Consider the following 57,671-nt stretch of genomic DNA (forward strand, 5'->3'; position numbering starts at 1 on the left):
AGTAACAAAAGTTGGAGATCACGTAAAACATTTCAAAGTTGGAGATCTAGCCGGAGTAGGCTGTATGGTCGATTCTTGTAGAGAATGTGAGCATTGCAAAAATGATTTAGAGCAATTTTGTGATGAAGGAAGTACTCTAACATTCAATTCTCCTGACAAACATTTAGGCGGACAAACTTTTGGAGGATATTCTCAAAGTATTACAGTCGATGAAAATTATGTATTACATATTTCAGACAAACTGGATCTTGCTGGAGTTGCACCATTACTGTGCGCCGGAATCACCACTTATTCTCCGCTAAAACACTGGAAAGTTGGTCCCGGACAAAAAGTAGGAATCGTTGGTATTGGCGGTTTAGGACATATGGGAATCAAATTGGCAAAAGCAATGGGTGCTCATGTGGTAGTTTTCACAACTTCATTGTCAAAAACCGAAGATGCAAAACGTCTTGGAGCAGATGAAGTGGTTTTATCTACAGATCCGGAGCAAATGGCAAAATATGCCAAAACACTGAACTTTATCTTAGATTGCGTATCGGCAGAGCATAATATCGATTCGTATTTGAATTTACTAAAAGTAGACGGAACGCTTACGTTAGTTGGCGCGCCTATGGAACCACTTCCAGTAACTTCATTTAGTCTTTTATTAGGAAGAAGAAGTTTTGCCGGATCTGCTATTGGCGGAATTGCAGAAACTCAGGAAATGCTTGACTTCTGTGCAGAACACAACATCACTGCCGACATCGAAATAATTGGTGTTGATGAGGTAAACAACGCTTACGAAAGGTTACTAAAAGGAGATATTAAATACCGTTTTGTAATTGATATGGCTTCTTTGAAATAGGTTCAAAGGCTCAAAGGTTCAGAGGATCAAAGCAAAAAAAAGGTGCAGAGACACAAAGGTAAGTTTCCAATTTAAAACTTTGAACCTTTGTGCCTCTGCACCTTTATAACTTTAAAAAGACCTATTTTTTATCCAAATCCTGTTTCAACATTTTGGCGTGCTCCAAATGAGCTGTAAGAGCCGAAATATTATTTGACGCCCAAAGCTTTACATCTTGATCTTTGGCTTCTTCAGAAGCCTTAGTCAATTCTTTAATTGCTTTTTCGTGTCCGTCGATCATCATATCAGCGAACTTTTTATCAAAATCAAGACCAGATTTTTCATTTAGTTTGTTGTATTCCTCTTTTCCATCTTCGGTAATCGAAGAAGGTAAAGTGAAGTTTTTGGCTTTTGCCAAAGCACTAACTTCAGAAGCCGATTTGGTATGTTCATCAACGAGCATTTTTCCAAATTTCTTCACCTCAGGATTGGTACTTTTTGTTTGTGCCAGTTTTCCGATTTCGATTTCAGCAAGATTCACTTCTGCGATATCTACTAAAAATTCCGAATCATCTTTTTTCTCCGCAATAGAGTCAAATTTGGCTTCGTTTGTGTCTTCAGCAACTTCTTTTGGATCTTCTTGTTTGGTTTCATTTTTACAAGAATTCAGAAATAGTATAATTAATCCCGCTCCCAAAATTGCTTTTCCGGCTATTAGTATTCTTTTCATGATTTTATAGTTTAAATGTTATAATGTAAAATTATCGAGATTGTAAAAGAATGTCTTACAGCATTTTTAGATAATGTTACAGGATTTGGATGAAGAACATATACATTTTGTTGATAAAAAAATTGTAAATAATTAATAATAGCAATATTAATTTATACGTAAAATAAAATTTCATGAAAAATTTGGTGATTTATAATTACCTTAAACATTTAATTTAGATTTTAAAAAATAATACTAATAAATGAAATACTCAGAACAACGAATAAATTTTTGGACAGAACTTTGGCAGGATCTAATAAAAAATTTTTTAAAAAAAAGTGCATTTGGATTAAATTTATATAGTCCGCACATTCTTGTTGAAGATATAATTGTTGAAATTGAAGAAAATCATTTTCAAAATTTGGATAATAAAAAATTTCTATATAACAGATTAAATTTTTTTATAGATAACGATCAAGTTATAAAGAAAGAAATGAGATCAAAATTTAATATAGTAAGAAAGAATTTTGAACCTCCAAAATTTAATTATCTTTTGGAAGCTTTAAATGATATAAGAAATAATTTTGAAAGTGGTTTTTATTTTGATAAGTCGTTAATATTACTGGTTGATTCTTTAATCCTTGAAGAAGAGATAACTAATGATTTTATAAAGTCTTGCAAATATTTAAGTGAAGTTCTGATTATAGAATTTATAAAAAGAAACTATTCTTTGGATGATATAAAAAAGTTTGCTGAATATATTTTTGATGAATATGAGTATGAAAACTCAGATAAAATTAGGGTCTTTACCAATTTTCCACATGGAATTGATTATGAGAATTATTGGATAGCAGAAGATGAAGTAGATCCCAAATTTTATGCCGAAGTTCGCGATCTTATGGATACTCTAACCTCGAGAGAAAGATTATTATCATTATCTAATTTATATTATAAAAAAACCGAAAAAGTTTATTATATATTTATAGTTGAAGGTTTAAAAGGTGATACAGTTGTTGAAATTGGCGGCGTTACATTTTATTCATTAAACAGTAAAAGATTTACTAATATGCCGGATAATCCAACTGAGGACTATGAAAATCTCCAACAGGATAGAGAAGAAATTGATCGATTTTTGCAAGCGGCTGTTGAGGTTGATTATTTAAAACCAAGATCTTCTCTAAAGCAAGCTATAAATAAAATGGAAAATTCTTTAGATTTAATCTCTTGCTATTATAATAATAATACTGCCTTAGAAATTGATATATCAAATTATGTTATTGTTAAGGATAATTCTTGGAAGTATTTTGGAAGTGGAACAGATAAAAGACAAGTTTTTTCCAAACATTTAGAGGCGTTAGATTTAACGACAGTAAAGATATTTGATGAGCTAATTGATAAAGGCATTCTTTGGGTAGAAAATTCAAATAATAAAGCAGTATGGAAAATAAAAAATGCGCTTCATTGGTATAGAAAGGCTCAAGAGTCAAGAAAAGATGAAGATAAGCTTTTGAACTTTTGGATTTCTATTGAGAATTTGTTTTTTGAAAAAGAAATTTTGTCAGATGTTCTAAAAAAAAATAAGAACAGTAAATTTCATATTATTCAAGAAATAATAGCTTCTAATCAAATTTTTGCATTTATTTATAATTATGGCTGGGATTTATATCGCCATTATAACAACCAAGTGAATCACGCATTTTATAAACCAAAATTATCTTTGCCAAATGAACTTATTCAAAAAGCACAATTAAATAAAAAAAAGGGAGAAAAAATTTATCTTGAAGAATTTATCAATTCTTTGGAAGAAATTAAAATCTATGAAATAAATCCATTTTTTTTAGAAGAAATTGAAAAGACTTTAAAATTTTATAAAGATATTAAAACAACTAAAAAGATAATTCAAGAACAAATTGAGCAAATTCAGAATGATATCCTTATGATTTATAGATTGAGAAATTTAGTTGTGCACAATGCTCATTTTGATAATTCCTTGCTTGAATATCATGTTTGGAAAATTGAACAGTTTTCAGGTAATTTTCTGAGATCAGTTATACGAAATTTAGAAGAAGATAGAAGTTTGAGTGATATAATTTTAAAAATTCATTTTAAGAGAGAGCACTTTGAAAATGAAATAGAAATTGGCAAATTTGATATTTTTAACAAATAAAATTTAAAGGACATATTAAATACATTAGATTATTTTCCATTCTTTGTGGTCACGAGCGGGACGCTCGCGCTAGCATCAGAGAAAATATAACAAACAAAAAAAGCTCCTACTTTCTTACGATTATTATTTGTTTTTGAGGTTTTCTATTGTAATGTTACAAAAATGCAATCAATAAAATGATAAGAGAAAATTAATAATAATCATATCTTAGTTTTATGAAAGAACTGAATATCATTATAAAAACAGCAACACTTTCAGATTTACCTGGAATTATAAAACTTCAGAAAGAGAATCAAATCGCTCAAGGCGGAAGTTTATCGGCAGAACTTACGCCGGAACAAATTCAGGAAATGATGAGCGATATGCCTCAGATTGTTGCAATTGTTGACAATGAGGTTGTTGGTTTTTTGTTGACGACTTCTCAAATCGTGAATAAAAAACGAAATTTAGCCATTGTCGACGCAATGTTTACTTCTTATAAAGCAAATCCTGATTCGTATATTTATGGTCCTGTTTGTGTTAGTAATACGCAACGCGGAAAAGGTTTGGCGCAATTGATGTTTCAGGAACTTCTGCAAAAAGAACCCAATCGCGAAGGAATCTTATTTATTAAAAGCGATAACGAAGCGTCTTTGAGAGCACATGAAAAAATGGGAATTAAAAAAGTAAGCAGTTTTAAATTTAATAATGCCGATTTTGATGTTTTTGCTTATTTGTTTCCTTCACACGAAAGCTAGATTATAAAATTTCTAATTTCATATGCTGGCGCGAGCGCAATGTCATTAAGTTAAGCTTTTAGAAAATAAAATTATTGTAAATCAAATCCGTTTTTATCCGCGTTTTTACGAAGTAAATCTGTTTTATCCGCGTCGAAATTAGACGCTGATTTTACTGATTCGCTAAAGCGAAAACGCTGATGAAAACGGATTTTTCTAATTACTTTCTTGATTAAACTTTTAAGTAATTTTATAGTTTTTTCCTTAACTTAGTGACATTGCGCTCGCACTAGCGCAACAAACAAAAAGCCTTGATTTTTTAAGATCGAGGCTTTTTTTGTTGTTGTAAAATTGAAATATGTGATCAAAGAATTATTCTTTATCCAAATAAGGATTTAAAATTTCGGCTAATTCGTTTAGCCAATAAAAGCTGTTTTCTAAGTTGATGATTTCGTTTTGAAGCGTTTTATCTTCCCGCATAATTCCAAGAGTTAATAGATAATTGGCTTGCCTTATTGCTTTAGCCATGTCTTTTGGATCGATTGTGTGGTTAAAGAAAATTTTTAGCCTTGCTTCGGCTTCTTTTGAAAGGGTGTTTGTACTCATAATATCGTAGTTTTAAGAATAAAAGCCCTTGTATATTAGTGATCCTAACGCCTACGACAGCGATTACAGGTCGTTTCCGATACCGCACACATAATACAAGGGCAAAGTCTAATAGTTCTTAAGGTCGTAGTTTAAGAACGGTAAATATAAGAAAAATCTTTCTTTATTCTTGTGGATTTTACCATCTAATATTCAAATTAATACTACTTTATTATGATCGCCAATGTTTTCAGGATTTCTAATGTAATGTTACAAAAAAATGTACTCAATAAAATGATAATAGACTAAATCTTCTGATGAAACCAATTGCCCTAGCCCTGATGGGAGGGAAAATCCTTTTGTGCCGGGGTTCGGCACAAAAGATTGGAAGGACAGCAGGAAATAGCTTCTAATTCTTCGAGTTCCTTCAAGATGACAAGGAATTTAATTCAAATTTTAGCCAAAAAAAATTGTTCCATCGGAACATCTCATCGGTAGAAAAATGCATCGTGAGAAATATCGTCCCATTGGGACGTTTGACAAATTGTGTATGTAATCCATATGTATTAATAAAATCAAACGTTCCTACGGAACGAAAAAAACGTCGTATTTATTTTTTTTACCAATGAGATGTTCCGATGGAACATTTTTTTTTATACTGATTTTAAAAACATGATCTGTAGTTAATTATGAAAATTATTGCAAGAATTCTATAACAAGAAACACTTTTTTATAAACGAATTTTGGAATAACATATTGACAGAATTATTAACCTCAAATTTTCAAGTCATGCCAGATCCAAGAATTAAAAACGAAGAACAATATCGAGCACTTTTAGAAAAAGGATATAGTAAAGAGAAATCGGCTCGAATTGCCAATACGCCAGATGCCGGTGTAAAAGGAGGAAAAGCGAAACCTTATGATGAATGGACGAAAGCCGAATTGTATCAACAAGCACGAAGAGTTGGAATTGCGGGACGTTCTTATATGTCTAAGAAGAACCTTATTTACTCCTTGCGCAATAATTAAAATTGAATCAGGAATATGCCACAGATGAGAAGATGAATTGAATACCGGAAATAATCTTTTAAGTCTTTTATCCCGATAATTATCTGGAGTGGCAAATATATAAAATTAATGAACATGAATGCAGCAGCCAAAACCGAGAAACTAATGAATGAGCTAATTAATACGCCACATTTAGTGATCGAAAAATTAGATTTAGTTTACATAAACAATCAAAAATTGCCAATTGAACGATGTGAGGGCGAAGATGGTTTTGTTTATAAAAAGAACGGTCGTTGCATTAAGCAAAAAAGCGAATTGAAACGTTTTAGGAGTTTGGTTCTTCCGCCGGCTTGGCAGAATGTTCAGATTTCGGACTTGCCAAACGGGCATTTGCAAGCCGTAGGTTTAGACGATAAAAACCGAAAACAATACAGATACCATCCTAAATGGAATTTGATTAGAAATCAGACTAAATTCTACAAAATAGCTGAATTTGGAACGAAATTGCCTTTGATCAGAAAACAAGTTGACGAAGATTTGGAACAAAAAGAATGGTCAAAAGAAAAAGTAATCGCTTTGGTGATCAGGCTTATGGAAGAAACCCACATTAGAATTGGGAACGAAAAATATGCCAAAGACAATAAATCATACGGACTTTCGACTTTAAGAAAACGCCATATCAACATCAATAAAAACTCCCTGAAGTTTGAATTCATAGGAAAAAAAGGAAAAAAACACACGATCACAACCCGAAACAAACAATTGGTAAAATTGGTGAGTCGATGTGAGGAAATTCCGGGTTGGGAAGTTTTTAAATATTACGATAAAAATGGCGAAAGAAAGGTTTTGGACAGTCATATGGTCAATGAATATTTGCACGATATTTCGGGAGAATATTTTAGTGCCAAAGATTTCAGAACCTGGTCTGCATCGATTGTCTTTTTTGAAACTCTTATGGAAATTGGAACTACAAGTGACGAAAAAGAAATCAAAAAGAACATTTTAGCTGCTTTTGATATCACGGCGGAAGCTTTGGGGAATACCAGAAATGTATGCCGAAATTATTACGTTCATCCATTATTGGTTTCGACTTATGAAGACGGTTCGATTCAGCAATATTTTGATCGTGCCAAAAAATGCCGAAGCAATAAAGCTAATTTTTCGCATAGCGAAATAGCCTTTTCAGAATTAATACAGAACTATCAAATCAATTTGTCTTAAAATAGGTTTAATAGCGCTAAGAAAATAATGTTTTGAGTTAATGCATCTCTTTAAAAAGCATGAAATTTGAGTAACAAACAAAATCAGTAATCAACTAAAATCACAAGCTTATGTTACGTTATACAGTCATTTTTGTTATTCTTGCTATTATAGCCGGAATATTTGGTTTTGGCGGAATCGCCGCCGGAGCAGCAAGTATTGCTAAAGTTTTATTCTTCATATTCATAGTTTTATTCGTTATATCACTAATTAGCGGAAGAAGAAGTGTTTAGTCTCAGTTAAATAAATAACAAGTAAAAAACGGCACATATATCTCGGTAAATGTGCCGTTTGCATTAAAAAAAAGAATTATGGGAACAAAGAGCGGTGCTTACAAGAGGTTTTGTGGAGCTTAGAGGAAAGATTGATAGAAGCAAGAGGTAAGATTATAGAGGAAAGAAGCAAGATTATAGAGGAAAGAAGCAAGATTATAGAAGCAAGAGGAAAGACTAAAGGAGTAAAAGAACATGATTTTTTAAATCTTTGTTCTTTTACTCCTTTAATTTTTTTAATCTTTAGTCTTACCTCTATAATCTTACCTCTATAATCTTGCTTTTTTCCTCTGAACCTTTGAGCCTAAAAAAAAACTAAAATTTCCTTGGATCATTGTCCGGATAGTCGTCATTGTCTTTTTCTTCCTGAACGTCGTCTTCGATATATTCATCATCTTCTTCATCTTCTTCGTCTTCTTCATCATCCTGATCGATATCTTCTAAATCATCCTCGGTTTCATTAAAATCATCTTCGAGAACGTCTGATGGATTATCAAATTCATCGTTAACATCGCTAACGTTTTTGCCGTTTAGATCTAATTCTTCCTGATATAAATCTTCGCTGTCGTGTTTTAGATCTTTTTCTGAATGAAAATCATCGTTTAAATCGTCTTCATTTATAATTTGATCAGGATTTGGTTTGTTTGGGTTGTATCCGTTTCTAACCGTATAGCCACGCTGAGCGATTTCTGAGGTGTTATTATCGCTTTCTTTTATATCATCGACATCATACAGCTCTTCGTTCATAAGAGTGCTTCTATCGGTCTTATTTTGATTTCCGAAAACTTTATTTCCTTTAATCATGCTGTATTTATTATCTGTAGTATTCATGATATTTAATTTTTAGAGTTCCATATAATACAAATCTAATACTGAAAAGGGAGGATTGTATTATAGAATTATATATCGTAATTGTATAATTAACAGATAGTTGTTTTTTAAAGCAACAATGTTGCATAAAAAAAACCGTTAGATTAATAACGGTCTTTTTGGGTGTTTTTATTCTAAATATTAATTATCATTTCTTTCTAAATCATCATCGTCAAAATGATCTTCGTCTTCGATATGTTCTTCGTCGTCAAAATCATCCGGCTCGATAAGATTCTCATCTTGTTCTGTATTTTGAATATAATCATCCTCATTTACAACTTGTTCCTTATTTGGGATATTTTCGTTTCGGGTGATATTATCCGTTTTAAGTAGATCGTCAATCGCTTTATCAATCAATAGTGCAGTTTCTACGTCTAAATGTCCTTTTTGATATTGTTCATGAAAAAAAAGTATCGCTTCCTGATAAATAGTATCTGTAGTATGTGCTTTCATTTTAGTTTATTTTTTAAAATTTTGATACTACAAATCTATCATACGAAAGAAAAAAATCTCTTATAGAATTCTAAATTGTCGTTGTATAATATGCAGGTGTTTAGAATGCAATTTTAATTTATAATTATATAACTACTTTGATGAATAATAAGCTTTTGAAGGGGATTTTAGACCCTGACACTTTGTCTGGTTGTAGGTTCTTATGATTTTATTACCAGTATTTTAACTTATGTTAGTTCAATAGAAGCTTTTATAGGTTTCTTGATGGTAAAAACATTTGAAAACTGGCGCGAAAAGGCGTCATAAAATTTTATTTTTTCGGTAAAAGTGCCAAAAGAAATCACTCGTATCCGAAAATTTATAGATTATGAAACCCTAATTTCCGACTTTTATAACGTTTGCAAATTGGGCTTAAAAATGAAATTTGGATGTGTTTTATTTCAGCTTTCGCCGAGTTATGACTTTAGTTCTGAAAAATTCAATCAAATTATTAGCAATTTGGACTTAAAGTTCAAAAATGTAGCCGAATTTCGTTATGAAAGTTGATGGAATCAGGAAGTTTGGGGGCGCTTTTCGAGAAAACAAAATTACATTTTGCAGCGTCAGTCATCCGGAATTACGGATATAATTTTTGCAGATTTTTCATTGTTTTATATTCGGCTTCACGGAAAATCAAAGATGTTTTACTTCTTTTATTTGTATAAATAATTACTTTATATAAACAATTGTAACTAATTTAAAATCAGAATTTTTATGTTTTAATTGTGCGGAAATAAAAACGAGGATTTTCTTTGTGGATTTTCTTGTGTGATTTCTCTTTTGTCGAATTTCGAGTGTGATCCATCGTTCCTCAGAATGACAAAAAAATGACAAAAAGTAGTCTTAAGGCAAAAAAAAACAAAGCACGCAATGAGATTAAACTTTGCGTGCTTTGCGAAATCTTTGCGAACTTTGAGGTTAAGCTACTCTGCGGTCAAATCTTCTAACGCTGCAGTTTTAAATTCCCTTCAATTCCGTCATCCATAGTTTTGCCGCTTACCAGAGCAACAGCCATTTTTGCAATAGCCGTCATTTTTCCGTTTTTATTGTTCCAGTAATAACCGTCTTCCGGAACTACTTTAATCACGCTCAAATTAGGATCGTCTTCGCCTCCAGGCATCCAAACCTTAGCGATTGGATCCCATAATTCTTTAATTGTTTCGCGATCGTATGAAATACTTGCGGTTCCATGAAGCGTTAGGAATTTATCGTGAGGCTCCGAAAAGAAGATTTCAACCGTAGGATTCAGTGTAATTTCGGCATTATGACTGCTGTTTCGGTCTGATAAAAACCAAAGCTGGCCCAAATCATCGATTTTCTGAACAGACATTGGGCGCGAGAGTAATCTGTAATCGTTGTAAGTACAAAACATACATGTTTTTATGTTTGCCGCAAGATCCTTAATCTTGTCTACTGCAAACTCGTTCGTAAGGTCTTTATGATCTCCCATGACTTTATTTTTTTTAGTTAGTTATTAGTTAAAATGAATTCCTTAAACAACTCATTTTTTGATTGGTAAAAGGGTTGATTTCATTTAAAACTTAAGAATAGTAAAGTTGGCTTATTTCTGTTTTTTTAAGTTATAGAATTCGATTTAAAACTTATTAGATTCCAATTAAAAAACTTAATTTGCCAGAAATTAAAAAGAAATATTTTAGTTATATTTGGAGAATATTGCAACTTATTTATACAATACCACATGACTGAATTTACTATTTTTTATACCGATGATGACGAAGACGATTTGAGCATTTTTGCAGATGCAGTGGAATCATTGCCAAAAAAAATAAAACTTCAGATGTATACTGGAGGAGAAAAACTATTGAATGCTATTTACAATCCACCGCCAACGCCTTATGTTGTTTTTTTGGATTTGAATATGCCTGGTAAAAATGGTTTTGATGTCTTAGCAGAACTTAAAAGCTCAGAAGAAAAAAATGATATTCCCGTAATTATTTTCTCGACTTCAAACGAACCCGGAATCATTGAAAAATGCCGAAATATGGGAGCTAACTACTTCATTACAAAGCCTATTTTGATGAAAGATATCATTAGATCTATCGAACACGCACTTGAAATCGATTGGCAGAAATTCAATCCAAGCGAAAAAGAATTTGTTTATAAAATATAAACTACAGATTCTCTTACAAAGTCTTAGAAATCACCAAGTTTGCTTCCATTTTTCTATGTGACTTTGCGTCTTAGCGAGAAAAAGATTAGGCATAATTTGATAAAAAGCTTTTAATTTAATGAATTACCCGAAGCTTTAAGAATATGTTTTAATAGAATTTTAAGAATTGAAAAACTACTGCAATTCAGGAATGTAAATATCAAAAGTAGCGCCTTTATCTTTTTGTCCATTTGCTATAATAATTCCTTTATGGTTTATGAAGATCATTTTTACTATTACAAGACCAATTCCGGTTCCTGTAAACTCGCTTTCGGTGTTTAAATGCTGGAAAACTTCAAAGATGCGTTCTTTGTATTCAGCATCGAAACCAGTTCCGTTATCGGAGATTCTAAGATGATGACAAGTCTGATCCGGAAAGTCAACAGGCTGTTTAACCTTGTTTTCTTTGATTCTCTCGACTTTAATTTCTAAATGCGGTAAATGTGCTTTCGGGAAAATTTTAATGCATTAGTGGTCAAATTATGCAATAACTACCTAAATTGAAACAGAATTACCGTTATTTCGCCTAAAGGATAAAAGTTAACTGAGCGTTTTCTCTTCAATACATTCCGGAAAATCGTTTTTTATCTCCTTGGCAATATCGTCAGGATTTACATTCACAAAAACACATTTTGCCAAGTTTGTTCTGGAATACGTCAATAAATACCGAATTAAAGTCTGCATTCTTTTTGCTGCAAATTCAATTTGGCTGAGGTAAGTTTTGGCATTCGCCGAAATATTATGCTCGTCTAAATCCGCTAATCGACTGGCAAAAAGTTGAATTTTTCGAAGATATTCCTGCAAATCATGATAAATTATTGGTTTAGTTTCATTTTTTGAATGAGCTAAAAATTAAATCTATTGAGTTAACCTTATTTGTTTTCAATGATGAAATTTGGATAAACAAATAGATTATAGGAAATCTTAAATACCATGAAATCATGAAAAGAGAACAAAAACACGAAACCGATTATATAAAAAAGTATCAGGATGAAGGCTACACTTCAAATTATCTATTTGAAAATGGATGTCTTTTAGATTCTGAAACAAAATATGCCTATCAGCCAGATGAAATTTATATCGTAGCCCACCATCGATATGAAGGTATGAGTGATCCTGACGATATGTCGATTTTGTACATAATCGAAACAAAAGATCAGAAAAAGGGAACCCATTTATTAGGATATGGTCCAACAGCGGATCTCGATGAAGCCGAATTTTTTAAAGATATTCCAAAAGCAAACTACGCTAAAAACGCGGATATCAGCGAACTTACATAAAATAAAAGTAGAGAAGTATTTTTATTTTGCTGGGGAGCAGTTGTTTCAGATTTATCTGGAGCAGCTGCTTTTTTTGGCTTTGCCGCAAAGGCACTAAGGCACAAAGTTATTTTTGAATAAGTTATTATACTTTCCTGCAAATCTTGAAGCAATCCGTAAAGCTTAAAATTCTTTATGCCTTAGTGTCTTTGTGGCAAAAAAAATCGATTCTAATAATTATGAAATATCTCTCTGAAATTGTATAAGGGTTTGATTTGCAATATGTACGAAATTTGAATTATTAAAATAGAATAAAAACCAAAGTTGGGTTTTGTACGTAAATAAGTACTAACCACTTTATTTAAACGGAACCAAAATGAAAAAACTATACTTAAATACAGGAGGATTTGATACTATTTTTAATGATCTTAAAGATAGTTTTAATGGTAAATTGATTACCGATAATAAAGAATATACCCTGGTTATAAAGTCAAAATGGGCAAAAGGAACCATTACCGGCGTTTGTTTTGAAAACAAAATGTCGCATTTGACCTTTGATCTTGTATTGAATTGTGATGTAAGTTTAAGCATAGAATCTTCTCAGTCTGCACCAATCCTTTTTGCGTATTGTGAGAACGGAAGTTTAACCCATAGTTTTGGGGTAAGTGGCGAGAAAAAAAGCCTGGCAAAGAATCAAACCGGAATTCTGAGTAACACTTCGTTGATTAATAGTATTTTATCTTTTGAAAGTCACAAACACATTCAGTTTTCATTGATTGGAATACCAACGGCTTATTCTCTGGAAGATGAAAGCAAAGAAGTAATCTCTCAGTTGAAAGGAAAATTCAGAAACGAATCTGGAAATTATATTTATATCGCATCTGAGAATTATAAAGTTGCCGAAAAATGGAGAGAATTAAAAACAATTCCGCAACAGGGAATTGTTAGAAATTTAGTCAAAAAAATAATCTTAAAAGAAATTATAGCACTGGAGATAGCCCAACATAGTTATAACTACATAAAAACGTTTGATCATTTTTTGAATTTAGCAATCAAACCAATCAACGAAATTAAGAGAATCTCACATATGAATCTTTCAGAAGTAATTTATGCTGCCGGATTAGCTGGCCGAAACTATTTGCCACGTATTTTCAAAGAAAAATACCATCTGTCGTACAAGCCATTCAATCAAAAATTAGTTAGCTAACAAGTATTAATACACTTCTTTAAAAAAAAACAGCTTTAACGAGCTGTTTTTTTTATTTTGTATTGTGAGGGAATGACATGCGGATGACTTTTTGTAGGAGAGAAATGGCACGCGGATGACGCGGATTAAACAGATTTTATTTTTTTATCCTTGCGGAGGAACGATCAAGATTACGCAAACCTTTGTCAAAGTTTTGCGGTCAGGAATAAACTTTTTTTACTTAGTGCCTTTGTGACTTCGTGGCAAAAAAAACTCATTCTTTCTCGTAATAAACAATAAAATAAACCATAATCAAATTCAGGCAAAGAGAAACGCTGTTCGTGATAATTATGGGTAAATCATTTTTTAGGAAACCATAGATAATCCATATCAAAATTCCGAAGGTCAGAATTCCGAATGTTTTAAGTGAAATCTCCTTTACTTTCTTGGTTTTCCAGATTTTTAAAATCTGCGGAATTACCGATATAGTAACACAAGTTCCAGCAAAAAGACCGATAATATCTATGAAGTTCATTTTTTTTAAGGTTCTGAGTTGCTAAGGCTTTTTAGTCGCGGTTACAGTTTCAGTTTCAGTCTCAGTCACAGTCATAGTTCCAGTCGCAAAGCAACTTGAAACCTGAAACCTGAAACAAAAACTTTTAACCACTCACCAATTCTCCACCGTTTATATGTATAAATTGTCCCGTTATATAACTACTGTCTTCGCAAGCCAGGAACACATACGCTGGCGCAACTTCTGAGGGCTGACCGGCTCTTTCCATTGGATTACTTTTTCCGAAATCAGATAAATTATCGAAAGTCGCCACAATTAGCGGTGTCCAAATAGGCCCGGGAGCAACTCCATTTACCCGTATTTGTCTTTTGACCAACATTGTTGAGAGCGATTTTGTAAAGCTTACAATCGCACCTTTTGTACTCGCGTAATCTGCCAGGTGTTCGCTGCCACGATACGCTGTGACAGAGCTTGTATTGATAATTGTATCGCCTTCTTTAAGAAATGGTAATGCCGCTTTGGTAATATAGAAATACGAATAAATATTGGTTTCGAACGTTTTATGCAGTTGTGCCGAGGTTATTTTTTCAAATTCATCTTGCGGAAATTGTATTGCAGCATTATTGACCAGGATATTTAATTTTTTAAAGTAAGTATGACAGCTTTTTACGGCACTTTTACAGAATTTTTCGTCTTTTAAATCACCACTGATTAAAAGGCATTCTTGACCTTCTTTCTCGATTAATTCCTTTGTTTTCAGTGCATCTTTATCCTCTTTTAGATAAACAATTGCAATATTGGCGCCTTCTCTTGCAAAATGTACCGCAATGCTTCGGCCAATACCACTGTCTCCGCCGGTTATAAAAGCAACTTTATTAAAGAGTTTGCGGCTTCCCACATAGTTTTCTCGTATGATTTCAGGTTCGGGATTCATTTTATACTCATGACCCGGAAGGCTCTGTTTTTGCTCCGGAAATATTTTTATCTTTTTCATGATATCTTAGTTTAGGGGTAATAATTGAATTCTAAATTAAATAAAGACTCATAGAAAGATTAACCGAAATGATTTTAAGATTATCGCAATAAAAAAACAAAATGAAGAAATTACAGGTAAACATGGGAATTATGTAACTAATTTTAAGATGGATAAAAATAAGCTGTACAATTTTTTTTATAAATTTGAGAGTTTATCCGACGTTATTTAAAATAGGATCAGCTGTTTCTAAATAACATTTTCCCAGGATGAATTTCAAACCAAAACAATTTTAACCATAACGCTTTATTCCCCCACAACAGCATGGTATTAATCGTAGATGATATAAAGGCAAATATTATTGCCTTAAAAAAAACATTAGAACTGCATAATATCGATGTAGACACTGCCGAGTCTGGGGAAGAAGCCCTGAAGAAAATTCTCAAAACAAATTATTGTCTTATTATAATGGACGTTCAGATGCCGGGACTTGATGGCTTTGAAGTTGTCAAAATTCTTTCGGGAAACAAACGGACAAAAGATATTCCGGTTATTTTTCTTTCGGCGCTAAATATCGAAAAGAAATATATTTTTAAAGGATATGAAACCGGTGCCGTCGAATACATTACCAAACCTGTAGATACTGATTTACTGATTTTAAAAGTAAAAACATTTCTCAAGATTTACGAACAGCAAAACGAATTAAAAGGTATAAAAGACCTTCTTTCTAAAGAAATCAAAATCAGAAAAGAAGCTCAGGATAATCTCGAAATTAAAATCGCGGAAAGAACTAAAGAATTGGTTTTGAAAAACGAAGAATTAGAGATGAAAAATCACGAATTACAGCAATTTTCCTGGGTTGTTTCGCACGATTTAAATGAACCCATCCGAAAAATCCAAATCTTTATAAAAATAATCAAAGAGCTTTATTTGACCAATGATGCAAAAGCAGTTGATTATGTAGACCGAACAATTAAATCGGCAGAAAGAATGCAGACTTTAATTACAGATCTTTTGGCTTATTCCAGATTATCATCGCAGGTAAAACCCGAAGTAACAGACTTAAATGTGGTTTTGCAGGAAGTACTTTCGGATTTTGATTATCTCATCGAACGAAAAAATGCCACTATAAAAACCAGTGAACTTCCTACGATAGACAGTATTCCAAGTCAGTTGAGGCAGGTTTTTCAGAATTTGATCGGAAACGCACTGAAATTCTCCGGAAACTCAGAACATCCTTTAATAGAAATCACTTCGGAATTAATTGCAAACAAATCATTTGACAGTCCAACTTCCCCGGAAGGGAAATTTTGCCGAATCATAGTAAAAGATAACGGAATTGGTTTTGATGAAATTTATCTGGATCGAATATTTATCATTTTTCAGAGTTTAAACGATCGCCAGTCTTATGAAGGAACTGGAATTGGTCTGGCTATAGCCAAAAAAATAATCGAAAAACACAACGGATTAATTACAGCAAAAAGTCAAATAGGCAAGGGCGCAAGTTTTATTATTGTCCTGCCTTTAAGATACGGATAATATATGCCAAAGATTAAAGGATTTATAAGATTAGAAAATTAAATGTTTGAAAAAAAAACTTTTTAATCTGTGGCAAGAAAAAACATAAGGAAAGAAAACCCGAAACAAAAAAACATGAAAAGTAATTTTAAAAGGAATTTATTAATAAGTTCATTAGTTTCATTACTAGTATTAATGATCAGTTCGACTGCTTCTTTTTTGAGTATCAAAAGTTTACTGAATAGTAATTTTTGGGTCAATCATACTCAGGAAGTTATTTATAATCTGAATGAAGGTTCTGCAATTATTACCGAAGCGCAAACAAGTATGCGTGGATATTTAATCACGGGAGACGAGCAATTTATAGAAAGATATAACGATGCCGAAGCAAAATCTGCTGCTTATTTTGAAAAAGTAACAGAACTTAGCATTGATAATCCGTCGCAGCAAAAAGAGTTAAAAGAACTGAAAGAGCTTCGTGCCAATTTTTTTAAGTACCTGAATAATCAAATCGTAAAAAAGCGATTAGGCAAGAACGGCGTTACATTTGATCTCAATGAAGGGAGAAATATGATGAACGATTTGCGCGCCAATATTCGAAAAATTGAAGCCACGGAGCAAGCCCTTTTAAAAGAAAGAAGCGAGAACTCAAAACGATATGGTAATTACAGTATTATCTTGATTATTGTTGCTTTTATTATTGCTTTTGTTATTTCGGTTGTTTTTTCGATTCGCATTTTAAAAGATTATAATGAGCGTGCTTTACTTCAAAACGAGTTAGAGAAAAAAGATCGTGAAACGGCAGACAGAATCAAATTAATTAGTACAATTGCAAGTAATATTTCGAACGGGAATTATGACATTCGCATAGACGATACTAAATCTGATGCTTTGGGAAGTGTTGGTGAATCATTGAATAATATGGGAATTTCCCTAAAAAACTCTTTCGATTTATTGTCTCAAAAAGAATGGCTTCAAACGGGAATTGCGAATCTTAATAATGTAATGCTTGGTGATAAACTATTGCCTAAATTATCAAAAGATGTAATCGAGTTTGTGTGCCAATATACCAATAGCAGCGCGGGAGTTTTGTATATTTTAGAAGATAATGAGCTTTCTGTTTCTGGCGGATATAGTTATATTCCGAGTAAAAATCGCGAGAGAATTAAAAAAGGTGAAGGTTTAATAGGACAAGCAATAACCTCGGGTAAAATATTAGAATTAAAGACTTTATCTCCAGACGATATTCAGATCAATTATGCTTTGGGACAAATAAAACCAACGCATATTGTGGCTGTTCCGTTGATTGACAATAGAATTGAAGGTGCGCTTGAATTGGCGAGTATTTACGGATTTTCGGACTTGCATTTGGAGTTTCTGAAAACGGTTTCAAATAACATTGGAATTGCAATAAAATCTACTCAAAACAGAAAACGAGTACTGGAATTATTGGAAGAAACCAAATCGCAATCAGAAGAACTTCAGCAGCAACACACCGAATTAGAAGCTATTAACGCCGAATTGGAAGTGCAAACAGAGAAACTTCAGGCTTCTGAGGAGGAACTTCGAGTGCAGCAGGAAGAGTTGGAGCAAACCAATGAAGAATTATCTGAAAGAAGCATTTTATTAGAAGAAAAAAACAATGAAATCCAAAAGAAATCGGAGGCTTTAGAACTTACAACCCGTTATAAATCAGAGTTTTTGGCGAATATGTCGCACGAATTAAGAACGCCTTTAAATTCGATTTTGCTTTTGAGCCGTTTGCTTTCTGAAAATAATAACAAAAGTATGGTCGATGAGGAAATCGAGTTTGCAAAAGTGATTCAGAGTTCCGGAAATAGTTTGTTGGGATTAATTGATGAAATTTTGGATTTATCTAAAATTGAAGCCGGAAAAATGGAGCTTGAATTTTTAGATATTTCGACCAAAGAAATCACGGATACGTTGTGGAATTTGTTTAATCAGGTGGCGAAAGAAAAAGGAATTACGTTTGAGATTATTTCTAAAGATGCACCAATTGTGATTAAAACAGACAAAATGCGTCTGGAACAAATTTTGAAAAACCTGATTTCGAATGCGATTAAATTCACAGAAAAAGGAACGGTAAGCTTAGAAATAAAGATTAATACAGACGATGATAAAATCATTTGTTTTATTGTAAAAGATACGGGAATCGGAATTCCGTTAGACAAACAGCCTTTGGTTTTTGAAGCTTTTCAACAAGCCGATGGTTCTACAAAACGTAAATATGGCGGAACAGGCTTAGGATTGTCAATTAGTAGAGAGTTGGCAAAACTGCTTAGAGGAGAAATTATCCTGCACAGTAAAGTCAAAGAAGGAAGTACGTTTACGCTATGTCTTCCGGTTTATGGAGCTGCGATTAACAAGATGAATATCGAAAAAATTCCTCCAACAGAATTTGCCGAAGTAGAAGCAGAGAAAGAAACTCCAACAAAAAACAAATACTTAAGCGCAACGATTCCTGACGAAATAGAAGACGACAGGGATGCGATAAACACTGGCGATAAAGTTATTTTGATTGTAGAGGATGATATTAATTTTGCAAAATCACTTTTAGCCTTTACCAGAAAAAAAGGCTATAAAGGAGTAGTTTCCGTGCGTGGCGATTATGCTTTGAACTTTACTTTGCTGTATAAACCCGTTGGCGTTTTATTAGATATCGAATTGCCAATAAAAAGCGGTTGGGAGGTTCTGGAAGAATTGAAAAATCATAGCGAAACCAAGCATATTCCGGTTCATATTATGTCTTCGCACAAACTAAAACAAGAAAGTTTATTGAAAGGTGCCGTAGATTTTTTAGACAAACCGGTTGCTTTTGATAAAATTCCGGATGTGTTTTTGAGAATTGAACACATTATAAATAAAGAAGCACAAAAGGTTTTAATCATCGAAGACAATCCAAAACATGCCAAAGCATTAGCCTTTTTCTTAGAAAACTATAATATAAATTCGGAGATAAAAAGTGAAGTTTCTGATGGTTTACAGGCTTTGAACAAGACAGAAGTAGATTGTGTGATTCTCGATATGGGAATTCCGGATAAACATGCGTATGCGATTCTGGACGGCGTTAAGAAAAGTCCGGGATTAGAGAATCTTCCGGTAATTGTTTTTACAGGAAAGAGTTTGTCCTTGAAAGAAGAAGTGAAAATTAAGAAATATGCGGATTCTATTATCGTAAAAACAGCTCATTCGTACCAAAGAATGCTGGATGAAGTTTCGCTTTTTCTTCATTTAGTAGAAGATAAAAAAGACGGAAAGGACAAAAAGGAAAGTTATAAAAAACTAAATTTACTAAACAATATTCTACACGAGAAAAAAGTCCTGATTGTAGATGATGATGTACGTAATATTTATTCTTTGACAAAAGCTTTAGAAGTTTTTAAAATGAATGTAATCACTGCGTTTGATGGTAAAGAAGCTATTAAAATTCTGGACGAACATCCAGACACTGATGTAGTTTTGCTGGACATGATGATGCCTAATATGGATGGTTATGAAACTGCCGAAAAGATACGCATGATGCCGAAATTCCTGAATTTACCGGTAATTGCCGTTACAGCAAAAGCAATGACGGGAGACAGGGAGAAATGCATCAAAGCCGGAGCTTCGGATTATATTACAAAACCTGTCGATATTGACCAGCTGCTGTCGTTACTGCGAGTGTGGCTTTATGATAAGATTTAGAGGAGAGATGAAAGATTATAGAGGCAAGATTATAGAGGCAAGACTTTAGAAGCAAGATTTTAGACTTTAGACTTTAGATTATGGATTATGGATTATGGATTATGGAGGGAAGATTATAGAGGCAAGACTTTAGAAGCAAGATTGTAGACTATAGATTACAGGATAGGATTTTGTTTATATTAATTGAAAAAAAATCCTTTGAATCTTTGAAATCTGTGGCAAAAAAAGAATTCAGTAAACAATTAATTAGTGACAATTAGTGCAATTCGTGGCGAAAAAAAACAACAATAACTCATAATAAAACAAACTTAATTTTAAAAAGTAGACGAAAATGAATAAAAAAAGACTCTTAATTATTGATGATGATTCTAGAAATATTTTTGCTTTAGAAAACACTTTACGTGCAAAATCATACGATTGTTTGTCTTGTTTAAGTGCCGAAGAAGCTTTGAAATTATTAGAATCAGATGCAGTTATCGATGGCGTTTTGATCGATATGATGATGCCTGAAATGGATGGTTACGAAGCCATTCCGTTAATCAAAAAGATTCCGTCAAGAGAATCGGTATTTATTGTAGCAGTTACCGCTCAGGCAATGGTTGGCGATAAAGAAAAATGTTTGGAAGCCGGAGCAGACGAATACATTTCGAAACCGGTAGATGTAGATAAATTACTGCTTATTTTAGGTAAAATTTGAACGGATTATGATTGAGGATATCGAATTAGAAACGCTTATTAATGATGTTTATGAATATTATGGTTTTGATTTTGGAAATTATTCCAGAGCTTCATTAAAAAGACGTGTGAGCAGAGTAATTCAGCTAGATGGATTTAAGCACTTTCATGAATTTCTCTCCAAAGTTCGTTATGATCCGGAATATTATAAAAGAATGGTAGATGAAATCACGGTAAATGTGACAGAAATGTTTCGTGATCCTGCTTTTTATGCCGTTGTTCGCAATGAAATTTTGCCTTTATTGGGTACAAAACCTTTCATCAGATTGTGGCACGCAGGCTGTTCTACGGGCGAAGAAGTATATTCGATGGCAATAATGCTCAAAGAAGCCGGATTGCTTCATAAATCGTTAATTTATGCGACAGATATAAATGCGACAGTTTTAGAAACTGCCAAAAAAGGAATTTTCCCTTTACGGATGATGAAAGAATACTCAGAAAATTATCGTGATGCGGGCGGACAAGAAGATTTCTCGAGCTATTATATTGCCAATTACGGTATTGCCAAGTTTAATGAAGAACTGGGCGAAAAGATGGTTTTCTCACAGCATAATCTGGTTTCTGATACTTCTTTTAATGAATTTGATTTGATTTTATGCCGCAATGTTTTAATTTATTTTGATAATGATCTTCAAAAAAGAGTCATTAATTTATTTGATGAAAGTTTGGCTGTTTTAGGGTTTTTAGCCCTGGGAACTAAAGAAACCATCAAATATTCGATTGATTCAGGTAAATACAAACAGTTGGACAAAGCGAAAATATGGAGGAAAATAAAATAATATCAAACTGTAAAGTTGTTATCATTGGCGGATCTGCGGGAAGTTTGAATGCGTTAATGCAAATCTTGCCGGAAATTGATAAATTGAATAATTTTGCACTTGTAATTGTGCTGCATCGAAAAAGCACTGATGATCAAACGCTGGAAGATCTCATTGCTTTTAAAGCAAGTGTTGCTGTAAAACCTCTGGAAGATAAAGTGCCGCTTAAATCCGGATTTATTTATGTCGCGCCTTCCAACTATCATTTATTATTCGAAAAAAATGAAACACTTTCTCTGGATACTTCAGAAAAAGTAAACTATAGTCGGCCAAGCATTGATGTTTCGTTTGAATCTGCGGCAGAAGTTTATGGAGAATCTTTAGTAGGTATTTTATTATCGGGCTCTAATACTGACGGAACTTATGGTTTAAAAGCCATCAAAGCTTCGGGAGGAACGATTGTCGTTCAAAATCCTGAATCTGCAGATATGCCTTTTATGCCCAATAACGCCATTCAGAACACAACTCCAGATTTCGTTTTAAACAATGAAGAATTGTTACAATTTATTATTTCGATCAATGTTGCTGCCAACATTTAGTGCCTAAAGGCACAAGTAAAATTTCTTGCCAATGTGCCTTTAGGCACTATATATTGGTAGAAAGCAAGAATTAAGATAAATATTAGTGTGCCGTAGGTACACAACAGTTATCGTTTTGTTGCGTAGTATGGATTTTTATTTATAATTATTATTTAGTTTTTGGTTTTTCATCTTCAGGAAGAATCACTTTATTAAGTTCCGCTTCTTTTTCAGCCCTTCTTTGTGCCGCTTTTCCTTTCCCAATAGGGATTCCTGCTGTTACATACAAAGATCTGTTGTAGACATTTGGACCGTCGCCTTTCATTACAGGAACCAAACCATAGTAATATTGAATCGTAACATTCAAACCATTTCCAACATTCATATGATAACCGGCTCCAAGAGCTACTCCCGCATCAATAACACGAATTTGATCGCGAATATTTTTTTTGTAAACCACATCATCTTTATTGTATTCTTGCTTGAATTCGTCAAAAGCTTTCGCCAACAAACCAAATTGAGGTCCGGTTTTGAGATATATTCTGTTTTTGAATTGATATTTAATTAAAATAGGAACATTAAAATAACGTATTTCGCGATTCACACTTCCATTGGCAAACGTATTATCCAGATTTTCATCATTTAAGGAATATACCGGTAAACCGTGCGCTCCCATTGGTGATTTTACGATAACTCCGGTATTAATCATCCATGCCGGATTTTTTTTAGACCGAATATCAAAGTAAAAACCAAGATTAAATCCAGGTTCTGTACCTGAAGTATCCAAACCGGAAATTGTAGAAAAATTGACGCCGCCTTCTAAACCAAATTCTAAAAATGGAGAGTTAAGTTTATCTCCAAAAATAAGGGAAATTAAAACTTGCGATTGAACAGGAGCAAAGCAAAACAATGCGATAAGCAATAATAAACCTTTTTTCATATAGTTGGGTTTAAAGTCCAAAACGATACTGAAGACCACCTAAAACTTGTGTACGACTACCTAAAAATCCAACTTCTGCACGAAACATGATATGTTTATTGTATTGAAATTGAGATCCTATCAGGAAGTTCCACATATCTTTTGGTGCTTTTTGAAGCGAATATTGAACAGATGAATCTCCAGCCGTACTCAGAGCACCATCTAAAGACGTTAAGAAAGTTCCGGCTTTTTCGAGTGCGCGGTTTGCAGTATTATGTTTAGCAACATTTATAGGATTTGCTTGTTGTGCGGGCGTTAAACCATCCCACCAATTGTTAACTTTGGTTTGATTGTCAGATACTTTTGTCAATCCTTCATCAACTTTTTGCTGAGCATTTGATAAATCAAATACGTCTGACATTGCAATATTTCCATTGGTATCTCCGGAAATATGGACTCTAAAGCCACCAACCCAAAGCGCAATATTTCTTTCGGGTTTACGCAATTTAAAAGTTTTTCCCAGTCTTGGACCAAAAACATAAGAGAAAGCAGGTTTGTCAAGTGAACTGATATCAGTCCAGGTCATATTCATATCGAGGGCAAACCAGCCGCCGCCAATACCTATGGTTGGCGTTAATCCGAGTCCGAATGTAGTAGCATTAAAATTTGCTTTAGTATTAAAACTAGCTACTTGCGACCAATTATTATCAGCATCAGGAACCCAAATTCCTGCATTAATTTTGGTTGCAGTATTTGCTTTTCCAAAAATCCCGTATACATTCAAAAAAGGAAGCAGCCAAATATCAGGTCTGATCGTCAAAGCCCCAGCTTCTACAGAAGATTTATCAAAACGAACAATTTCGTCCAGATTATACATAGGACCGTTATTAAAACCTACTTCCAAGTCATTGATGATGATCTCAGAATCTTGCCAAAAGTAATTTACGGAAAGACCTGCAGAATAAGGTAAGTTATATCCTTTTTGGGCTACTTTTTCTCCCCAAATTGGTAATGCGTAGGGGTAATTTTCGATTTTAAGACTATCTTTAAGAAGCTGATTTTTTTGACCTACGATTTTATCAGTATAAACCTGTGCAAAAATAGGCATGCTAAAGAATAATAAGGCTAATATTAGTGTATTGAATTTCATTGATTTTGTAGTATTATAAAATTAATTAATATAGGACTGCTTAAAATAAATGGGTACTAATGTATTCTTAAAGAAATGTCTTCTTATCTTTTTGTGTTTCAGTAAATTGGATTGAAAATGGAAAGGTGTTTTATTTTGGAATATATGTTAATTAGTGTTAAAGTTAAGTAAATTTTCTTACCAGTTGCAATAATTTTCAAGAAAGTGCGCATTTTTTACGAAAAAATTTCAATTGGATTTGTAAGGCATTTATTCTTTTTGAGGAACATCATTTCTAAAACTTTTAAGTTTTTGAATCAAAATAAATAGTATTTTTGTACCGTGAAATGGATAACAATTATATTATCAGTTTATTTAATGGCACTTTCAAATATGCCCTGTGCAGATATGGAAGTAAATAGTGTTGCTCATAAAACTGCCCAGTTTTCATCAGAAGACAACCATTCACACGATAAAGACAATGATTTGTGTTCACCATTTTGCGCTTGCAATTGTTGTGGTGCACAGGTTTTAAGTTACCAAACTACTGTAACTTTTGATTTTTCTGTAGTTAATCCTATCATTTCAATTCAGTTACCCAATTATAATTCAGTTTTTGCTTCCAGTTTCTACGGAAGTATTTGGCAACCCCCTCAAATAGCATAATGATGCCCGCCCCGATATTTCGGGATTTGGGTTAGAGCATTGTGGATTTTCCACAGTATTTAAACAGGCAGTACTTTGCCTGATTTCTCACATCATTATACCATTAAAATGTTAGATAAAATCATACAGTTTAGTATAAAGAACAAATTCGTTATACTACTATTTACCCTTATTTTAATAGCTTGGGGAAGCTATTCTGTCAAACAATTGCCGCTTGATGCGTTGCCGGATATTACCAACAATCAGGTACAGATTATTACAACTGCACCAACACTGGCAACTCAGGAAGTAGAGCAATTAATCACATATCCGCTGGAACAAGCTGTAAAAACAGTTCCTAATATTATAGAACTTCGCAGTATTTCTCGTTTTGGATTATCAGTTGTAACCGTTGTTTTTGAAGACGATGTTGATATTTACTGGGCAAGAGAACAAATATTTCAACGATTAAAACAAGCCGAAGAGAACATTCCAGCTTATGCAGGTTCACCGGAATTGGCGCCAATTACAACCGGTTTAGGCGAAATTTATCAATACGATGTTTATGCCAAAAAAGGCTATGAAAATAAATACGATGCCATACAACTAAGAACCATTCAGGATTGGATTATTATTCCGCAACTGCAAGGTGTTAAGGGCGTTGCAGAAGTTAGTGCCTGGGGTGGAAAACTAAAGCAATACGAAATTGCTGTAAATCCAAATACACTAAACAGTCTTGGCGTTACAATTACAGAAATTTTTGATGCACTCGCAAAAAACAACCAAAATACTGGTGGTGCTTATATCGAAAAAGATAAGCTGGCTTATTTTATTCGGGGCGTGGGAATGGCAAAAGGAATCACTGATCTGGGAAATGTAGTGGTTAAAAACCGAAATGGTTCACCAGTTTTAGTTCGTGATGTTGCCGAAGTTCGCGAAGGCGTTGCATTGCGTTATGGAGCTTCGACCAAAGACGGGAAAGGGGAGATTGTTTCAGGAATGGTTTTGATGCTAAAAGGAGAAAATTCCAGCGCAGTTGTCAATAGAATTCATGAAAAAATGATTCAGATTAATAAAAGTCTGCCAGAAGGTGTCGTTGCTGAAGCTTTTATTGATAGAGGAAAGCTGGTAGATAACGCTATCGGAACCATAACAAAAAACTTATTAGAAGGTGCACTAATCGTAATATTCGTCCTGATTTTATTTTTGGGAAATCTCCGTGCCGGTTTGATCGTAGCATCTGTTATTCCGTTAGCGATGCTTTTTGCTATTATTTTAATGAATGCCTTTGGCGTAAGCGGAAACTTAATGAGTTTAGGAGCAATCGATTTTGGAATTATTGTCGACGGAGCCGTGATTATTGTTGAAGCCACCATGCATCATTTGCAAAAACTGAAACGCAAGAAAGATTTATCGCAAAGCGAAATGGACACTGAAGTCTACAACTCAGCTTCAAAAATAAGGAATAGTGCCGCTTTTGGCGAAATTATTATCCTGATTGTGTATCTGCCAATTCTCGCTTTAATAGGAACCGAAGGAAAAATGTTCAGACCTATGGCGATGACCGTTGGTTTTGCTGTTGCAGGAGCATTTATACTTTCGTTGACATATGTACCTATGATGAGTGCGTTGTTCTTGTCTAAAAATACGGAACACAAAGAGAATTTCAGCGACAGAATGATGGCTTGGTTAGAGTCCATTTATTCACCGTTTCTCGAAAAAGCGTTACAATTTAAAAAGATCGTTTTAGGAATTTCATTAGGTTTATTTGCGCTTGGGTTAATTGTATTTAATAATATGGGAGGAGAATTTATACCAACCATCGAAGAAGGCGATTTGGCAATAAATGCAACAATTATGACCGGAAGTTCGCTTACGCAGATGGTGGAAACTGCCACGAAATACGAACAGATTTTAAAAGCCAAATTCCCCGAGATCAAAACTATTGTGACCAAAATAGGAAGTGGCGAAATTCCAACCGATCCAATGCCTATTGAAAGCGGCGATTTGATTATTGTTTTGAAAGACAAAAAAGAATGGACTGGGAAATATCACAATTGGGAAGATCTGGCAAATGCCATGAAAGAAGAAATGGAAGTAATTCCTGGCGCCAATATTGAGATTTCACAGCCAATACAAATGCGTTTTAACGAATTAATGACCGGAAGCCGAAGTGATATTGCGATCAAAATTTTTGGTGATGATTTAGAAATTCTGGATGCTAAAGCGAAGGAATTAATTTCGAAAATTAAAGGTATCGAAGGAATTGGCGACTTAAAAGCCGATAAAGTAACAGGATTACCGCAAATAACAATTAAATACGATTACAACAAAATCGCTTTATATGGATTGAATATTTCTGATATCAACCAGATTATTCGTTCGTCATTTGCAGGCGAAAGTGCTGGTAAAATCTACGACGAAAGTAAACGATTTGATGTTGTAGTACGAATGAATCAGGATAATCGCGCCGATATTACCGATGTCAGCAATTTGTTTATTCCGTTACCAAACGGACAACAAGTACCGCTTTCGCAAGTTGCAACCGTAGATTATGAGCAAGGTCCGGTACAAGTAACCCGTGAAGATGGTAAACGCCGAATCACGATTGGATTAAATGTTCGTGGCCGTGATATTAAAAGTGTTGTTGAAGAAATTCAGCAGAAGTTAGACAAGAGCTTCAAACTTCCGGCAGGTTATTATGTGACTTATGGCGGGCAGTTCGAAAACCTGATCGAAGCAACAAAACGACTTTCGATAGCGTTGCCAATCGCATTGGGATTAATATTAGTGCTGCTTTATTTCACTTTTAAAAGTTTCAAACAAGCCGGATTGATATTTACCGCAATTCCATTATCTGCAATTGGTGGTGTTTTTGCACTTTGGTTGCGTGGAATGCCGTTTAGTATTTCGGCAGGAATTGGTTTTATTGCTTTATTCGGAATTGCAGTTTTAAACGGAATTGTATTGATTTCGTATTTCAATCAATTGAAAACGGAAGGAATACTAGATCCGTTGCAACGAGTTTTAATTGGAACTAAAACCAGATTACGTCCCGTTTTAATGACCGCAGCCGTAGCGTCACTTGGATTTTTACCAATGGCATTATCAACAAGCGGTGGAGCAGAAGTGCAAAAACCTCTCGCAACCGTAGTAATTGGCGGATTAGCCTCAGCAACTTTATTGACGTTAATCGTTTTACCAATCCTGTATTTGTTATTGGAGCGAGGAGTTAACCGCAAAGAGCGCGAAGATTTACGCGAAGAACGCCAAGAAAATTAAAAAGACACAAGATGAAAGACACAAGATATAATTTAAACACAAACCCCTTTGCGAACTTTGCGAAAATCTTTGCTTCCGAAGCTTCTGGATTGCGGTTAAATAAGCTTCAATTGGCCCATAAAACTTTATGGTTAATCACGTTCCTGTTGGTTAGCACAATTTCGCAGGCACAAGAAAAAATAAGTCTGGAAAAAGCAATAGAACTTGCCAAATCAAACAACATCGATTTAAAAATCGCCGATAAAGAAATTGAAAAACAAACCGTTCTAAAAAAGACCGCATTTCAGGCAGATCCATTGCAAGTGCAATATCAGGGCGGACAATTCAATAGTGCCGATTTTGATCATAATGTTTCGATTCAGCAGTTTTTTCCAATTGGGAATATCACCAAAGCCAATCGCCAATTGCAGGAAGAACTGGTGAAACTAGCCGAAAAACGAAAAGCTTTATCCTCTTACGAAGTAGAAAAAGCCGTAACATTAGCATATTATCAATATTTATACGGAGTTTCAATTCAGAAGTTGAACTCGGAATTGAATGATATTTATACCAAATTTCTAAAGAACGCTGAACTTCGTTTTAAAACCGGAGAAAGCGGAAATATTGAAGTGATTAGCGCTAAAGCGAAAGTAAAAGAAATCGAAACGCAAAAGGCACAATTGGATTATGACTTGGCAATTTATCAAAAGCAATTGCAGTTTTTTGTTCAAACGGATGAAAATATAGTTCCGGACGAAAAAACATCTTTGGAATATTCAATTATAAAAGAAGATGGAAATTCGCTGGCAGAAGGCTTAATGACGGATTATTACCAACAGCAAATTTCGGTATATCAAAAAGAAGCGAACACGCACAAAGCAATGCGAACACCCAAACTGGGATTGGGTTATTTTGCTCAAACAATCAACACTGAATCTTTGTTTCAGGGTTTCACGGCGGGATTGCAAATTCCGTTGTTTGGAGGCGTAAATTCGGCGAAAGCCAAGGCATCTGAGATTAGTATTTCGCAATCGCAATTGGCATTGGATAAAAATAAACTAACGCTAAATCTGCAAAAGCAAGAACTGCAAAATAACTTCGAAAAACAGCAAAAAGCATTAGATTATTATCAGAAAGAAGGCTTGCAATACGCTGATCAGATTATCAATACGGCGCAAAAAAGTTATGCCAATGGCGATATGAGTTATTGGTCGTACATCAGTTTTTTAAATCAGGCAATTGATATTAAAAAACAATATACAGAGGCGACTCATAACTACAATCAAAGTGCTATCGAACTTCAATTTCCAACTATCAAAAACAATTAAAATGAAAAATATATATAAAAGTTTAACCGCAATCCCGAAGCTTAAGGAGCAAAGATTCTCACAAAGTTCACAAAGTTTAATTCCTTTGCGTGCTTTGCGCTTTTCTCTCTTAGCGTGCTTTGCGGTTATAATATTGTCTTGTACTCAAAAGAAAACAGAGGAAGCGCCTGAAGAAGAAAAAGAACAAACAGAAATCGCTTTAAACGAATCTCAATACAAAACAGTTGGAATCGAAACAGGGTTTGTTGAAAACAGAAATCTCAACAAAGTCATAAAAGCCAATGGTTACACGACAGTTCCTCCTCAAAATTCTGCCGAAGTTTCGACCTTAATAGGAGGAACGGTGAAAGATATTTTTGTTTTGGAAGGGACTTTTGTCAACAAAGGAAAGGTTTTGGCAACAATCCAGAATCTGGAAGTTATCGAAATGCAGGAAGAATATCATTCGGCTACAGCCAATATCGAATATTTGCAATTAGAATACAATCGTCAGAAGACTTTGAGTGATGAAAATGTGAATCCAAGGAAAGTTTTTCAGGAAGTAAAAGCAAAACTGGCAGCAGAAAGAGCCAGAGCACAAGCTGCAAAAGACAAATTAGGAGCATTGCATGTGAGCATAAAGGGCAGTACATCATTAGTGCCAATTGTAGCGCCAATCAGCGGTTATGTTGGGAATATTAAAATAGCAAAGGGCGCCTATGCACAAACCGGAGTTGCATTGTTTGAAGTGGTTGATAATAGCCAAATGCACTTAGATTTGAATGTTTATGAGAAAGATTTGGGTTCTATTTCGGTTGGACAAGTAATTGATTTTGTGCTTACAAATCAATCCAATAAATCAATTAAAGGAAAAATATTCGGAATCAATAAATCCTTTTCTAACGAAAGTAAAACTGTTGCTGTTCATGCCAAAATAGAGTCGGAAGATGCAAAAGGACTGATTCCGGGAATGTATGTTTCGGCGAATATCAACATTACCAATACTACAGTTCCGGCTTTACCAAAAGATGCTGTCGTTCGAAATGCCGATAAATACTTTGTTTTTGTTGAAGAAGACGAACATGCAGATAAACACGAAGAAAAAGAAACAGAAAAAGGAACACCACATGAAAAAGAAATTCACTTTAAAGCCATTGAAGTGATTCCGGGCACAACAGATTTAGGTTTTACCGAAGTGAAGTTTGTGGATCGAATTGATGCGAATGCTAAAATTGTAACAAAAGGTGCTTTTTATTTGTTATCAGCAATGAAAGGTGGAGGAGAGCATAGTCATTAGTTTTTGCCGCGAAGGCGCAAAGGCGCTAAGTTTTTTTTTAAGTTGGTGTGAAATTTTCTCGCAAAGTTGCAGATTCGCAAAGCTTTGTTTTTAGATTGCTTTTTAAGTTTTTAATCTTTTGAAACTTAAAAAGAAGGCGTAACGCAATAAAAACTTTGTGACTCTGCGACTTCGCGAGATTAAATAATTTTACATAGAAACAATTGCGACAAAATCCTTAAATTTAGAGCATATTTAAATAAATTTTCAATCTGAGACTTTCCTATGGAACATCAACATATAAAAGAAAAAGTAATTAAAAAGAAAGTTAACCAATCAGGATGTTGTTCAGCGCATGAAGATCATAGCTATTCTGAAAATGACGGACACGATCACGACCACGATCACGGCGCAGAAGGCAGTTTGTTTCAAATGTTTTTGCCGGCTATAATTTCCTTTGCTTTATTACTTATTGGGATTGGGTTTGACAATTATTTTCCACAAACCTGGTTTTCGGGTTACGTTAGAATTGCCTGGTATGTTATTGCTTATTTACCAGTTGGAATTCCGGTTCTTAAAGAAGCGTATGAAAGCATTATAAAAGGTGATGTTTTTTCTGAATTTTTCCTGATGTGTATTGCTACAATCGGAGCATTTGCAATTGGTGAATATCCTGAGGGCGTTGCCGTAATGTTGTTTTATACTATTGGCGAAAACTTTCAGGGATTGGCGGTTAGCAGGGCAAAATCGAACATTAAAAGCTTACTGGATCAAAGACCGGATGAGGTTAATATTTTAGAAAATAATGTCGCAACAAAAATTAAAGCTGTTGATGCTAAGATAGGATCAATAATTCAGCTTAAAGCGGGAGAAAAACTAGGTTTAGACGGCGAATTATTGTCAGATACTGCTTCGTTTAATACTGCGGCACTTACGGGAGAAAGCAAACCGGATACTAAGGTAAAAGGCGAAACTGTTTTGGCGGGAATGATTAACGGAAACACTATTGCGCAGGTAAAAGTAACGACGGCTTATAATGATAGTAAGCTTTCTAAAATTCTGGAAATGGTACAAAATGCCACGACCAAAAAAGCTCCGGCGGAATTGTTTATTCGAAAATTTGCCAAGATTTACACCCCAATTGTAGTTTATCTGGCAATTGCAATTTGCTTGTTGCCAATGCTTTTTGTAGATAATTACGTCTTTAGCGATTGGTTGTACAGAGCTTTGGTTTTCCTGGTAATTTCATGTCCTTGTGCGCTGGTAATTAGTATTCCGTTGGGTTATTTTGGCGGAATTGGCGCTGCGAGTAAAAATGGAATCCTCTTTAAAGGAAGTAACTTTTTAGATAGTATTTCTACGATTCAGAATGTGGTGATGGATAAAACAGGAACCATGACCGAAGGCGTTTTTAAAGTTCAGGAAGTTATTATTGGAGATAATTTTGACAAAGACGAAATCCTGAAACTGGTTAATGTTCTCGAAAGTCAGAGTACGCATCCTGTGGCGACAGCGATTCACAATCATGTGGGGAAAATTGATGCTTCGGTAAAATTGAAAAACGTCGAAGAAATTTCCGGACACGGATTAAAAGCAGAGATTAATGAAAAGGAATTACATGTGGGGAATTTCAAATTGATGGATAAATTCAATATTGCGTATAATGTTGATCCAAATGCAGTTGTATACACCACAATTGCAATTGCTTACGATAAAAAGTTTGCAGGATATCTGACTATTGCTGATGAAATTAAAGCTGATGCACAGGAAACAGTTAATAAACTGAAAGCTTTGGGCGTTAAAGTAACCATGTTAAGCGGTGATAAAACCAATGTCGTACAATTTGTTGCTAATAAACTAGGGATTTCAAATGCTTTTGGAGATTTATTGCCGGAAGATAAAGTCAATAAATTAAACGAGATTAAAGCCAAAAATGAAACTGTAGCCTTTGTAGGCGATGGCGTAAATGATGCGCCTGTAATCGCTCTAAGCACCGTTGGGATTGCGATGGGAGGTTTAGGAAGTGATGCCACGATCGAAACTGCCGATATTGTAATTCAGGACGATAAACCAAGTAAAATCCCAATGGCGATAAACATTGGTAAACAAACTAAAAAGATCGTCTGGCAAAATATTACTTTGGCATTTGTAGTCAAAGCATTTGTTCTAATTCTGGGCGCAGGCGGACTTGCCACAATGTGGGAAGCTGTTTTTGCCGATGTTGGTGTGGCGCTTTTGGCAATATTAAACGCCGTGAGAATCCAGAAAATGAAATTTTAAACAATCGCCGCAGCTTAGCGGCGATTTATAGTTTTTTTAAATGTGCCGATTCCTGAATTTCACCATTACCAAAAGACCAGTTTTCAAGACCATTATTTTCTAATAAAACAATAATAACGTTATTGATCAGGATTTCTGTTGCCGTAGAAATTTTGGTAGCGATCTGATTGTATAATTTTTTCTTTTGTTCCAAAGTTCTTCCTTGTCCCGCAGTAATCTGCACATAAATAATTTCTTCAGAATGTGAAACTCCAAGATAACTTTCGGGATATTTTATTTGATGTGTTTCGAGTTCTTCAATGACATGAAAATAATCATCCTTAGGAATATTAAATTCTTCGATTAATGATTGATGAATTGCTTCTGAAATATTGTTTTTGGTTTCCAACGAAAGTTTTTTCGGCAGACTGATTCGTACAAATGGCATTTTTTGGAGTTTTATTTATTGGGAAAAAGATTTTCTATAAAAATAGGAAATATTTAGTTTTGAGAAATTTGAATTTACACTAAAAATTTAGTTCAATTTTGGTTCCGTTATTTTCCAATCGAACCTCTGTTTTATTACTTTTAGAAGGCGTTTGTGTTGGGTACCAATTTCTATAAGGTTTCACAATAATCAGCAAACCTTCGTCATCGCCAATAGCAGCAAAATTTTCGCTGTTAAAATTTTTAGCAAAAAAAGCAAGATCATGATCTTCTACTAATTGGTCTCCTAATTCCATTGGATTTTCATTAACGATACCAATTTCGCTAATGTTCAATATTGATTTAGAACTGAATCCTTTTATTTGCAAATTATCAAGATCATGTCTGGCAATAAACTCCAGCAAATTCCCATTGTTATCATAGAAATAAACCGCGTTGGAATTCCAGGTTTCAAAAGTAGCAATTACACGCTGATCTTCAATAAGCAGCAGGTCTATTTTGTTTTTGCACCATTCTATAGCTTCCTCAAGTTTGTTCTCCGGAATATTAAAAGCAAAATGATAAATAGAATTAAAATCAGGATTTTCAGTAAACTTCAGGATCGAATCTCCCGCTTTAATGGTAACAGTTTGTGGCGTTTTTTCTATAATAGGCAATTCCAGAATATCTTTATAAAATGCAGCAGTTTCGAGAATATTGTTGGTTTGAATTTGTATATGTTCTAGCTTCATAGTGGTATTATTTATAAGAAGTGAAGACTTCTTTTCGTTTCAAACAAATTTAAAAAAAGCCCTTAGCATTATGATTCACGAGCGATTTTATACTTCAATGAAAGCATAACGAATTACTATGAGAAAACGTATTGGATGTAATTAGTTTTAACACATAGTCCCGACGCTTCGGGCAATGTCATTAAGTTAAGAAAGAAACGATGAAATGATTTATGAAATTTGATTAACGATTTTTGATTTCAGATGTTTGAAACAGTGTAAAATCGACAATCTTAATATTTACCAGCATTAAATCAAAAATCAGCAATCGTTAATCTTCAATCTAAAATATCTTAACTTAATCACATTGCACTTAGGGATAGATTTTGTATGCGTAAAAAAGGTATTTAATAAGTCCCATCGGGACGTTATATTTATAGAAATTTCAATCATTTTCAAAGAAGTCCATCGGGGTGACATTTAAATAATCAAAAGAAAAACAAAGATAACGCTTCGCTGGAGCTAATTGAGTGAATGTGTTGTATTGGCTATAAATATTGCGCTTCTCAGGAACTTTTAATAATAAAGATATAAAAAATATAGATTTATTTTTTGAATTTGCTGTACAATTTCAGGATAAAGTAATTTCTATTAGGGATTTTAGTCAGCTACATATATATTTAAAAGAAGAGTTTAAATTATTTAGGAAAAGGTCTGAAGAAAAGTTTTGCAGATAAATTTTTCAATGAAGAAATTCGGTTATATTTATACCATTTTGAAGGCAAAATACTATGATTTAATGCATTATTAGAAAGATTTCAATAATTGTTATCAATAACTGTCACAAAAAATAAAAAGAAGAGTCTTTAACTGAAAACCAATTTATATGCTAAAATTATTTATTTCGCTTACAGCCTTATTATCCTTTACGCTTTCAAACGGACAGGAAAAAGCAAAGACAAAACAGACTATAAACACACAAATTGATCAGTATTTATCTGAGGTTGTTGGAAAATATAATATGCCGGGAATTGCCGTAGCAGTGATTCAAAACGGTAAAATTATCCACAGAAATAATTACGGAAAAGCAAACATTGAGAATGATGTTCCAGTATCTGATAAATCTGTTTTTAGAATTTATTCCCTGACAAAAGTGATTATTGTTACCGGAGCTTTTCAATTAATCGAGCAAAATAAATTAGCATTAGAAGATCCTATTTCAAAATACCTTCCGGATTTACCTTCAACCTGGAATTCTGTGCAGGTTAAACATTTAATGACACATTCTTCAGGACTTCCGGATATTGTAAATTACGAACAATTACCGGAAAAAGAAGCCAGAGAAAAAGTATTTGCCGATGCGATTCAGTTTGAGAAAGGCGCAAAATATGAGTACAATCAAACTAATTTTTGGTTGCTTCAAAAAATTATTGAAACGATTAGCAAACAAGATATTGAAGCATTTATAATTGGAAATCAGTTTGCAAGTCAAGCTGCAAACAAAGGGATTTTGTTCTCTACAGATTCCAGGGATATTATTTTGAACAGAGTTACACCCTATAATAATTTTTCTGGAGGTAAGATGCAAATCGGACTTTCAAATAACGGAAGTTATTTAAACAGTTGCAATGGTATTAATATTACTATGGATGAATTTATAGAATGGGATAATAAATTCAATCAAAATAAACTTATTAGTGAGAAAACTAAAAAAACTATGTGGGAGTTATTTCCGTATACCAAAACAGATTACAAATTTACTTTTGGCTGGGATGAACGTGTTATAAACGGACATACATCTTATGGTTTTTCCGGTGGAAGAAGAGCAGCTTACAGAAATTTCCCAAAAGATAATCTGAGCATTATATTTCTGACAAACGGTATAGGAAGCGATGCTAATGTCGAAAATATAGTTAACCGTATTGCTTATTTTGTTGATAATGATATTATTGATTATAGTTTTACAGCTTATGAAACTTTATTGAAGACTGCAAAAGAGAATGTTTCAGACTTAAAAAACACATTTAATACTTTGAAAAAAGACTCAAAATATGCAAATGTTAATTTAGAGGAAAATCTTAATACAATTGGATATATACTTTTATACGTGGATAAAAAATTGCCGGAAGCAGTTTCGGTTTTCAGTTTGAATGCCAAAGAATATCCTAAATCAAGCAATGTTTATGACAGTTTAGGAGAAGCATATGAGGTAAATAAGGATATAAAAAATGCTATTGCGAGTTATACTAAAGCAGCTGAATTAAATACAGATCCTGGATATCAAACTAAAATTAGTTTGAAAATAAAGGAGCTAAAGGAACTTTTAAAATAAAACGAAATTTGGAAGATAAACTTTCTAATAAAAAGCCTATTTCATTTGTTTGAAATAGGCTTTTAAAATTAATATAACGACAATTAAGAAATTTGTAATGTGCGACAATATTCTTTTATGATTTGTCTGACGCTTCTAAATTCCTCCATAATTTCCTCTTCGGTTCCTGTTGCTTTAGCAGGATCCGGAAAATTGTGATGCAGTTTTTCAGCCTTTGATGGAAAAAACGGACAGCGTTCTTTCGCATTGTCACAAACGGTAATTATAAGATCAAAATCTATGTTGTGATACTCATCAATATGATTTGAGGTGTGATTAGAAATATCAATACCATCTTCTTTCAGCGTTGCAATTGCTTTGGGATTTACACCGTGGGTTTCAACTCCGGCGCTGTAAATTTCGGCTTTGTCATCAAAAAAGTACCTCAAATAAGCCTCGGCAATTTGGCTTCTGCAACTGTTACCGGTGCAAAGCACCAGAATTTTCTTTTTCATAATTTTAAACGAATAACCAAATGATATTGATAATGCAAAACTTTGGATCAAAGCCAAAAATAACCTGCAATACAATAACAGATGTGGTGATAATAATTGGTTTTTTGTATTTAATTAATAGGTTGAACATAGACGAATCAAGGTTTGGAAGGTTGTAATTCAAGGTTTCATGGATTTTATGTTGTGCCGTTAAGTATTAAATGTAGGTAGCTAATTTAGATTCAAAAGGTAAAAGCGTACCGTAGGTACGCAACATAACGATGCTTGTTGTGTACCTACGACACGCTGGATTTAATTCCGCTTTATTTTTTTACCAACATTTAATGCCTAAAGGCACATTTTCTACTGCCATTATAATCGATTAGAATATTTCTCTAACATCAACATTTCATGCCTAACGACACATTTCAATTCTTGATTCTACTATTATAATTAACAACAACCTGAACCTGGCGAGCATGAGTTTGTTGAATCAGTATGTAGTTGAGTTAAGCTTATCTTCTGCTTTTCTGATGGAATCCCACAGGCATCTTGGGCTAAACAAGCTGTAGTTTTGCTTTTCAGGATGAAATTTTTACCATTAAATTCTAAATCATATCTGCCAATGGTTTCGTTTTGATATTCAACTTCAATATTGAGATCTTCAATTTTTAGCTTTTCCTCAGAAAGATTAATGATATGTAAAAGTTTGGCTGGTTTTAAGCGATGCTCATAATCATTGGCATTCCAAAGCTGAAAGTTTACTACTTTCTCGTGACGTATAACACCGCCGCAATCGATAAAATCCTTACTACTCATTCCAACCTCTGTAACGTGGAAGTGTTCAGGGACAAAAGTTCCGTTTTCCAATTGAAATTCTACGTTTTCAAGCGTTGGAAGTATGTTTTTAATGTCTGATAGTTTCATTGTTTTTTATTTTATAGTTATAATGCAATATTGCGATATAGGAAATTAAAAAAATGCTTTAGCAACATTTTTGATCTTTTGTAACAGTAATAATATTGGTGAAATATGCTTTTAAAACATCAAAAGTTTCTTCATTAATGCAATAACAAATCGCATTTCCTTCGATATTTCCTTTTATAAGTCCGGCATTTTTTAGTTCTTTAAGATGTTGAGAAACCGTAGGTTGTGCGAGCGGTAATTCGTTTACAATGTCACCACAAATACATTCATTGACTTTCAAAAGGTATTCAATAATAGCAATTCTCGCAGGATGTCCTAATGCTTTGGCAATAGTTGCTATCTGATTTTGTTTATCCGTAAAGTGTTCGGTTTTAGTTGCTCCCATTATACTATATTTTAATATCGCAATATTACGATATTAAATTTAAAATGAAAAATATTTTAACTTTTTTATATAATAGAAACCATATAAGTGATTTAAGTCAAGCGTAATGTAATTTTTTTTACATGAACTTATATCACTTATATAGTAAAGAAAACAGATAACAATCTTAAAATGTTTGTTTATTGTTTTTGAAATTTATCCATCCAAAACCAATTAATAAAATATTGAAAATTAATAATGGTAAAAGAGCTTTTGCAAAGTTTATTTGTGACGAATCACTGAATGTTTCGACCTTAAATTTTGTCCAGTTTTGTTTATCGACAGGGGCATTATCAAATATTTTGGGATAGAAATACAAACGCATTTTTTCGTGGAATTGTTTGGTTTCTTTCAAGAATAAAAGCTGATTTCCTAAGTCAGATTTGGCAATTTCATTTAGTTGAATTTGAGCATGTAATGTTGGGATAAATTTTGCAATCGTTTGACTGGCTTTGTTTCGTTGTTCCAGTTTATTTTCTAACTCCTGAGATTGTCTTGCCGAATCGTCGTCTCCTGCTTGTTGCATCGCATAATACCAAAGCCAGCTGAATTCGGTGTTTGGCAAAGGATAATGCTTAAATTGTGGATAATGATGGTAGAATTTATCCATTGTAATTTTTTTATCCATGTCCCACTTTTCATGATAAGCATTTCTTTGTTTCACCGTTAATTCTAAAGCCTCGGGAATTGGGTATTTATTGACAATATAAGTATTGATTGTTGCCGGCAAAATAATGATCAAGAACAACCAAATTGTTAATAAAATAACAGCATTGAAGTTTGAGTTTTTCTGTAAGGAAACAATAAAAAAGCAAGCACTAAACCAAAAAAGAATATACAGAATACCAATTATGTAAAACGTTAGAAGTGATTGGTCAAATGGGATTTTTAAAAGTAAAATGGCAGCAACAAGTACAATCGTTAATACTGTAATTAAACTTAAAATTCGGATATTGAATAGTTTAAGAATATATAAAAAAGTGTTTTGACTTTGCGTGGCGACAATTTTCCAGGTTCCACTTTCTTTTTCTTCCGAAACCAGATTATACGAAAAAGCAATAATCAAAAGAGGAAAGAGATAGATCAATACGAAACTAAAGTCAAGATTTCCGGACAAAAGGTTATTCGGATTATTGAGTTCTGAGTCATATTTCTGAGCTTCCAGACCACGAATCGTAACACTTTGAATCGACGGATTTATATCGCGCTGACCAATTGACAAGCTGTTTATTGGAAGCGTTTTATTGACCAATGAAAATTTGATATAATAGAGTAGAAGTCCAATTTCGTCTTTATGAAAGGCAGCATTTCTTGCAATATGTTCTTTTTGATATATTGCAGCTTGAGTAATATTGTTTTGCTGTTTCTGTTGAAATTGCTGCCCGATTAATAAACTTATGAAACAGATTATTAAAAGGAATATCAGTCCAATTTTGGTTCCCTTTGACCGAATGAAATTTTTAAAAAGTAGTGTTAACATATTAGATGGCTTTAAGGTTTTTGGCTGCAATTCGAATAAGTATAAAGAGCATAATAATCCAGAGAATAATAGAAATAACAGAGAGAATCTCAGATTTTAGAACATCGATAATTCCTTTAGGCTGATAATGAAATTCGGCTAAATCGGCCCAATGTTCCTTGCCAATAGTTAAAGGTTTATCAGTTGGTTTTGGCTTATTATTACTGATGTATTTTACCTGCAAAGCGTTCATTTTTTGTGCCATAGTGTAGCGATAAGTTTCAGCTTGTTTTTGGAAATCGATATACGAATCATAATCCGTATTGGATAATCCCATAGATAAATTCTTTATGGCGATGTACGGATTTATAAAAGAAATTGTTTTTGAAAAACTGTTTTGCTTTTCATAAACCTTCAATAAGTTTTCTAAATGCTGATTGTATATTCTAGAACTTATTTTCTCTCCTTCGGTCATAATAAAACCCGAATAATTAAAGGGAAGTTTTTGTACCGAATCGACTTTGTAAACGTTCAATAACGAATCTTTAATGGCTTTATAATGCAAATCATTTGGATTATGACTATCACCTTGTTTCAGGATATCTTTTTCGATATCGCTGTTGAATTGTATTTTAGACGGCGTTTCATAAATATAAGCACCAATTGCCTGAGTGGTTCTAGGCAGAATAATCGTGAAAACCAGCCAAATTCCGATCAATGAAACTAATGCTTTTTTGGATGTTTTGCTTAGCGCCGAAATCAAAACTGCAATGACACAAAAGAATATCAGATATATAAAATGAAACAAAATAAACAATATCATTTTGATAGTTTCATCGGCAGAGACAGTAAAATCCTGAAGCAATAACCATATAAAAACAAGAACAATAATGGTTGGAAAAAAAAGCAGCATAATAATACTGGCGATTCCTAATATTTTGCCTGTTAGAAGTTGTTTCCAATTGATTCCCTGGCTTAAAAGTAGTTTTAGGGTTCCGTTTTCCCTTTCGGCTGCGACCGAATTAAATCCAAGAAAAAAGATCATTAAAGGCAATAAAACCTGTAAAACCATAGCAATACTGATTTCTCCAAAACGAAGCATACTATTCGAGAATCCGGCCTCAGAGAAATTGGCTGTATTTTGTTTGTGTGCTTCAAGAAAAATAGCATTCCCGAAAAACGGTTCCATTCCGAATTCAAAAACACTTAATGGGGCACTTTTTCTAAAGGCAAAGTTTCCGTAATGAGCCATTCTATGCGGGTTTTTATCCGGATTGTTAAGCCAGTCTTTGCGGGATTCGTGTTGGTATTTTTCGCTGGTTTGGTTTTGAGTCATATAATTTTCCCAACCTGAAAAGGTTGCATAGAGTAAAATCAAAGCAATAAAAAGCGTGATGATAAAGACAGCTGTATTTTTAAAAACTGAATTCCTGAGATGTTTGGCGATTAAAATTTCTATGTGTAATGATTTCATACCAATTAGAATTTATAAGTTACGGTAAGGCTATAATTTCTGGGAGCTCCGGGAAATAATCTCAAATAATTTTGCGCACCCAACCAATAGGTTTTATTGAATAAATTACCTGCATTAAGTGCAATTTGCATGTTGCTTTTGTTGGGTTTGTAATATAAAGCGGCATCAAAAACAGTAAAATCAGGAAGTGTGAAAGCTCTTGTAAACCAAGGTACTTTACTGCTTTGATATTGCATTCCGAAACCAACTCCCAAATCTTTTAGAACCGAATCTGAGTTGAAGTTGTAGCGTGTCCATAAATTGGCGCTGTTTTTTGGTGTATTTTGTTTTCTGGCACCAATTAACGTCGGATCACGATCGTTTGTAATTTTGGCATCGATATAACTGTAGGAAACGTTTATTTGCCAGTCGGCGGTGATATAACCCGCTAAATCGCACTCAAAACCACGACTTCTTTCAGCGCCTCTTGTGACCAATAAATCCGGATTTGCAGGATCATTAGCATTCATCAAAATATTGCGCTGATTGATTTCGTAAACTGCTGCATTAAAACTCATCGAGTTATTGAAGAAAGTCGCTTTTAATCCCACTTCTTTCAAATTACTTTCAAGCGGATCAAATAGACTTCCGGCGGGTAAAGTTCCCGTTTGCGGCATTAAAGTCACTGTGTTAGATTGCGGTTGATAACCCTCAAGATAAGTGGTATAAACATTGATCTCGCTGTTAATGGCATAAGTAAGCCCCACACGTGGTAATAAAGCCGTCTTTTTGACCTTCAATTCATTGTTTGATTCATAATTGGTAATGTCTTCAAACCATTCGTTTCTCAAACCCAGTAAAAAAGTAAATTTTTCCCATTGAATCTGATCCTGAATGTAAATAGCATTTGTTGTCGTTAATGCCGATGGCAATGCTGTTCTAACATTTAGTGTATAATCTTCAGGACTTGTTAGCTTATAAGAGGGATTGTTTAAATTAAAATAATTGACATTGGGTTTGGGTAAAACGACGCCGTCAACAGTTGTAGTTTGGTAATTGGCGGCGTTTGCCGGAACAAAAGTACTTGCAACAGTTCCGTCTTTTAGTAAATAGCCTCTTGCTGCATTTTGTCCACCGCCTTTGGTTTTGTTCCAACTGCTTAAATCGTAGCCTGCCAGTAATTTATGTCTGAGTTTTCCGGTCTTTAAATCAAAATTAAAATAGGTACTCAGATTGTCAACGTCCCAATATTGCTGACGTTGCACAAATTGCATCATTGCCAGACTTGTAACGGGTTTATTGTTCATATCAACCGCAAAAGCATTTGTAGTCCTGTGTTCCTGAAGATTTTCGGTCCAGGTTTGTTTCATGTATTGCGCATTAAAACCAATTTTAGAATTGAATTTATGAGCAAAATTCGTCATCAAAATCATTTCTTTCGATTTAAAAAAATCACTCGGAGCGCCAAGATTCAGGCTAATTGGCGTTTGGTTTAAATTCGTAACTCCGGCAACAGCGCCAAAAATGGGCTGACCACGATCGAGTGTCCCAGTCATGTTGCTTAAAATTAATTCGGTATTGATAGCAGTTTTTTCATTCGGAATATAACTGAACGATGGAGAGATCAAAAAAGATTTATTACTCACTAAGTCTCTGAATGATTTTGCTTCCTGATAGGCACCGTTTACACGGTATAACAGGGTTTTAGATTCGTTGAGAGGTCCCGTAAAATCTAAGGTTCCACGTAGCGTACTAAAACTTCCAACGCTCAAACTCACTTCTTTTCGGTCAACTGCCAAAGGTTTTTTAGTAACCAAATTGATGCTTCCGCCGGGATCTACGGATGAAAATGTGGCACTCGACGGACCTTTGATAACTTCGACACGCTCAATATTATTGGTCAAGGGCTGTAGAAAGTAATATTGGCGTGTTCGCATTCCGTTTACAATCTGACCTTCTTCGTTTTGACTAATGCCACGAATCGTATATTGATTGTAATAACTCGCCGGAATTACTCCGCTGGCCATTTTTACGGCATCGGCAAGATAAAAAGCACCTTTGTCTGCAATTAATTCCTTAGTGATAGTTGAAATAGATTGTGGAATATCTTTGTTAAGCGCCGCAGTTTTTGTCGCTGCAAAAGAATAATCGCTGTTGTATTTTTTTGTCGAACGGCCAATGATTTCAACGGTTTGCAGTTCATTTCGCTTAATAGAATCGGAAGCAATACTATCTTTTGTTTTTTTGTTAACCGTTTGAGATTGTAAAAATTGTGAACTGCTGAATAATAATATATAAAAAATTAAGTGTTTCATTTTTTGGGTTGGATTAGAAAATGCCATTTCCTTTTATACAGTTTGTAAATACAGATTTTCAAGTTCGTTTGCCGAAATTTTGTCAGCTTCAATAACCGTTACCAGGTTTCCTTGTTTCATTATTCCGATGTGTGAAGCGACCTCTCTGGCTCTGAAAATATCATGAGTTGCCATTAATATCGCCGTTCCGTCTGCCGAAAGTTCTTTTAGGATTTGAGAGAATTCGTTAGATGCTTTAGGATCCAGACCACTTGTGGGTTCGTCTAACAATAATACTTTGGCTTTTTTGGCAATGGCAATGGCAATGCCTACTTTTTGACGCATTCCTTTAGAGTATCCGCCAAGATTTTGATCATGTGCTTTAACCTGTAAACCAGCTTTGGAAAGAAAATAAGTCAGTTCTCCTGTAGAATATTTAAATCCCGCCAGAGAAGAGAAGAATTTCAGGTTTTCTAAGCCCGTAAGATTTGGGTATAGCATTACAGTTTCAGGAATATAAGCGACATATTTTTTGGTTTCCTGTGCATTTTCTATAACCGAAATGTTATTGATTTTTAGTTCTCCGCCGGTTGGTTCTATAAACCCTAAAAAGAGATTAATTGTAGTAGTTTTTCCGGCGCCATTTTGACCTAAAAGTGCAAAGATTTCGCCTTTTTTAATGGTTAAATTCAGTTTGTTAAGGGCAACGTAATCGCCGTATTTTTTCGTCAGATTTTCAGCTATAAGCATAGTTTTTATGTTATTGGGGTGATTTTTTTTAGTTTTTTCCGTTTTCCGTCGCAGTCACCGTTTTTAGTCTCAGTTTCGGTTTTGAGTCTGGAATTAGTGACGGTTTTGGGATTTGAATGTGGGGAATGGATAGTTTACTACTGTTTTAGTAGAAAAATTTCTATTGGAATGTGAAGAATAGGGATCTCTCCTTTAAATAAATTAGCAAGAAATAACCAATCTCAATACTATATTGCGACATAGCCAATGGTTTCAACCGTTGGAACGTATTTAATTATTGAATTGGATTTAATTTAATGTATTTATTATGACATTTCATTATCAATCAACAGCTGTTCCAAGGTTGAAACTTTGGGCTATGATTGAAATGGGATAAAATTTCAAAATAAACAATTTGGATTCTTTCTTCCTTTGTTCTAAATAATACAAATGTCTAATCTTTATGGCTTAACATTGTGGTGTCGATCCATGTGAGATATTCTTAATTCTTCGAATAAAAATGTAGTAAACTAAACGATTGAAGGTGGTGCTCTAAGGGCAAAAAGACTGCCTTTAAAGAAGTTTGAAGCAACTTTTGTATAATAGAATACATAAGAAGTTGCAATAGTGACTTTATGAAAAGATAAAGCCTGAAATGCATTTGGAATAAATGTACTAAACGCAAAGTGACAAACGTGGCAATTATTCTCTACAGAATGGCTGTGTGTGATTTGTTTTTGCCCATCAACAGAATGATGAGTACAATGTTTTTCGGTTAATTGCTTGTAAACATGTTCGTAAGAATGTATCGTCTGAAACAGCATTGCGAACAATACGGTAACAGACATAAAAAGATTAATTAAGACAATTTTCTTTTTCATTCTTGTTTGGAAATCCTTATGTGTCGCGGATTTTACAGCTTTTGATATAACGCAACTTTGTTGCAAATATAGATATCTTATTTAGAAATACACTAAAATTGGATATTATTTTAGTTTTAGATTTTTGATTTGAAAAAATTAAAACAACCTAAAAATTACTGTACAACAATTGCAACGTATGAAAATCAGAAGAGCCATCAAAATATTTATCTAATACTTCTTCAAATATAGGTTCTGAATTCTGGATACTGGCAAATAAAGTCATACAGGATTGCAGTTTTTCATTGTCAGGATTCCCGAAAATATCTTCAGCAGTTTTTTCATCTGTTTTGATTAATTCGGTTGTAATTTCCAGAAGATGTTTCCCCAGAATTGGATGTTCTAAAAAAGCAATTGCTTCGTCAGCATTTTTAATTTCGTAAAATTTTGAGGTATCGCAAGAACCAAGCCCTTTTATCTGAGGAAAAATGAACCACATCCATGGAGATTCTTTTTTTCCTTTTTTAATTTCGGAAAGTGCCGATAGGTATAATTTATTTTGCGCGTCTAAAAAACGTACTAATTCTTTATTATTGTAGGCCATTATTTACTGATTTTGTTTGGGACAATCAGGTCGTAAAACTACTGAAAATATGTTAAGTTGTGCATTTACATCTGCTTTTTTGTATCTATTTTTTTTGAATATATTAAGCGGAAAATATCTGTAGTATTAATCGGAAATTTTTATTTGATTTTGAAAATTAATCTCGCAAAAGCGCAGAGCCGTAAAGTTTTTATTTTGCGTTTTAAAACTTGGCACCTTAGCGACTTGAGTGCAATTCTTGTTGCTAAGTCAAGAAAGCTTAAAAATTAATCTCGCAAAGGCGAAGAGTCCCAAAGTTTTTATTTGATTCATTGAAGGAGATATAATTAATTTGCGTCTTTGAGACTCCTTTGCGGCAAAAACAATTTATCCTTTCCTAATTTTGTGATTAAAGAAAAATACTTTCCCAATATTATTCCTGTTAAATGGGTTTGTTTTTGTTATATATCTCGGTTTTCGTTCGTAAACCTGTTATAATATTCCTATTTTTACTAATAGAGGATAATTATCGACTTAGATAATAATTGAATTTTTGATTTGGCATTAACTTCAAATATGCCAATTTCTATTAACGAGCACACTGCTCAATAAAAAAATAAATTATGAAAATAGGACTAATCGGATTCGGAAAAACTGGAAAATCAGTAGCGTCAATACTACTTGAAAACAATAAATTTTGCCTGGAATGGGTTTTAAGACAAAGTACTGTTTTAGAACACAGATCAGTTTCGGAATTTTTTGGAATCCAGTCAGACAAACCGGGATTAATTTACTCTAGTTCCAAAACTACCATGGAAGAATTACTGGATAAACATCCCGTCGATGTAATTATTGATTTCTCGTCAAACGAAGGAATTTATACTTATGGAGAAATTGCAGCGCAGCGAAAGGTTAAAATTATTTCGGCAATCTCTCATTACAAAGATAAAGAACTTCAGTTATTAAAGAAACTAGCGCATAAAACAACCGTATTTTGGTCTCCAAATATAACTTTGGGAGTGAACTATTTACTTTTTGCTGCTAAATTTCTAAAAAAGATTGCGCCTTGGGTTGATATTGAAGTCAATGAAGAGCATTTTAAAATGAAACAGGGAACTTCTGGAACAGCGGTTAAAATTGCTGAAGCTTTGGATCTTGATAAAGACAATATAAACTCGGTCAGGGCAGGAGGAATCGTAGGGAAACATGAGGTTATATTTGGATTTCCGTATCAAACGGTTCGATTAATTCATGAATCGATTTCACGAGAAGCATTTGGAAACGGAGTTGTTTTTGTTGCTGAAAATTTAGAGGATAAACAAAAAGGACTGTATAATTTTGAAGATATTCTGACGCCTTATTTTGCACTGTAGTTATGCCGCAAAGGCATTAAGGAACAAAGTCTAAAATAAAGGCCCGAAGATGCAAAGTTTTTGGTAAAGTTTTAAAAAAATTTAAATTTCCCGCAATCCAGATAGTTATCAGGATTGCGGGAAATTCATTTTAAAAAGCACATTTATTTAACACATAGAAACAGAGCGAATGTGGGGCAAAAAGGCTTCAAAAAAGAACTGCATTTCTCTCATAAAGAGGCTTATGCTTATTTTTATTAATTGAAATGCCGTTTTTTGAGTGTACAATATCAATGTCTCTATGTGTTTAAAATAAATATGTAATATGATGTTTTTATTATTTTCTAAAAACCAAAGCTTTAGTATATTCTGCGTTCATTTTTGCTATAGAAAGAATCGAAATGCCTTGTGGACATTCAATTTCGCAAGCTCTTGTATCTGAACAGTTTCCAAAACCTTCAGCGTCCATTTGACTTACCATGGTTAAAACCCTTTTTGAGGCTTCTATTTTTCCTTGTGGAAGCAAAGCCAAATGTGTGATTTTTGCGCCTACAAATAATGCTGCACTGGCATTTTTGCAAGTTGCTACACAAGCTCCGCATCCTATGCATGCCGCAGCATCAAAGGAAGCTTCGGCAGTTTCATAAGATATTGGGATAGTATTTGCTTCCGGCGCCTGACCTGTTGAAGCACCAATAAAACCGCCCGCTTCAATAATGGAATCAAAAGCAGATCGATCAATTTTTAAATCTCTTAAAACAGGGAATGCTTTGGCACGAAAAGGCTCAATATAAATGGTATCTCCATCTTTAAAACTTCTCATGTGAAGCTGGCAAGTTGTGGTATTCTTAAGAGGTCCGTGCGCTCTACCGTCAATCATAACGCCGCATTGCCCACAGATTCCTTCTCTGCAATCGTGATCAAATTCTATTACACGTTCTCTTTTCTGAATTAAAGATTCGTTCAAAAGATCGAGCATTTCCAGAAAAGACATGTGTTCAGAAACTTTATCTATTTCATAATTTACCATTTCTCCTTTGGAAGAAGTATTGTGCTGTCGCCATATTTTAAAATATAGTTTCATATTCTTAACTTTTGATTATTTGTAGCTTCTAACAGCAAGTTCGACTGATTCGAATACAAGAGGTTCTTTGTGTAATCTAGGATTCTGTGTTTTTCCTTTCCATTCCCAAGCCGAAACATAACAAAAATCTTTATCGTTTCGAACCGCTTCACCATCAATAGTTTGGTATTCTTCCCGAAAGTGTGCGCCGCAGGATTCCTCTCGTTGTAGGGCATCGTGACACATTAATTCAGCCAATTCGATATAATCAGCAATGCGTCCGGCTTTTTCGAGTTCGCTGTTTAGTGTATCGTCTCCGGTAATTAGAAGGTCTTTTTCAAAAGAATCTTTTAGTGATTTGATTTCGTTTAAGGCTTCTTCCAGTTTTTCTTTACTTCTCGAGAGTCCGCATTTTTCGTAAAGTAATCTTCCAATTTTTTTATGGAAATAATCGGTAGAAAGCGTTCCTTTACTATTTAAAAATTTATTTAGTTGTGTTCTTACCGAAGTTTCGGCTTCGTCAAAAGCAGGATGATTGATAGTTGGTTTTGGAGTATTTAATTCGCCTGCCAAATAATTTGGAATTGTATAAGGTGCAATAAAATAACCGTCTACACACGCCTGAAGCAATGAATTTGCGCCTAATCTGTTTGCTCCATGATCTGCAAAGTTGGCTTCTCCCAAGGCAAATAATCCCGGAATTGTGCTCATTAATTCATAATCAACCCATAGTCCACCCATCGTAAAATGTGCTGATGGCGAGATTAGCATTGGTTCTTTATAAGCATTGATTCCGGTAATCTTCTCGTACATCGCAAAAAGATTGCTGTATTTGGCTTCGATTTTATCTTTTCCCTGCGCTTTTATAGCATCCGAAAAGTCCAGATAAATAGCGTTTTTCATTGGTCCAACGCCATGTCCGGTATCAATTCTTTCTTTGGCAGCTCTCGACGAAATGTCTCTTGGCGCCAGATTTCCAAAAGAAGGATACTTGCGTTCTAAATAATAATCACGTTCTTCTTCAGGAATTGTATTTGGATTTCGGTCGTCTTTAGCGGTTTTCGGGACCCAGATTCGTCCGTCATTACGCAAAGATTCCGACATTAAAGTCAACTTAGATTGATTTTCGCCGTGTTGTGGCAGTGAAGTAGGATGAAACTGAATCCAGCTTACGCCTGCCATATAAGCGCCTTTTTTGTGCGCCCGCCAAATAGCCGAACTGTTACAACCCATTGCCAATGTAGACAAATAATATACTTTTCCGTAACCTCCGGAAGCCAATACAACAGCATCGGCAACATGACGTTCGAGTTCTCCGCTTTCCAGATTTCGGGCGATTATACCTTTTGCTTTTCCGTCTATCACAACCAATTCCAGCATTTCGTGGCGGGTATGCATGGCTACTTTTCCTAATGAAACCTGGCGTAATAAAGCCTGATAAGCGCCAAGCAAAAGTTGTTGTCCCGTTTGTCCACGGGCATAAAAAGTTCTGGAAACCTGAACACCTCCAAAGGATCGATTATTAAGATACCCGGCATATTCTCTGGCAAAAGGAACGCCTTGTGCAACGGCATGATCTATTAAATGCGCAGAACATTCCGCAAGACGGTAAACATTGGCTTCACGAGATCTAAAATCGCCGCCTTTTATGGTGTCGTAGAACATTCTAAAAGTACTGTCTCCGTCGTTTTTATAGTTTTTTGCAGCGTTAACTCCGCCTTGAGCGGCTACAGAATGCGCTCTTCTTGGTGAATCCTGAAAACAAAATGATTTGATATTATACCCTTGCTCTGCAAGTGACGCAGCGCATGAAGCTCCCGCAAGACCAGTTCCAACAACGATAATGTTTAACTTTTTTCTGTTGGCGGGATTTACTAGCTTGGCTTTTGCTTTATAATTATTCCATTTTTCTGCTAGTGGACCTTCGGGTATTTTTGAATCTATCATTTTTACTATGTTTAAAATGAATTTGTACACCGATTCTAAAAAGAAACGTAATTATAAGAGCATCTAATTTACTATAAAAAATCGGTTTTTTGTAAAGAAAAAACTATTTTTTGCTAATGGATATTGTTTTTTGAGCAATTATTACCGACGAATGGTAAATTATTACTTGATAAATTTTTCGACGTTCGGAATTTTTTCTAATGCTTTTGTGTTTTCTTCGAGAATTTTAGCTGCAGCTTCATTTATTTTTTTGGCTGGAATTGTTTTCCATTTGTCTATATTTTTTTCGAAGTCAGTATTAAATATTACTCTCGACAAATCCCTGATAACACAAAAAGCGGCAATCGAATGTCCGTTTTCGCTATCGTAATTCCCATTATTAATAAAAAACTGTATTCTTTTATACAGTCCATCTTCAGAGTAAAGTGACAACTCGGTTAATTTTCCCCTGTATTCTAAATCGGCAGAGCCAACGCCTTTTAATTTTGGAAATAACTTGTAATCGGCAAAGTGCCTGCCCTCATGACCAATATAACTCACTCTAAAGGTTTCTGATTTTAAATCGTATGATTTTTTCACACAGAATAACGCTTCTTTAGTTGCCCAGCCTGCAGGGTAATATCGTCCTAAAGTAGCATACTCGGCCCAGCCTAAGGTTACAAAATCATCCATAAAAAAAACTTTGACAGGAGTTTCTTTTCCATCATAATTAAGTTTGTAGATGGTATCTTTTTCTGTTTTCCAAACCAATAAATCATACAAAGCTCCTGTTTTTCCAAATCCTGTGGTATGGTAGCCTAAATCAGTGATGTATTTTTTTTGATAAACATTAATACTATCCTCGTTAAGCATTAAGTTTTTTGCAGATGGAAGATTGGCTTTAAGGAGATTAGAAACGTTTTTCATAATCAGAGTATCCGTTCTCTTTTCTTTATTTAAGAAAGAGAACCGCCAGTAATCTCTGTAAATTTTTAATAATTCGTCTATTTTTGATTTTCGGGTTTCCAAAAAATCGCTTTTGTCTTCTTTAAATTTAAATCGCTTTTCAAAATTGGTTTTGAATTTCAAGTCTTTTTGAGCTATTTTTTTGGTTGAATCAATTTCTAATAATGGTAATGCCTGTTTGGGATTTCCGTCCAATGCAAGTGAATAGATCTTGATATAATCGAATTTTATGCTATCATTTGAAGTAGTTTGAGCATTTATTTTCGAAAGTAAAAAGAGATTAAGAAGTAATGAAACTATTTTTAAGGTTCTCATAATAAAAAGTATAGGTTGATTTTACAATGACTTTTTTACTATAGAGACGTGTTTTTTGATTTTGTTACAGTTTTGTGTAGTATTTTATTAAAAATAAACCCGACAGTTTTCATCTCGAGGCTTCGGGCAATGCCATTAAGTTAAGCTTTTAGAAAATAAAATTATTGCAAATCAAATCCGTTTTTACCTGCGTTTTTACGAAGTAAATCTGTTTTATCCGCGTCAAAATTAGACGCTGATTTTACTGATTCGCTAAAGCGAAAACGCTGATAAAAACAGATTTTTCTAATTACTTTCTTGATTAAACTGTTAAGTGATTTTATAGATTTTCCCTTAACTTAATGATATTGGACTTGGGGACTGTCGGGTTTGGATTTTATGGAAATATTTAATGTCCAATGATTTCTTTTCGATGTAAAGTTCCCCATTCATTCAAAGCTCCAATAACATTATATAAAGTATGGCTGTGTTCTGTTCTTGCATATTCAACCGTTGGCGGAAAAGTATCGTACACCGTTCTGGTAACGAGTTTGTTTATCTCCAGATCTTTAAGTTCTTTCGAAAGCATTTTATCTGTAATTCCGTTTATGTCTTTAGAAATTTCCTTAAATCGTTTTGGTCTGTTTGATAAAGCAATTAAAATTGGCAGTTTCCATCTGCCGCTTAAAACTTCCAGTGCATCTCTTACCGGTAATAACGCTGCCAGACATTCTTCCGGTTGACCATTGCAGCCCATTTCTTTTGTTATTTCGCTCTTTGTTTTCATGTTTCTGGTGTTACTATCCTCAAGGATAGCGCTATCCTTGAGGATAGTACTATAAAATAGATAGCAAATGTATATAAGTTTGTATCATAAAACAAATAGTAATTCTATGAGCAAAAAGATTCTGAATATAGTAACAAGTATCAAAGGAGATGCTTCCTTTAGTAATAAATTATCAAACGCAGTTCTCGAAAAACTGACAAAAGAATATCCGGCAAGCGAAGTAAAAACTTTTGACCTTTCTAAAACACCTTTGCCGTATTTGAATGAGTTGCAGCTTAATGCATTTTATACTCCTGAAGAAGCACATACAACAGCTCAGTTAGAATCTATTAAACTTTCTGATGATGCCATAACAGATTTACTGGAAGCTGATGTGATCGTAATTGGTGTTCCTATTTATAATTTTGGAATTCCTGCATTATTAAAAGGATGGATCGATCAGGTGGCGAGAGCAGGAAAAACTTTTAGTTACGATGAGAATGGACCAAAAGGATTAATAAGCGGTAAAAAAGTTTATTTGTCTATTGCATCCGGCGCTGTATTTTCTGATGGACCTTATAAAAGCTATGATTTTGCAGAACCTTATTTACGTGTGGTTTTGGGCTTTTTAGGAATAACTGATGTAACAACTTTCCGCGTTGAAGGAACTTCTATTCCTGATTTTGCCGAAAATGCTTTGCCTAAAGCTTTGTCTGCAGTTCAGGAGTTTGCTTTCTAAATGGAAAATAAAAGTGCGAGAGTTGGACATTTTCGTATGTAGTGAACCCGACAGGTTTTCAAAACCTGTCGGGTTTGTCGCAGATTAGAATCTGAGTTGTCAAATCTTTGTCAAGGTTTTAAACTTTGACAAAGATAATTAGGCCTAATTATTATTTCTCAATAATCATAGTAACGCCTTGTCCGCCGGCAGCGCAAATAGAAATAAATCCTCTTCCCGAACCTTTTTCGTTTAGTAATTTTGCCATAACGCCAATTATTCTTCCGCCTGTTGCAGCAAATGGATGAGCTGCGGCAAGACTGCTTCCTTTTACATTTAATTTATTTCTGTCAATGGCGCCAAGAGGTCTTTTTAGTCCAATTTGAGCGCTTAGTTCCGGACTTTCCCAGATTTTTAAGGTTGCTAAAACTTGTGCGGCAAAAGCTTCGTGGATTTCATAATAATCAAAATCCTGTAAAGTTAAACCCGCTTTGTCAAGCATTCTGCTGGCAGCAAATAATGGCGCTAACAAAAGGTTCTGTTGGTTTTTGACGTACTCAATTGCTGCAATTTCAGCAAAAGAAATGTAGGCTAAGATTGGAAGACCTTGTTCCTTTGCCCATTCTTCACTCGCCAGAAGTATGCACGACGCACCATCTGTAAGCGGAGTGGAATTTCCGGCTGTAAGCGTTCCGTTTACTTTATCAAATGCAGGTTTTAATTTTGCCAGTTTTTCAATGGTGCTGTCTCTTCTAAGATTGTTGTCTTTTTCAAGTCCATTAAACGGAGAAATCATATCATCAAAAAAACCTTCGTCATAGGCTTTTGCCATATTCAAATGACTTTTGAGCGCGAAGTTATCCTGATCTTCACGGGAAATTTTATAATGTTTGGCTGTAATTTCAGTGTGACCACCCATCGAAAGTCCTGTTTGTGATTCTTCATTTTTAGGAACCAATGGTGATAAATCTTTCGGGCGTAGTTTTAGGAATAGCTTAATTTTTTCGCCTAATGATTTTGCCTGCCTGGCATTCAATAAAATCTTTCTGAGTTTTTCGCTCACCGCAATTGGCATATCACTAATAGAATCAACACCTCCGGCAATTCCGGAGTCTATTTGTCCCAAGGCAATTTTGTTGGCAATATAAATGGCACTTTCAATTCCGGTATCACAAGCTTGTTGTAAATCACAGGCTGGAGTTGCAGGATCGAGAGAAGTTTTCATGACACATTCTCTAATCAGATTATTGTCATAGGTATGTTTAATTACTGCACCTCCGGCAACTTCACCTAACAATTTACCTTCGAGTTTGTATTTAGAGATAAGTCCGTTTAAGGCAGCAGTCATCATTTCTGTATTTCCAACTTCGGCGTAAGCTGTATTTGCTCTTGCAAACGGAATTCGATTATAACCAACAATGGCTACTTTTCTAACTGTATTGTTCATAGTGTATCGCTTAATGCTAGCCCACGAATGACGCGGATTCAACAGATTTTTACTGATTTGTTTTCTTCCTGATAGTTATCAGAATGAGTTCATTCTAGATTTCTTAAAAAAAGAACCCGCGAAAATCGGTTTAATCCGTATAATCCGCGGGCAAATATGTTTATCCTTTACGTATCAAGGGAATCACTTTTGAACCTATAAGTTCAATCGCATTCATTAACTGAGTGTGTGTAAGTCCTGCGTTATCCATTTGAAATGTAAATCTTGAGATTCCCCCAAGTGCTTCGCCGTGTTTTAAAATTTTCTCGGCAACACGTTCCGGACCTCCTACAATAAGAACACCAAGATCGTCGATAAGTCCGTCAAATTTGGCTTTTGTAACGGGTGGCCAACCGCGTTCGAGTCCTAATTTTGTCCAAAGTTCAGCATAACCCGGATAATATTCTTCGATTGCTTTTTCGGTGGTTGTTCCAACAAAACCTGGTGAATGTATTCCAACTTTAAGTTCTTCGGGTTTGAAACCTGCAGCTTTTCCGGCTTCACGGTACAAATCAATTAAAGGGCGGAAACGATGTGTTTGACCTCCAATAATAGCGACCATTAAAGGTAAACCAAGACTTCCGGCTCTGACAAAAGATTCGGGAGTTCCACCAACACCAAGCCAAACCGGCAATTTTTCCTGTAATGTTCTTGGATAAATTGGAAGATTATTCAAAGCAGGGCGAAATTTTCCTGACCATGTTACAAATTCATTGTCTCTGATTTGCAGAAACAGTTCTAGTTTTTCTTTAAAAAGTGCATCGTAATCATTCAGATTAAATCCGAAAAGGGGATAAGCTTCAATAGAAGATCCACGGCCTACGACGATTTCTGCTCTTCCTTTCGAAATTAAATCAAGTGTTGCAAAGCTTTGGTAAACCCGCACAGGATCAGCTGCACTTAATACCGAAACGGCACTGGATAAACGAATGCGACTTGTTTTTGCGGCAGCGGCACTTAAAATCACAACTGTAGCCGAATCTAAAAACTCTTTTTTATGATGTTCTCCAATTCCAAAAACGTCAAGTCCGGCCTGATCTGCCAGCTCAATTCTTTGCAGTAATTGTTCCATTGCATCAACACTGCTCAAGGTGTTGTTGTCTCCGTACATTGCCGAAGCAAAACTGTCTATTCCTATTTCTATCATATAGTAAAGATATTAAATTTTCTTTTTTCTCTTTCCTCAAAAAATAGAATTAAATGCCAAGATTCTTCCAATAATTGATTTTATAGTGATTATGATTAATTACGATGCTTTCAATTTTGTTACTTAATATTTAAATTACGGGTTTTAAAAAACTCTGGATTAATGATATGAATATCTGTTCTGTTTTTCGGAATATTTGGCATATCGTGACCAGGAAATACTATGAATTCGGGCATTTTTGTTTCTAAATTTCTAATATTGTTTCTGTTTTGTGCAGCTTTGGCGGGCTGGGTTGGTAATCTTTCAACATCATTAGATTTAAGCCAGTCATCGTGTACTACAGCATCTCCGCTTAGTAAAACTGGACCTTGATTTAAAGTTACTAAAAGCATTAAATCACTATCTGTATGACCTGGTTTTTCTATTAATTGTATCGTTTTATCACCAAACAAATCGTATGATTTTCCTAGCGAAGAATTACTTTCTTTAAATGAAGAAGCTGCTGTAAACCTGGTAAGACTTCCTTCTTTGGTATTTGCTTTACTATTCATGATTAATACTGCATTTTTAAATGCATCGACTGTTCCTATATGGTCATCATGAAGATGCGAAATAGCCAAATATTTAATATCTTCAGGCTTTATCCCGAGTTGTTTGATTTGATTAAAAGCCAGCATTTCTAACTTAGATTTACTTTCAAATAAAAAAGACATCGGAAATCCTAAACCATTTTGACCTTCAAGGGCTACTTTCTCTGATATTCCGGAATCAAATAAAACATATCCAAACTTTGGATGTTTGATTAAATAAATCGGGCATGGTCTCCATTTTTTATAAGTAGGACTAAGTGCTTTTGCCATTCGGTTAAATCCGGTGTTAAAAACATACAATTCGATACCCGAATTTTTAGAAAATGCTTCAATTTTAATCTCCTGATTTTCCCCAATAATAGTAGTTGGCTGATATTTGATTCCAATCGAAATTCCAAAAGAAATAACAATCAATATAATAGCTGCGATTCGTATAATAATAGCATACCAATTAAGTTTTGTATCAATTTTAGGCATCTGTTGATTATTCAAACTTAATATCAAAATACAAATAAGAAGTGCCAATATAGGAGCATGCGGGATATATTGGAAGAGAATTGTCCATAAAAGCGATAACAAAACAGGCAGTAAGTAAACATACTTTTTCCATTTTGAATGATCTTGCTCTTTTGATTTATAGGCAATTATTGTAAATAAGAGAAGTAAGATTGTAATTGCCGGAACTTCAATATAAATAAAGAATATTTCACGGGCATATATGGTTAAATATTCACTTGCCCAATAAATTAACACATTGGCGCTTAAAGCAATTGATGTAATTAGTAATGCACTATTTTTAAGCCACTGCTGGCGAATAAAACTACTAGTCCAAATTGCGATGAGTAAAGAAAAATAGACTAAAACAAAATAATGTCCATATTTAAAATATTCTTGCGGCATGTTTAAAGTTGACTTTACCGGTTCGTCCAGTAATGCATCTTTAGCCAGGAAGGTTGTCAGGAAATTTGATATTGCACAATCCTGACTGCCATTCCAGATTCGGGATTGAATGGGAATTAGAAATAGATTTAAAAGAATTCCCAGAGCGCTTGCTATAATTGTTATTCTTTCACTAATTAATCGTTTCATCTTTTGTCATTTTGATATTAAAATTATCTGACAAAAAAACAATGATAAAAGAACACTTGCATTTACATATGTAAAGGAATAACTAGTATTTACTGATATACTATTTGGGATTATGATACCATTTTACCCAAAAACGATAAGGAGAATTAATAAAAAATACTGTTTTATCTAATGTGAAAATCCAAAAGAAACACTTGTCAAAATAATCAAAATAACGATTAATGTGATTATTACATACAGGTAATCTTTTTCTAAAAGGAAAGAAAATAAAGAAAGTAATACACGGAAAACGGGCGTTAGAAAGAGTAAAATAATTCCAACAAAAATTAAAGATTCTCCATTTCCCTGAATTGCACCTTTATAAATAGCCGAAATTACTTCGAATATATTGCGGTCATTTTCATGAAATACCGAGTAGTCTTCTATATCTGAGCTGTGTCCTAATAAATAAACGATTCCACCAATAAAAGCCACAGACAAAGAAGTCCA

The 57,671-nt window shown here is 34.2% G+C and carries 53 protein-coding genes (2 of these 53 cut by a window edge); 23 read left to right on the plus strand and 30 right to left on the minus strand.

Annotated features, from left to right (window positions below; all coding sequences use genetic code 11):
• A protein-coding gene (locus CHB81_RS06325) for an NAD(P)-dependent alcohol dehydrogenase (protein WP_089351048.1) crosses the window boundary here: on the plus strand, nt 1–844 show its 3' portion. 209 nt of this gene lie to the left of the window's left edge; the window shows 844 of its 1,053 coding nt (coding positions 210–1,053); its start codon lies off the left edge, out of view; its stop codon occupies nt 842–844.
• Nucleotides 845–965: 121 nt separating this feature from the next.
• Here CHB81_RS06325 and CHB81_RS06330 read toward each other — a convergent pair whose 3' ends face one another.
• Nucleotides 966–1,553 (minus strand): DUF4142 domain-containing protein, encoded by a 588-nt coding sequence (locus tag CHB81_RS06330; RefSeq protein ID WP_089351049.1) that lies wholly within the window; start codon nt 1,551–1,553, stop codon nt 966–968.
• Between the two features lie 241 nt (nt 1,554–1,794).
• Between CHB81_RS06330 and CHB81_RS06335 the strand changes: the two genes are divergently transcribed.
• Nucleotides 1,795–3,699, plus strand: coding sequence for a HEPN domain-containing protein (locus CHB81_RS06335; protein WP_089351050.1), 1,905 nt, complete (start codon nt 1,795–1,797; stop codon nt 3,697–3,699).
• Nucleotides 3,700–3,914: 215 nt separating this feature from the next.
• Nucleotides 3,915–4,436: a GNAT family N-acetyltransferase gene (locus tag CHB81_RS06340; protein WP_089351051.1), complete on the plus strand. Its 522-nt coding sequence runs from the start codon at nt 3,915–3,917 to the stop codon at nt 4,434–4,436.
• 351 nt (nt 4,437–4,787) lie between these two features.
• Here CHB81_RS06340 and CHB81_RS06345 read toward each other — a convergent pair whose 3' ends face one another.
• Nucleotides 4,788–5,021, minus strand: coding sequence for a hypothetical protein (locus tag CHB81_RS06345; RefSeq protein WP_089351052.1), 234 nt, complete (start codon nt 5,019–5,021; stop codon nt 4,788–4,790).
• A gap of 768 nt (nt 5,022–5,789) precedes the next feature.
• On the opposite strand from CHB81_RS06345, the gene CHB81_RS06350 reads away from it, so the two are divergent.
• The 3 genes from CHB81_RS06350 to CHB81_RS06360 all read left to right on the plus strand — a co-directional run bounded on the left by CHB81_RS06350 (nt 5,790) and on the right by CHB81_RS06360 (nt 7,501).
• Nucleotides 5,790–6,029, plus strand: coding sequence for a Rho termination factor (locus CHB81_RS06350; RefSeq protein WP_089351053.1), 240 nt, complete (start codon nt 5,790–5,792; stop codon nt 6,027–6,029).
• A gap of 114 nt (nt 6,030–6,143) precedes the next feature.
• Nucleotides 6,144–7,229: a DNA topoisomerase IB gene (locus CHB81_RS06355; protein WP_089351054.1), complete on the plus strand. Its 1,086-nt coding sequence runs from the start codon at nt 6,144–6,146 to the stop codon at nt 7,227–7,229.
• 110 nt (nt 7,230–7,339) lie between these two features.
• Nucleotides 7,340–7,501: a DUF1328 family protein gene (locus tag CHB81_RS06360; protein ID WP_089351055.1), complete on the plus strand. Its 162-nt coding sequence runs from the start codon at nt 7,340–7,342 to the stop codon at nt 7,499–7,501.
• A gap of 354 nt (nt 7,502–7,855) precedes the next feature.
• On the opposite strand, the gene CHB81_RS06370 is transcribed toward CHB81_RS06360, so the two are convergent.
• Nucleotides 7,856–8,371: a hypothetical protein gene (locus CHB81_RS06370; RefSeq protein WP_089351057.1), complete on the minus strand. Its 516-nt coding sequence runs from the start codon at nt 8,369–8,371 to the stop codon at nt 7,856–7,858.
• A gap of 180 nt (nt 8,372–8,551) precedes the next feature.
• Entirely contained in the window at nt 8,552–8,863 is a 312-nt protein-coding gene (locus CHB81_RS06375; protein ID WP_089351058.1) for a hypothetical protein, read from the minus strand.
• A gap of 327 nt (nt 8,864–9,190) precedes the next feature.
• Here CHB81_RS06375 and CHB81_RS27265 point away from each other — a divergent pair, with 327 nt between their 5' ends.
• Nucleotides 9,191–9,409, plus strand: coding sequence for a DUF72 domain-containing protein (locus CHB81_RS27265; protein WP_176427495.1), 219 nt, complete (start codon nt 9,191–9,193; stop codon nt 9,407–9,409).
• 436 nt (nt 9,410–9,845) lie between these two features.
• Here the strand turns inward: CHB81_RS27265 and CHB81_RS06385 are convergent, their stop codons facing one another.
• Nucleotides 9,846–10,352, minus strand: a complete 507-nt coding sequence (locus CHB81_RS06385) for a pyridoxamine 5'-phosphate oxidase family protein (RefSeq protein ID WP_089351060.1) — start codon at nt 10,350–10,352, stop codon at nt 9,846–9,848.
• A 249-nt stretch (nt 10,353–10,601) separates the two neighbouring features.
• Between CHB81_RS06385 and CHB81_RS06390 the strand changes: the two genes are divergently transcribed.
• Entirely contained in the window at nt 10,602–11,033 is a 432-nt protein-coding gene (locus tag CHB81_RS06390; RefSeq protein WP_089351061.1) for a response regulator, read from the plus strand.
• A 174-nt stretch (nt 11,034–11,207) separates the two neighbouring features.
• Here CHB81_RS06390 and CHB81_RS27110 read toward each other — a convergent pair whose 3' ends face one another.
• Both CHB81_RS27110 and CHB81_RS27115 read right to left on the minus strand, forming a co-directional pair.
• Nucleotides 11,208–11,537, minus strand: coding sequence for an ATP-binding protein (locus tag CHB81_RS27110; protein WP_369597369.1), 330 nt, complete (start codon nt 11,535–11,537; stop codon nt 11,208–11,210).
• Nucleotides 11,538–11,612: 75 nt separating this feature from the next.
• Nucleotides 11,613–11,876: a hypothetical protein gene (locus CHB81_RS27115; protein WP_254920988.1), complete on the minus strand. Its 264-nt coding sequence runs from the start codon at nt 11,874–11,876 to the stop codon at nt 11,613–11,615.
• A 137-nt stretch (nt 11,877–12,013) separates the two neighbouring features.
• Between CHB81_RS27115 and CHB81_RS06400 the strand changes: the two genes are divergently transcribed.
• Complete coding sequence (locus CHB81_RS06400; protein WP_089351062.1) at nt 12,014–12,352, plus strand: hypothetical protein; 339 nt, start codon at nt 12,014–12,016, stop codon at nt 12,350–12,352.
• Between the two features lie 355 nt (nt 12,353–12,707).
• Nucleotides 12,708–13,538, plus strand: coding sequence for a hypothetical protein (locus CHB81_RS06405; protein ID WP_089351063.1), 831 nt, complete (start codon nt 12,708–12,710; stop codon nt 13,536–13,538).
• A 253-nt stretch (nt 13,539–13,791) separates the two neighbouring features.
• Here the strand turns inward: CHB81_RS06405 and CHB81_RS06410 are convergent, their stop codons facing one another.
• Together CHB81_RS06410 and CHB81_RS06415 are read right to left on the minus strand one after the other, a co-directional pair.
• The gene (locus tag CHB81_RS06410; protein ID WP_089351064.1) at nt 13,792–14,052 is read right to left on the minus strand and encodes a SemiSWEET family sugar transporter; all 261 of its coding nucleotides are present in this window, start codon (nt 14,050–14,052) and stop codon (nt 13,792–13,794) included.
• A gap of 124 nt (nt 14,053–14,176) precedes the next feature.
• A complete protein-coding gene (locus CHB81_RS06415; RefSeq protein ID WP_089351065.1) occupies nt 14,177–15,025 on the minus strand; it encodes an SDR family oxidoreductase in 849 nt (282 codons plus the stop codon).
• A gap of 303 nt (nt 15,026–15,328) precedes the next feature.
• Between CHB81_RS06415 and CHB81_RS06420 the strand changes: the two genes are divergently transcribed.
• The 5 genes from CHB81_RS06420 to CHB81_RS06440 all read left to right on the plus strand — a co-directional run bounded on the left by CHB81_RS06420 (nt 15,329) and on the right by CHB81_RS06440 (nt 22,319).
• Nucleotides 15,329–16,543 carry a response regulator gene (locus CHB81_RS06420; RefSeq protein ID WP_089351066.1) on the plus strand — a complete coding sequence of 405 codons (1,215 nt, stop codon included), beginning with the start codon at nt 15,329–15,331 and terminating at the stop codon, nt 16,541–16,543.
• A gap of 114 nt (nt 16,544–16,657) precedes the next feature.
• Complete coding sequence (locus CHB81_RS06425) at nt 16,658–20,227, plus strand: response regulator (RefSeq protein ID WP_089351201.1); 3,570 nt, start codon at nt 16,658–16,660, stop codon at nt 20,225–20,227.
• Between the two features lie 331 nt (nt 20,228–20,558).
• Nucleotides 20,559–20,924, plus strand: coding sequence for a response regulator (locus CHB81_RS06430; protein ID WP_089351067.1), 366 nt, complete (start codon nt 20,559–20,561; stop codon nt 20,922–20,924).
• A gap of 7 nt (nt 20,925–20,931) precedes the next feature.
• The gene (locus CHB81_RS06435; RefSeq protein WP_089351068.1) at nt 20,932–21,741 is read left to right on the plus strand and encodes a protein-glutamate O-methyltransferase CheR; all 810 of its coding nucleotides are present in this window, start codon (nt 20,932–20,934) and stop codon (nt 21,739–21,741) included.
• Nucleotides 21,723–22,319 (plus strand): chemotaxis protein CheB, encoded by a 597-nt coding sequence (locus CHB81_RS06440; RefSeq protein ID WP_089351069.1) that lies wholly within the window; start codon nt 21,723–21,725, stop codon nt 22,317–22,319. Before CHB81_RS06435 ends, CHB81_RS06440 begins: the two co-directional genes overlap by 19 nt.
• Before the next feature lie 148 nt (nt 22,320–22,467).
• Here the strand turns inward: CHB81_RS06440 and CHB81_RS06445 are convergent, their stop codons facing one another.
• Together CHB81_RS06445 and CHB81_RS06450 are read right to left on the minus strand one after the other, a co-directional pair.
• Nucleotides 22,468–23,238, minus strand: a complete 771-nt coding sequence (locus CHB81_RS06445) for a porin family protein (protein ID WP_089351070.1) — start codon at nt 23,236–23,238, stop codon at nt 22,468–22,470.
• Nucleotides 23,239–23,248: 10 nt separating this feature from the next.
• The gene (locus CHB81_RS06450; RefSeq protein WP_089351071.1) at nt 23,249–24,367 is read right to left on the minus strand and encodes a hypothetical protein; all 1,119 of its coding nucleotides are present in this window, start codon (nt 24,365–24,367) and stop codon (nt 23,249–23,251) included.
• 321 nt (nt 24,368–24,688) lie between these two features.
• Between CHB81_RS06450 and CHB81_RS06455 the strand changes: the two genes are divergently transcribed.
• The 5 genes from CHB81_RS06455 to CHB81_RS06475 all read left to right on the plus strand — a co-directional run bounded on the left by CHB81_RS06455 (nt 24,689) and on the right by CHB81_RS06475 (nt 33,115).
• The gene (locus CHB81_RS06455) at nt 24,689–25,012 is read left to right on the plus strand and encodes a DUF6660 family protein (RefSeq protein WP_254920989.1); all 324 of its coding nucleotides are present in this window, start codon (nt 24,689–24,691) and stop codon (nt 25,010–25,012) included.
• Nucleotides 25,013–25,120: 108 nt separating this feature from the next.
• Nucleotides 25,121–28,273, plus strand: coding sequence for a CusA/CzcA family heavy metal efflux RND transporter (locus CHB81_RS06460; protein WP_089351072.1), 3,153 nt, complete (start codon nt 25,121–25,123; stop codon nt 28,271–28,273).
• An 11-nt stretch (nt 28,274–28,284) separates the two neighbouring features.
• Nucleotides 28,285–29,580 (plus strand): TolC family protein, encoded by a 1,296-nt coding sequence (locus CHB81_RS06465; protein WP_089351073.1) that lies wholly within the window; start codon nt 28,285–28,287, stop codon nt 29,578–29,580.
• A gap of 1 nt (nt 29,581) precedes the next feature.
• Nucleotides 29,582–30,856 (plus strand): efflux RND transporter periplasmic adaptor subunit, encoded by a 1,275-nt coding sequence (locus tag CHB81_RS06470; RefSeq protein WP_089351074.1) that lies wholly within the window; start codon nt 29,582–29,584, stop codon nt 30,854–30,856.
• Between the two features lie 264 nt (nt 30,857–31,120).
• Nucleotides 31,121–33,115, plus strand: a complete 1,995-nt coding sequence (locus CHB81_RS06475) for a heavy metal translocating P-type ATPase (RefSeq protein WP_089351075.1) — start codon at nt 31,121–31,123, stop codon at nt 33,113–33,115.
• 25 nt (nt 33,116–33,140) lie between these two features.
• Here CHB81_RS06475 and CHB81_RS06480 read toward each other — a convergent pair whose 3' ends face one another.
• Together CHB81_RS06480 and CHB81_RS06485 are read right to left on the minus strand one after the other, a co-directional pair.
• Complete coding sequence (locus tag CHB81_RS06480) at nt 33,141–33,542, minus strand: tautomerase family protein (RefSeq protein ID WP_089351076.1); 402 nt, start codon at nt 33,540–33,542, stop codon at nt 33,141–33,143.
• Nucleotides 33,543–33,621: 79 nt separating this feature from the next.
• On the minus strand, nt 33,622–34,272 hold the full coding sequence (locus CHB81_RS06485; protein ID WP_089351077.1) for a VOC family protein: 651 nt from the start codon (nt 34,270–34,272) through the stop codon (nt 33,622–33,624).
• A gap of 865 nt (nt 34,273–35,137) precedes the next feature.
• On the opposite strand from CHB81_RS06485, the gene CHB81_RS06490 reads away from it, so the two are divergent.
• The gene (locus CHB81_RS06490; RefSeq protein ID WP_089351078.1) at nt 35,138–36,583 is read left to right on the plus strand and encodes a serine hydrolase domain-containing protein; all 1,446 of its coding nucleotides are present in this window, start codon (nt 35,138–35,140) and stop codon (nt 36,581–36,583) included.
• An 83-nt stretch (nt 36,584–36,666) separates the two neighbouring features.
• On the opposite strand, the gene CHB81_RS06495 is transcribed toward CHB81_RS06490, so the two are convergent.
• The 9 genes from CHB81_RS06495 to CHB81_RS06535 form a co-directional block, all read right to left on the minus strand.
• A complete protein-coding gene (locus CHB81_RS06495) occupies nt 36,667–37,077 on the minus strand; it encodes an arsenate reductase ArsC (RefSeq protein WP_089351079.1) in 411 nt (136 codons plus the stop codon).
• A 432-nt stretch (nt 37,078–37,509) separates the two neighbouring features.
• A complete protein-coding gene (locus CHB81_RS06500; RefSeq protein ID WP_089351080.1) occupies nt 37,510–37,983 on the minus strand; it encodes a DUF6428 family protein in 474 nt (157 codons plus the stop codon).
• A 58-nt stretch (nt 37,984–38,041) separates the two neighbouring features.
• On the minus strand, nt 38,042–38,368 hold the full coding sequence (locus CHB81_RS06505) for a helix-turn-helix transcriptional regulator (protein ID WP_089351081.1): 327 nt from the start codon (nt 38,366–38,368) through the stop codon (nt 38,042–38,044).
• 166 nt (nt 38,369–38,534) lie between these two features.
• Entirely contained in the window at nt 38,535–39,887 is a 1,353-nt protein-coding gene (locus tag CHB81_RS06510; protein WP_089351082.1) for a DUF3526 domain-containing protein, read from the minus strand.
• Nucleotide 39,888: 1 nt separating this feature from the next.
• Nucleotides 39,889–41,340 carry a DUF3526 domain-containing protein gene (locus CHB81_RS06515; RefSeq protein ID WP_089351083.1) on the minus strand — a complete coding sequence of 484 codons (1,452 nt, stop codon included), beginning with the start codon at nt 41,338–41,340 and terminating at the stop codon, nt 39,889–39,891.
• Nucleotides 41,341–41,345: 5 nt separating this feature from the next.
• Nucleotides 41,346–43,634 carry a TonB-dependent siderophore receptor gene (locus CHB81_RS06520; RefSeq protein ID WP_089351203.1) on the minus strand — a complete coding sequence of 763 codons (2,289 nt, stop codon included), beginning with the start codon at nt 43,632–43,634 and terminating at the stop codon, nt 41,346–41,348.
• Nucleotides 43,635–43,667: 33 nt separating this feature from the next.
• The gene (locus CHB81_RS06525; protein ID WP_089351084.1) at nt 43,668–44,363 is read right to left on the minus strand and encodes an ABC transporter ATP-binding protein; all 696 of its coding nucleotides are present in this window, start codon (nt 44,361–44,363) and stop codon (nt 43,668–43,670) included.
• A gap of 509 nt (nt 44,364–44,872) precedes the next feature.
• Complete coding sequence (locus CHB81_RS06530) at nt 44,873–45,223, minus strand: hypothetical protein (protein ID WP_176427496.1); 351 nt, start codon at nt 45,221–45,223, stop codon at nt 44,873–44,875.
• Nucleotides 45,224–45,371: 148 nt separating this feature from the next.
• Nucleotides 45,372–45,806: a DUF1810 domain-containing protein gene (locus tag CHB81_RS06535; protein ID WP_089351085.1), complete on the minus strand. Its 435-nt coding sequence runs from the start codon at nt 45,804–45,806 to the stop codon at nt 45,372–45,374.
• Between the two features lie 602 nt (nt 45,807–46,408).
• Between CHB81_RS06535 and CHB81_RS06540 the strand changes: the two genes are divergently transcribed.
• Nucleotides 46,409–47,158: a 4-hydroxy-tetrahydrodipicolinate reductase gene (locus CHB81_RS06540; RefSeq protein ID WP_089351086.1), complete on the plus strand. Its 750-nt coding sequence runs from the start codon at nt 46,409–46,411 to the stop codon at nt 47,156–47,158.
• Between the two features lie 316 nt (nt 47,159–47,474).
• Here CHB81_RS06540 and CHB81_RS06545 read toward each other — a convergent pair whose 3' ends face one another.
• From CHB81_RS06545 to CHB81_RS06560, 4 genes are all read right to left on the minus strand, one after another.
• On the minus strand, nt 47,475–48,221 hold the full coding sequence (locus CHB81_RS06545; RefSeq protein ID WP_089351087.1) for a succinate dehydrogenase/fumarate reductase iron-sulfur subunit: 747 nt from the start codon (nt 48,219–48,221) through the stop codon (nt 47,475–47,477).
• Nucleotides 48,222–48,236: 15 nt separating this feature from the next.
• Nucleotides 48,237–50,147 (minus strand): fumarate reductase/succinate dehydrogenase flavoprotein subunit, encoded by a 1,911-nt coding sequence (locus CHB81_RS06550; protein ID WP_089351088.1) that lies wholly within the window; start codon nt 50,145–50,147, stop codon nt 48,237–48,239.
• Nucleotides 50,148–50,309: 162 nt separating this feature from the next.
• Complete coding sequence (locus CHB81_RS06555) at nt 50,310–51,407, minus strand: hypothetical protein (protein WP_089351089.1); 1,098 nt, start codon at nt 51,405–51,407, stop codon at nt 50,310–50,312.
• A 388-nt stretch (nt 51,408–51,795) separates the two neighbouring features.
• Nucleotides 51,796–52,173, minus strand: coding sequence for a helix-turn-helix domain-containing protein (locus CHB81_RS06560; protein WP_089351090.1), 378 nt, complete (start codon nt 52,171–52,173; stop codon nt 51,796–51,798).
• Between the two features lie 106 nt (nt 52,174–52,279).
• Between CHB81_RS06560 and CHB81_RS06565 the strand changes: the two genes are divergently transcribed.
• Nucleotides 52,280–52,891 carry an FMN-dependent NADH-azoreductase gene (locus CHB81_RS06565; protein WP_089351091.1) on the plus strand — a complete coding sequence of 204 codons (612 nt, stop codon included), beginning with the start codon at nt 52,280–52,282 and terminating at the stop codon, nt 52,889–52,891.
• Between the two features lie 151 nt (nt 52,892–53,042).
• Here CHB81_RS06565 and CHB81_RS06570 read toward each other — a convergent pair whose 3' ends face one another.
• The 4 genes from CHB81_RS06570 to CHB81_RS06585 form a co-directional block, all read right to left on the minus strand.
• On the minus strand, nt 53,043–54,317 hold the full coding sequence (locus CHB81_RS06570) for an acetyl-CoA C-acetyltransferase (RefSeq protein ID WP_089351092.1): 1,275 nt from the start codon (nt 54,315–54,317) through the stop codon (nt 53,043–53,045).
• A 160-nt stretch (nt 54,318–54,477) separates the two neighbouring features.
• Nucleotides 54,478–55,500 (minus strand): LLM class flavin-dependent oxidoreductase, encoded by a 1,023-nt coding sequence (locus CHB81_RS06575; RefSeq protein ID WP_089351205.1) that lies wholly within the window; start codon nt 55,498–55,500, stop codon nt 54,478–54,480.
• Nucleotides 55,501–55,622: 122 nt separating this feature from the next.
• Nucleotides 55,623–57,182 (minus strand): MBL fold metallo-hydrolase, encoded by a 1,560-nt coding sequence (locus CHB81_RS06580; RefSeq protein ID WP_089351093.1) that lies wholly within the window; start codon nt 57,180–57,182, stop codon nt 55,623–55,625.
• A gap of 168 nt (nt 57,183–57,350) precedes the next feature.
• A protein-coding gene (locus tag CHB81_RS06585) for a DUF1634 domain-containing protein (protein WP_254920992.1) crosses the window boundary here: on the minus strand, nt 57,351–57,671 show its 3' portion. Its footprint extends 69 nt past the window's final position; only the last 321 of its 390 coding nucleotides appear in the window; its start codon lies off the right edge, out of view — the gene reads right to left on this strand; its stop codon occupies nt 57,351–57,353.

Origin of the sequence: Flavobacterium sp. ov086 (assembly GCF_900187965.1) — a bacterium.
In the GTDB taxonomy this organism is placed as follows: domain Bacteria; phylum Bacteroidota; class Bacteroidia; order Flavobacteriales; family Flavobacteriaceae; genus Flavobacterium.

What these genes read in the sequence shown, in the direction of transcription:
- CHB81_RS06495 (WP_089351079.1), bottom strand. Translation starts at nt 37,077, where the DNA reads ATGAAAAAGAAAATTCTGGTGCTTTGCACCGGTAACAGTTGCAGAAGC.
- CHB81_RS06440 (WP_089351069.1), top strand. Translation starts at nt 21,723, where the DNA reads ATGGAGGAAAATAAAATAATATCAAACTGTAAAGTTGTTATCATTGGC.
- CHB81_RS06525 (WP_089351084.1), bottom strand. Translation starts at nt 44,363, where the DNA reads ATGCTTATAGCTGAAAATCTGACGAAAAAATACGGCGATTACGTTGCC.
- CHB81_RS06445 (WP_089351070.1), bottom strand. Translation starts at nt 23,238, where the DNA reads ATGAAAAAAGGTTTATTATTGCTTATCGCATTGTTTTGCTTTGCTCCT.
- CHB81_RS06355 (WP_089351054.1), top strand. Translation starts at nt 6,144, where the DNA reads ATGAATGCAGCAGCCAAAACCGAGAAACTAATGAATGAGCTAATTAAT.
- CHB81_RS06560 (WP_089351090.1), bottom strand. Translation starts at nt 52,173, where the DNA reads ATGAAAACAAAGAGCGAAATAACAAAAGAAATGGGCTGCAATGGTCAA.
- CHB81_RS06470 (WP_089351074.1), top strand. Translation starts at nt 29,582, where the DNA reads ATGAAAAATATATATAAAAGTTTAACCGCAATCCCGAAGCTTAAGGAG.
- CHB81_RS06500 (WP_089351080.1), bottom strand. Translation starts at nt 37,983, where the DNA reads ATGAAACTATCAGACATTAAAAACATACTTCCAACGCTTGAAAACGTA.
- CHB81_RS06410 (WP_089351064.1), bottom strand. Translation starts at nt 14,052, where the DNA reads ATGAACTTCATAGATATTATCGGTCTTTTTGCTGGAACTTGTGTTACT.
- CHB81_RS06505 (WP_089351081.1), bottom strand. Translation starts at nt 38,368, where the DNA reads ATGGGAGCAACTAAAACCGAACACTTTACGGATAAACAAAATCAGATA.
- CHB81_RS06415 (WP_089351065.1), bottom strand. Translation starts at nt 15,025, where the DNA reads ATGAAAAAGATAAAAATATTTCCGGAGCAAAAACAGAGCCTTCCGGGT.
- CHB81_RS06485 (WP_089351077.1), bottom strand. Translation starts at nt 34,272, where the DNA reads ATGAAGCTAGAACATATACAAATTCAAACCAACAATATTCTCGAAACT.
- CHB81_RS06510 (WP_089351082.1), bottom strand. Translation starts at nt 39,887, where the DNA reads ATGTTAACACTACTTTTTAAAAATTTCATTCGGTCAAAGGGAACCAAA.
- CHB81_RS06475 (WP_089351075.1), top strand. Translation starts at nt 31,121, where the DNA reads ATGGAACATCAACATATAAAAGAAAAAGTAATTAAAAAGAAAGTTAAC.
- CHB81_RS06385 (WP_089351060.1), bottom strand. Translation starts at nt 10,352, where the DNA reads ATGGGAGATCATAAAGACCTTACGAACGAGTTTGCAGTAGACAAGATT.
- CHB81_RS06400 (WP_089351062.1), top strand. Translation starts at nt 12,014, where the DNA reads ATGAAAAGAGAACAAAAACACGAAACCGATTATATAAAAAAGTATCAG.
- CHB81_RS06580 (WP_089351093.1), bottom strand. Translation starts at nt 57,182, where the DNA reads ATGAAACGATTAATTAGTGAAAGAATAACAATTATAGCAAGCGCTCTG.
- CHB81_RS06370 (WP_089351057.1), bottom strand. Translation starts at nt 8,371, where the DNA reads ATGAATACTACAGATAATAAATACAGCATGATTAAAGGAAATAAAGTT.
- CHB81_RS06350 (WP_089351053.1), top strand. Translation starts at nt 5,790, where the DNA reads ATGCCAGATCCAAGAATTAAAAACGAAGAACAATATCGAGCACTTTTA.
- CHB81_RS06465 (WP_089351073.1), top strand. Translation starts at nt 28,285, where the DNA reads ATGAAAGACACAAGATATAATTTAAACACAAACCCCTTTGCGAACTTT.
- CHB81_RS06570 (WP_089351092.1), bottom strand. Translation starts at nt 54,317, where the DNA reads ATGAACAATACAGTTAGAAAAGTAGCCATTGTTGGTTATAATCGAATT.
- CHB81_RS06405 (WP_089351063.1), top strand. Translation starts at nt 12,708, where the DNA reads ATGAAAAAACTATACTTAAATACAGGAGGATTTGATACTATTTTTAAT.
- CHB81_RS06335 (WP_089351050.1), top strand. Translation starts at nt 1,795, where the DNA reads ATGAAATACTCAGAACAACGAATAAATTTTTGGACAGAACTTTGGCAG.
- CHB81_RS06540 (WP_089351086.1), top strand. Translation starts at nt 46,409, where the DNA reads ATGAAAATAGGACTAATCGGATTCGGAAAAACTGGAAAATCAGTAGCG.
- CHB81_RS06520 (WP_089351203.1), bottom strand. Translation starts at nt 43,634, where the DNA reads ATGAAACACTTAATTTTTTATATATTATTATTCAGCAGTTCACAATTT.
- CHB81_RS06530 (WP_176427496.1), bottom strand. Translation starts at nt 45,223, where the DNA reads ATGAAAAAGAAAATTGTCTTAATTAATCTTTTTATGTCTGTTACCGTA.
- CHB81_RS06345 (WP_089351052.1), bottom strand. Translation starts at nt 5,021, where the DNA reads ATGAGTACAAACACCCTTTCAAAAGAAGCCGAAGCAAGGCTAAAAATT.
- CHB81_RS06550 (WP_089351088.1), bottom strand. Translation starts at nt 50,147, where the DNA reads ATGATAGATTCAAAAATACCCGAAGGTCCACTAGCAGAAAAATGGAAT.
- CHB81_RS06340 (WP_089351051.1), top strand. Translation starts at nt 3,915, where the DNA reads ATGAAAGAACTGAATATCATTATAAAAACAGCAACACTTTCAGATTTA.
- CHB81_RS06490 (WP_089351078.1), top strand. Translation starts at nt 35,138, where the DNA reads ATGCTAAAATTATTTATTTCGCTTACAGCCTTATTATCCTTTACGCTT.
- CHB81_RS06375 (WP_089351058.1), bottom strand. Translation starts at nt 8,863, where the DNA reads ATGAAAGCACATACTACAGATACTATTTATCAGGAAGCGATACTTTTT.
- CHB81_RS06545 (WP_089351087.1), bottom strand. Translation starts at nt 48,221, where the DNA reads ATGAAACTATATTTTAAAATATGGCGACAGCACAATACTTCTTCCAAA.
- CHB81_RS06390 (WP_089351061.1), top strand. Translation starts at nt 10,602, where the DNA reads ATGACTGAATTTACTATTTTTTATACCGATGATGACGAAGACGATTTG.
- CHB81_RS06535 (WP_089351085.1), bottom strand. Translation starts at nt 45,806, where the DNA reads ATGGCCTACAATAATAAAGAATTAGTACGTTTTTTAGACGCGCAAAAT.
- CHB81_RS06430 (WP_089351067.1), top strand. Translation starts at nt 20,559, where the DNA reads ATGAATAAAAAAAGACTCTTAATTATTGATGATGATTCTAGAAATATT.
- CHB81_RS06360 (WP_089351055.1), top strand. Translation starts at nt 7,340, where the DNA reads ATGTTACGTTATACAGTCATTTTTGTTATTCTTGCTATTATAGCCGGA.
- CHB81_RS06515 (WP_089351083.1), bottom strand. Translation starts at nt 41,340, where the DNA reads ATGAAATCATTACACATAGAAATTTTAATCGCCAAACATCTCAGGAAT.
- CHB81_RS06450 (WP_089351071.1), bottom strand. Translation starts at nt 24,367, where the DNA reads ATGAAATTCAATACACTAATATTAGCCTTATTATTCTTTAGCATGCCT.
- CHB81_RS06555 (WP_089351089.1), bottom strand. Translation starts at nt 51,407, where the DNA reads ATGAGAACCTTAAAAATAGTTTCATTACTTCTTAATCTCTTTTTACTT.
- CHB81_RS06425 (WP_089351201.1), top strand. Translation starts at nt 16,658, where the DNA reads ATGAAAAGTAATTTTAAAAGGAATTTATTAATAAGTTCATTAGTTTCA.
- CHB81_RS06330 (WP_089351049.1), bottom strand. Translation starts at nt 1,553, where the DNA reads ATGAAAAGAATACTAATAGCCGGAAAAGCAATTTTGGGAGCGGGATTA.
- CHB81_RS06480 (WP_089351076.1), bottom strand. Translation starts at nt 33,542, where the DNA reads ATGCCATTTGTACGAATCAGTCTGCCGAAAAAACTTTCGTTGGAAACC.
- CHB81_RS06420 (WP_089351066.1), top strand. Translation starts at nt 15,329, where the DNA reads ATGGTATTAATCGTAGATGATATAAAGGCAAATATTATTGCCTTAAAA.
- CHB81_RS06460 (WP_089351072.1), top strand. Translation starts at nt 25,121, where the DNA reads ATGTTAGATAAAATCATACAGTTTAGTATAAAGAACAAATTCGTTATA.
- CHB81_RS06565 (WP_089351091.1), top strand. Translation starts at nt 52,280, where the DNA reads ATGAGCAAAAAGATTCTGAATATAGTAACAAGTATCAAAGGAGATGCT.
- CHB81_RS06435 (WP_089351068.1), top strand. Translation starts at nt 20,932, where the DNA reads ATGATTGAGGATATCGAATTAGAAACGCTTATTAATGATGTTTATGAA.